Here is a 55209-nt window from a genome sequence, read left to right as displayed (position 1 = left end):
CCCACGCCTGCATCAGCCTCCCCGGGCTGCAGCCAGGCTCGCAAGGAGCTGGAATTCGTCTCCAGCATCCGCAGCCTCTCCGAAGGCGAAAAGCGCATGCGCATGAATGCGCAGATCTCCAACGTGAACGCATCCTGCGGCACGAATATGCCCTTGCTCCAGGAGCCACCCAAGATTGTCCTGACCCCTCCAGCCGGCACCCGCACCGTAAAGCTCGACCGGTGCAAGGCAGACAGCTGCTTCGACATCAAAGGCAACCTCTATCGCCGGTATCGCGACACCTTGACCGCCTACAACGGGCTGATCTGCGTGCTGGAAGGCGACACGATTCGCTGCGACTGAGCGGCGCCGTCCAACCCATGATGGGATCCGCCAAGGCGGACCTGTGCTGGACGCAGCATCGGTCTACTTGCGGCCATCCCCGGGCAGGTCTGCACGGCGGCTGCCCAGCCAGAGCACGGCCACCCAGCCCAGCAGCGCCAGGGCCAGCAGCACGGACAGATGCCATAGCGCCGCCTCCAGCGGGGCGCCGGCCTGGTTCAGTCGCAGCGAGGCCTGGATGGCGGCAGTGCTTGGCGACAGCCAGCGCAGCGCCTGCAGCAGTTGCGGCAGGGCCTCGGCCGGCCAGCTGAAGCCGCCGACGAAGGCCAGCGGGATGGAGGTGAACAGCACCACCTGCATGGCGCGCTCACGGTTGGCCAGCCACCAGCCCAGCAGCGCCGCCGCTCCCGCCACGGCCGGGACGAAGACGGCCAGCAGTGCCAGCGCGCCCCAGGGATTGCCGCCGCGTGGATAGTCGTGCCAGACGAAGATCCAGCCGAAGTAGTACAGGCCCGAGAGCCAGCCCAGCGTGCACAGCGCCAGCAGCCGCGCCAGCCAGGTGCGTGCCGGCGCCCGGTCCAATCCCTGCTCGCGCCAGGTTCCCACCAGCAGCGCGCCGCCCATGAGCAGCGTCTGCTGCAGGATGATGATGGCCACGGCGGCGACGACGAAGCTGCCGTAGCCTTCCGTCGGATTGAACAGGGCCTGCATCTGCAGGTTGACGGGCGAGCGGCTGGCCTGGGCCTGCAGTGCGCTCTGTCCGCCGGCCGTCAGCCGCCGCAGCTCCACGCCTGCCGAGACCGTGCCGAAGGCTTCGGCAAAGCCGTACTGCACCTGCTTGGCGGCCAGCGGGTAGGCACCGTTGGCATAGACGGGGACCACGGCCTCTTCGCTGCGCACCACGCGGCGCTTGAGGTCGCGCGGCAGCAGCGCGTAGCCCATGACGCGGCCATCCAGCAGGGCCTGCTGCGCCTGGGCCTCGTCGCCCGTGACCAGAGCGACTTCGATGCGCGGGCTGGCCTGGGCAAAGCGCATCATCTGGCGTGCCAGCCCGCTGCCGTCGTGCTGCACCACGGCCACGGGCACGCGCTGCACCACCTCCTGCCCATAGAACCAGGGATAGAAGAAGCCGTAGAGCACGGGCGCGCCCACCAGCAGCATGAGCACGCCCACGTCGCCGAACACGGCACGCAGGGCGTTGAGGAAGTCATGCGCAAAGCCCCTGGCCATCTCAGCGCCCTCCCCATTTGTCGGGGCGGGAAAGGCCGCGCGCCAGGCCTGCCGTGGCCAGCAGCAGCAACACCAGCGCGGCCAGCAATAGCCCGGCCACCACGGGCAGGCTCTGCACGATGGGCGCGCCCATCTGCAACTGCTCTATCTGCAGCCGCGCATAGTGGGTATAGGGCATGGACAGGGCCCAGGCACGCGCCGAATCCGGCATGGCCAGCAGCGGAAAGCCCACGCCGCTGAACGCAAAGGCCGGCGCCGACAGCAGGCCCGCCCCCGAAAGCGCCGTGCGCAGCGACAGCGTGAGCGCCGCCAGCAGCGCCCCCGCCGCCAGGCTCACGGCGATCAGCAGCAGCAGGGCCAGCGCCACCCAGGCCAGGCTGGCAGCGCCCTGCCCCGGATGCCAGCCCCGTCCGGCCGTGAGCCACAGCATGGCCAGCGTACCGCCCAGGCCCAGGCTGGCCCAGGACAGCGCCAGCTTGCCTGCCAAGGCGCCCGCAATGGCGCTCCAGCCGGGCTTTGCCGGGCCCGCAGCCTCGGCCATCCACTGGCCCAGCGTGCGGTCGCGCAGCTCGCGCCCCACGGACCAGGCGCCGGCCGTCATGCCCAGGATGTGCAGCAGCGCGGGAATCAGCGCCGCCGCCAGGAACTGTTCGTAATTGGTGGAGATGTTGAACAGCGACACCAGGTTGGTGCGTATGGGCTCCATGCGCACGCGCAGCGCCTGGGCCGGGTCGCCGCGCTTGGCACGGGCCTGCATTTCCACGCCGGCCGACAGCGTTCCCACCACCTGGCGCAGGTCGCGCTGGATCAGGCTGGAATGCGTGGCCAGCTGGGCGTTGTGCATGAGCACCACGTCGGCCCCCTGGCCCCGCTTGATGTCGCGCGCAAAGCCGGGCGGGATCTGCACCACGGCGTAGGCATTCATGGACTGCAGCGCCCATTGCGCCTCCGAGGCATTGAGCGCCTGCGACTGCACGGCCAGGCCCGGCGTGGCGTCCAGCATGCGCACCAGTTGGCGCGACAGGGCGCTGTGGTCCTGGTCCCAGACGGCGACGGGCAGGCGCTGGACCAGGCCTGCCGAGAAGATCCAGACCATGAGCAGCAGCGCCAGCAGCGGCACCCAGCTGACCATGGCCAGGTCCCAGGGCCGTCCGCGCAGCAGACGCCATTCGCGCCGCAGGCTGGCGGCAAAGGCCGTGGGCGGGTTCGCGCTCACTGCCGCCGGCCGCTCAACGGCCGCCTTCCACGACCACGCTCATGCCGGGCCGCGCGCCTGCAATGGGCTGCTGCGGCCGCGCGCGGACCTCGAAGGTGCGCGCATCGAAGCCTTGGCCGGCGCGCGTGGCGCGCCAGGTGGCGAAGTCGGGCAGCACACCCAGGTAGTAGACCTCGAAGCCGGCCTCGCGGTTGTCCAGGCCCGGCAGGCGGCCGGTGAAACGGCTGCCCTGGGCAAAGCGTGCAAGCTGGTCCTCGCGCACATTGAGCACCACCCACTGGTCGGCCAGGTCCACCACGGTGACCACGGCCACGCCCTGCGGGGACAGCTCGCCCTGGCGGGCCAGCACCTGGACCACCTCGCCGCCCACGGGGCTGCGCAGCTCGGTCTCGGCACGCGCGGCCTCCACCTCGGCGACCACGCCCTGCACCTGGCGTGCCTGGGCCTGGGCAGCGCTGCGATCCTCCTGGCGCGCGCCCGAAGCCGCCATTTCATACTGCGCGCGCGCGGCCAGCGCCTGGTCGCGCGAGGCGCGCCAGTTGGCATCGGCTTCATCGCGTTTCTGGGCCGCAACCAGTCCCTGGTCGAAGAGGCTTTGCACGCGGCGCAGCGAGGTCTGGGCCAGGTCGGCGGCCGTCTGGGCGCGCTGCCAGTTCAGGCGCGCCATCTGCACTTCCTGCGGGCGGGCGCCGGCCTGCGCCTTGTCGGCCTGGGCCTGGGCGGCATCGCGCGCGGCCTCGGCCTGGGCCAGCTTGGCGCGCACCTCGGGGCTGTCCATCTCCACCAGCAGATCGCCGGGCTGGATCTTCTGGCCTTCGGTGACCCGCACCTTGGCGATGCGCGCCGTGACCTTGGGCGCGATGTCGGTCTCGCGTGCCTCCATCTGGCCCTGGAAATACAGGGGGGCGGGCTGCGCCGCACGCCAAAAGCCCCAGGCCACAAGCAGCAGCACGGCCAGCACGATGGCCAGGGCCAGCCAGGGGCGCCTGCGCCCCGGCGGCACGGGCGCGGGGCCGGGTGTTTCGGGGGCGCTGCGGGGATGGTCGGGCGTGGCTGTGCTCATGGTGCGTCGGGTGGGATCTGTATGTCGGCCTGGGCCATGAATCGGTCGAATTCCTCGCTCTGGCCCGTGCTCTCCAGCAGTGCGGCCAGGGCCTGCACATACTGGTTGGCCAGTTCGGCACGCTGGGTCTGGACCTTGGCGAGATTGAGGCTGGCATCGATCAGGTCCAGCGTGGTGCTGGTGCCTTCCCGCAGGCCGGCCTCGCGCAGCCGCAGCAGCTCGCGCGCAAGATCCTCCTGGGCCTGCTGGGCCTGGTACTGGCGGCGTGCCTGCTCCACGCCCAGCCAGTTCTTCTCGACCAGCAGCGCGATGTCGCTGAGCGCCTGGGCTTGGGTCAGCTCGGCCTGCTCGATCTTGCGCTGCGAGGAGGCGGCCAGCGCATCGCGGTCGATGCTGTCCCACAGCGTCCAGCGCACGGCCACGCCTGCCACCCAGTTGGGCTTGCCGCTGGTGTTGACCTCGCGCGAACCGAAGGCCAGCAGCTGCGGCCGGCGCAGCGCCTCCTGGGCATCGTGCAGGGACTCGGCCTGGCGCTTCTTGGCCTGGACCTTGTCCAGACCCGGATGGTGCGACTGGGCCGCGGCGACAAAGCCGTCCAGCGGCGGCAAAGGCCGGCTGCTGACGAACAGCGGCGTACTGGGCAGCACCTGCCGCTGCGCCTTGACCGTGCGCGCCAGCGCCGCTGCGGCCAGGTCTGCGTCGTCGCGCGATTTGCGCGCCTGCTGCTCGGCGTCGGCCAGCGCGGCACGGGCCTGCAGGCGCTCCAGCCGGGAGATCACGCCCGCCTTGAGCATGCTTTGCGCGGCCGCGTCATGCACGCGCACGCCCTCAAGCGCACGCTCGCGCAGCCGTGCGGCCCGCTCGGCCAGCTGGGCGCCGAAGTAGCGCTGCACCAGCAGCGAATGCAGGGCGTGGCTGCTGCTGGCCGCATCGGCCAGGGCTTCGTCGGTGGCAGCGTCCAGGCCACTGCGCACCGCATCGGACAGGCCGCCCAGGTACAGCGGCCAGACCAGGGACAGGCTGGCCGAGGCATTCGTGCTCTTGCGCTGCAAGGCATAGGAGGTGGGCAGTTGCGGCAGCGAGGGAATGGCCGGCCCCACCGAGGGCGGCAGCTGGCCGAGGACGCCGTCCAGGGTGCGCCGCGCAGGATCGAGATCGATGTCGGCATTGGCCGAGTAGCGGTAGCCCAGGCCCGTGATGGCCACGGAAGGCCCGCCCAGCCCCTGCGTACCCTGGCGTCTGAGCCGCGCGCTTTCCACGGCCTTGGCCGAGGCGGCCAGTTGGTCGGAGCCTTGCAGCAGCGCCTGGCGGGCCTGCACGAAGCTCATCGCGGCGGCAGCCTGGGAGGCCGGAGCCTCCCCTGCCGCCTGGGCTGCCCCTGCGACCATGCCCAGCGCCGCCAGCCACGGCACAAGGCGCGCGGGCCGCGCAAGCAACGGAAAAAACATGGAAGCGCTCAATGGCATGAATGGGGGCGCCTTGCGTGGTTCACCGATGGTGGCGAAGCTTACACGGGCTTGCAGGCGGGCTACCGTCGGACAAGGTCCTGTGCCTTGTGCCCCCGGCACTGTGCAGCAGGGTCGATTTGCCTGGCGTTCCATCCCATTTCTGCGCGCAGGTGCCGCGCCATGCCGCTACACTTGCGCCTGCCTGCGCGAGCATGTCCTGGCGGACCTGTCCGCAGGCCTTTTTTTTCTGCCCGGCATCGGCCCGATGCCCCGACTGACCACCATGTCCACCGTCTTCAACTTCACCTTCGTCCCCTGGTTCCGGTCCGTGGCTCCCTATATCCACAAGTTCCGACACCAGACCTTTGTGGTGGGACTGACGGGCGAGGCCATCGCATCGGGCAAGCTCAGCTCCATCGTCCAGGACCTGGCCATGATCCAGGCCATGGGCGTGAAGATCGTGCTGGTCCATGGCTTCCGTCCCCAGGTCAACGAGCAGCTTGCCGCCAAGGGCCATGAGGCCCAGTACTCGCGCGGCGTGCGCATCACCGACTCCGTGGCGCTGGACTGCGCCCAGGAAGCCGCTGGCCAGCTGCGCTACGAGATCGAGGCCGCCTTCAGCCAGGGCCTGCCCAACACGCCCATGGCCGGTGCGCGGGTGCGGGTGATCTCGGGCAACTTCCTCACGGCGCGGCCCGTGGGCATCGTGGACGGCGTGGATTTCAAGCATTCGGGCCTGGTGCGCAAGGTCGATGTGAGCGGCATCCGCAGCGCCCTGGACATGGATGCCATGGTGCTGATGTCGCCCTTCGGCTTCTCGCCCACCGGCGAGGCCTTCAACCTGAGCATGGAAGAGGTGGCCACGCGCGTGGCCATCGAGCTGAAGGCCGACAAGCTGATCTTCATGACCGAGGTGCCGGGCATCCGCATGGACCCCACGGGCCCGGCCGACGAGACCAACCCCATCGACACCGAGCTGCCGCTGGCCACGGCCCGCCGCATGCTGGCCGAGCTGCCCACGCCCGAGCAGCCCACGGACACGGGCTTTTACCTGCAGCACTGCGTGCATGCCTGCGAGCACGGCGTGGAGCGCAGCCACATCCTGCCCTTTGCGATCGATGGCGCGCTGCTGCTGGAGATCTATGTGCACGACGGCATCGGCACCATGATCATCGACGAGAAGCTGGAAGAGCTGCGCGAGGCCACGCCCGACGACGTGGCCGGCATCATCCAGCTGATCGAGCCCTTCGAGAAGGACGGCACCCTGGTCAAGCGCAGCCGCACCGAGATCGAGCGCGACATCGCCCACTACACCATCATCGAACACGATGGCGTGATCTTCGGCTGCGCCGCGCTCTACCCCTATCCCAGCGCCAGGACGGCCGAGATGGCGGCCGTCACCGTCTCGCCCAAGAGCCAGGGCACGGGCGATGGCGAGAAGCTGCTCAAGCGCATAGAGCAGCGCGCCAAGGCCCAGGGCCTGGACAGCCTGTTCGTGCTGACCACGCGCACCATGCACTGGTTCATCAAGCGCGGCTTCCAGCCCGTGGACCCCGACTGGCTGCCCGAGGCGCGCAAGGCCAAGTACAACTGGGACCGCAAAAGTCAGGTCCTGGTCAAGAAGTTGTAACCCCCTGAGGCGCTGTGCGCCTTCCCCCTCACGAGGGGGGCATACGGGCGGCCGGCGACACCCTCGGTGCGGGGGCGGCGCGGCCGGCCCAGGCCCTTCCTCGGTGTCTCTCGTCTTCAGGCCGCGCCAATTTTCTGAAATCGCCCAAATCAAGCGACATGGTGGCGCAACTCAGCCTTGCACCGCTGCCTGCCAGCGTGCGGCCGCCTTGCCGGCCGCTGCCAGCGCCGCATCGCGCTGTGGCGCGTCGGCCGGGCATTCGGTGAGGTAGCCGGTCACCAGCAGCGGTGCGCTTTGCGGTGTGGGCCAGGCGATGACGGCATCGTTGGCCGTGCCGCGATCGCCGGTGCCCGTCTTTCCACCCACGCGCCAGCCGGCCGGCATACCCGCGCGCAGGCGCTTGTCGCCCGTGCGGCTGGCCACCAGCCACTGCTGCAGCAGGGCGCGGCCATGGCCGTCCAGCACCGATCCCAGCAGCAGGCGCTGCATGCTTTGCACCATGGCCAGGGGCGTGGTGGTGTCGCGCTCGTCGCCGGGCAGGCCTTCGTTGAGCTCGGGCTCCATGCGGTCCAGGCGCGTGGTCTCGTCGCCGCTGGCGCGCAGCCACTGCGTCAGCGCCTGCGGGCCGCCGCTGGCGTCCAGCAGCAGGTTGGCGGCCGTGTTGTCGCTGAGCACCACGGCGGCCTCGCACAGCTCGGAGATGGTCATGCCGCCGCCATCGCCGGCACGCGGGCCGCTGGCCGGCGAGTAGGGAACCAGCCGGGAGCTGGCGTAGTGCACGCGGCGCGACAGGCGCTCATCGCCCTGCTGCACGCGGTCCAGCACCTGGGCGGCCAGCAGCAGCTTGAAGGTGCTGCACATGACAAAGCGCTCATCGCCGCGGTGGTCCACGCTGGCGCCCGACTCCACCTCCAGCACGGCCACGCCGAGCCGGCCGCCCACACTTTTCTCGATGCGCGCCAGCTCCGTCCTGAAGGCCTGGTCGGCAGCCCCCTGTTTTTTTGATGGCAGGGCGCAGCCTGCCAGCCCGGCCGCCATCCAGGCGGCCGCGCCGCCTGTCATCAGAAAATCGCGTCTTTGCATTGTTTTTCCTTTTCAGTTGCAGATCGACAACCGCAACGATAGCGCCGCGCCCAATCTGCGACCAGCGTGAATAATTGGCAGCATCCCTTAGAAAAACTATTGGCTCCACCATGCAACTGCCCCTCAATGCCCTGCGCATGTTCGATGCGGCCGCGCGCCATCTCAACCTGACGCGGGCGGCCGACGAGCTGTGCGTGACCCAGGCCGCCGTCAGCCAGCACATCCGCAACCTGGAGGAGCGCCTGGGCAAGCCGCTGTTCCGGCGCCTGCCGCGCGGCCTGGCGCTGACCGACGAGGGCCATGCGCTGTGGCCTGCCGTGGCCGAGAGCTTTGCGCGCATAGAGCATTCGCTGCAGCAGGTGGCCGAACCGCGCCCGCGCGAGGTCCTCACCGTGGGCGTGGTCGGCACCTTCGCCATCGGTTGGCTGATTCCCAGGCTGGGCCAGTTCCAGCAGCAGCACCCCTACATCGACCTGCGACTGCTCACGCACAACAACCGCGTGGACCTGGCCGGCGAAGGGCTGGATGCGGCCGTGCGCTTCGGCGACGGCGCCTGGCAGGGCACGCGCGCCGAGCTGCTGCTGCGCGCGCCGCTGACGCCCATGTGCACCCCGGCCCTGGCCCAGCGCCTGCGCCAGCCGGCCGACCTGGCCGGGCAGACGCTGCTGCGCTCGTACCGCCTGCAGGAGTGGGAGAGCTGGTTTGCCACGCTGGACCAGAGCGCGCCGCTGGCGCGCGGGGCCATGTTCGACTCCTCGCTGACGCTGGCCGAGGCGGCCGCCCAGGGCGCAGGCGTGGCCCTGCTGCCGGCGCGCATGTTCCAGCACCTGCTGCAGCAGGGCCGGCTGGTGCGCCCCTTCGAGCAGGAGGTGGACACGGGCGCCTACTGGCTGACCCACCTGCGCTCGCGCGCACCCAGCGCGGCGCTCAAGACCTTCAGGCAATGGCTGCTGGCGCAGCTGCAATAGCCACGGACGCCCGCGGCAAGACCCGCAGGCCGCCCGACTTTGGCCCCGGCGCTATCATCTGCCGCTTTTGGCCCCTAGCCCCGTTCCATGACCCAGACCCTGCCGGTTCTCTACTCGTTTCGCCGCTGCCCCTACGCCATCCGCGCCCGCCTGGCGCTGGCCCATGCCGGCCTGGCCTGCGAGCTGCGCGAAATCAACCTGCGCAACAAGCCGCAGGCGCTGCTCGATGCATCGCCCAAGGGCACGGTGCCCGTGCTGGTGCTGGAGGACGGCCGCGTGATCGAGCAGAGCCTGGATGTCATGCTGCACGCGCTGCGCGCCAATGACCCGGATGGCTGGCTGGCACCGACCAGCGGCTCGCTGCCGGACATGCTGGCGCTGATCGAGCGCAACGACGGCTTTTTCAAGCACGCCCTGGACCGCTGCAAGTACCCCGAGCGCTATACGGCCGAAGAGGTCAACCACGCCCAGGCCGATGCCCTGACCTGGCTGGCCGAGCTGGACGACCAGCTGGAGGCCACCGGCTACCTGTTCGGCCAGAACCCCAGCCTGGCCGACATGGCGCTGCGCCCCTTCGTGCGCCAGTACGCGCGCATCGACGAGTCGCAATGGAACGAGCAGCCCTGGCCGCACCTGCAGGCCTGGCTGCAGCGCTGGATCGACTCGGCCCTGTTCGCCGAAGTGATGGAAACCTACCCGGGCTGGGTGCCCGGCACGCACGGCCCGGTCTTTGCCGCCGGCGGCGTGGGCAGCGACTGACGCCTGCCCGCCCCGTGTGCCCTGCCCCGGGTCGGCAGGGGCTGCGCACGGCAGGCAAAGCTGGCACAGTGGCAGGCTGTTGCCAACCGCATGAGCCTTCGCCGACATGACCCTCGCCACCCTGCTCGTCTTCTCCCTGGTCGCGCTGATCGCGATCATCACCCCCGGTCCCACCGTGCTGCTGGCCCTGGCCAATGGCTCGCGCCACGGCGTGCGCCGCGCCCTGCCGGGCATGCTGGGCGCCGTGCTGTCGGACTTCGTGCTGGTCGGCGCTGTCGCGCTGGGCCTGGGCGCGCTGCTGGCGGCCTCGGAGTTCTGGTTCTCGGTGGTCAAGTGGGCGGGAGCGGCCTACCTGGCCTGGCTGGGCCTGCGCATGCTGCGCAGCCAGGGCGGATCGCTGTCGGCACCCCAGGGTGACGGCAAGGCAGAGGCAGGCGCCGACGGCTACAGCGCCCGCACCGTGCTGTTCAAATCGTTCCTGGTCGCCGTGACCAATCCCAAGGGCTACCTGTTCTGCTCGGCCCTGCTGCCCCAGTTCATCGACCCGGCGGCCGCCCAGGCGCCGCAGTACATCGCCATTGCGCTGGTGTTCGCGCTCATCGATTTCCTGGTGATGCTGGCCTATGCCTTCGCCGGATCACGCGCCGCGCGGCTGCTGCGCGGGCGGGCCGTGATGTGGCTGGACCGCCTGTGCGGCGGCATGCTGCTGGCGCTGGCAGGCTCGCTGGCCTTCTACCGCCGCGCGTCGAACTAGGCGCGCCGCCCAAGAGCCGCGCCTCCCCCGCTGCGTCAGCGCGTCGTCCCCATGACATCGTCCAGCTGCAGCACGGCCGCCGCGTTGGCCGTGGTGGTGGCAAGGGTGTCGATGGCGCCGGTGCGCAGGGCGCCCAGGATGGCCGTGACCTTGCTGGATTCGGCCGCCACGGCGATGACGTTGGGTATGCGCAGCAGGTCCTCGCGGCTCAGGCCGATGACGCGGTCCTGCATGGGGGTTGCGGCCGGCTGGCCGTGGATGTCGATGAAGTCGTAGCCCATCATGTCGCCCACCGTGCCCGCGCGGCGGGCGTCCGAGATCTCCTGCGCGGAAAACCAGCCCATGCGGGCCATGTTGCTGTCCACGCTGACATCGCCCACGCCGATGAGGGCGATGTCGGCGCGGCGCGCCTTGTCCAGGGTGTGCCTGACGGTGTCGTTGTCCAGCAGCGCCTTGCGCAGTTGCGGATCGCCCACCAGGGCCGGCGCATAGAGCGATTCGGACTTGCCGCCAAAACGCGCGGCCAGGCGGCGCGCGATGTGGTCGGCGTTCATCGCCTCCCCGCCACGGTAGGAGCCGCCGATGGCGCTGACGAAGTGGCACTCCCGCCGTGTGGCGGACAGGGCGTGCTCGGAGACCGAGGACACGTTGCGCCCCATGCCCACGGCCACGATGGAGCCGTCGACCAGGATGCGCTCCAGCTCGCTGGCCACCAGGCCTGCCAGCAGTTCGCGCTGCCGGTCGGCATCCTTGTGGTCCACCGCGATCAGTGCGCGCTTGATGTGAAAGCGCTCGGTCAGCTGCCGCTCCAGGTCGGCGGACACCAGCGAATGCGGCCGCACGCGGATCTCGACGATGCCCTCTTCCTGCGCGCGGCGCAGCAGCCGCCCGACGGTGGCGCGCGAGATGCCGAACTCCTTGGACAGTTGGTCCTGCGTGCATCCATCGACGTAGTACAGGGTCGCCAGTCGCGTCAGGTCGCTTTCAGTCAAGGGTGCCTCCAAGGGTGCCGGGAAAGGCGCGCAGTGTAGCGCCGCTCACCGGGCCTCGCCAGCGTGGGGCAGCAGCAGGACCTTGACCGAGTCCATGGAATCGGCCACCCGGATGGCGCTCTCCCACTCCGACAGCGCATAGCGGTGGGTGACGATGCCCTCGGAGGTGACCAGGCCGCGCGCCAGCAGGTCGATGGCGATGGGGTAGCAATGGGCGCTGAGGTGGGCGCCGCGCAGGTCCAGCTCCTTTTCCTCGCCGATGATGGACCAGTCCACCGTGGTCTCGCGCCCGAAGACGCTGAACTCCACGAAGCGGCCGAGCTTGCGCACCAGGTCCAGCCCCTGCGTCACGCCCGAGGGCGCGCCCGTGGTCTCTATGTACACATCGCAGCCATAGCCGTCGGTCAGTGCGTGCACGATGGCGCGGGCATCCTCGCGCGCGGGGTTGATGGTCACGTCGGCGCCGCAGCGGCGTGCCAGCGCCAGGCGCTGGTCCGACAGGTCCATGACCACCAGCCGGCGCGGCGTCTTCAGGCGCGCCACCTGGGCCATGAGCAGGCCCAGCGTGCCCGCGCCGGCGATGACCACCACATCGTCGAGCTGGATGTCGCCGCGGTTGACGGCATGGATGGCGCAGGACAGCGGCTCGGTGATGGCCGCATCCTCGAAGGCCACGCTCTCGGGAATCCGGTGCACCACGGCGCGGGCGGACAGGCGCATGTACTCGGCCATGCCGCCATCGGCCACCTGGCCCTGGAAGCCGTAGACATCGTGCACCTCGCACATCCAGCGAAAGCCGGTCCTGCAATAGCGGCAGGCATGGCAGGGCACGATCTGCTCGGCGATCACCCGGTCACCCAGCTGCACGCCGTGGTGCTCCTGGGCACCCTCGCCCACCTGCACCACATGGCCCCAGAACTCGTGGCCCGCGATCACCGGCGGGCGCACATAGGCGGGGCGGCCTTTTTCCGGATCTCCCCAGAAGCGCGGCGCGCCGGCCCAGCATTTGCAGTCGCCCGCGCAAATGCCGCAGGAAGCCACGCGGATGACCAGCTCGCGCGGCCCGGCCTGCGGACGCGCGACGCGTTCGAGCCGGTAATCCCTGGGGCCGTGGCAGACCACGGCCAGCATGTTCGTATCGGCGGCATCAGGCAGGGTGTTTTGCATGGAACTCTCCCGGGTTGCAGATGGTGGACAGGACGTGGGCGCAGCGCTTCATGCCCTGCGGCGCGAACTGTCGAGCAGCACGGCGCCGACGATGATCACGCCCTTGATCAGCTGCTGGTAGTACGAGGACACGCCCAGCAGGTTCAGCCCGTTGTTGATCACGCCGATGAGCAGGGCGCCGACGACCGTGCCGCCCAGGCTGCCCGTGCCGCCCGACAGGCTGGCGCCGCCGATCACCACGGCCGCGATGGCGTCCAGCTCGTAGGACACGCCGGCCTGCGGCAGCGCCGCCGTGGTGCGCGACGCCAGCAAAATGCCGGCCAGCCCCGCGAGCAGGCCGCTGACCACATAGACCAGCAGCACGATGGCGCGGGTGTTGATGCCGCTGGTCTTGGCGCTGCGCAGGTTGCCGCCCACGGCGTAGATGTAGCGGCCATACACGGTGTAGCGCAGCACGAAGGCGAACACCGCGACGGCAACGGCAAAGATCACGATGGGCATGGGCACGGGGCCCAGCTGGCCGGCGCCGATGGCAAGAAAGCCGTCGGGCAGCTCGGACACCGGCATGCCGTCGTTGTAGATGTAGGTCAGGCCGCGCGCCGCACTGAGCATGCCCAGCGTGGCCACGAAGGGCGGCACCGCGAACCAGGCCACCAGCAGGCCGTTGACGCCGCCCAGCAGCATGCCCACGCCCAGCCCGGCGCCCACGCTCACCGCCAGCCCCTGGCCATCGGCCGCCAGCCAGGCGCCGACCATGCCGGCCAGCGCCAGGATGGCGCCCACCGACAGGTCGATGCCCGCCGTCAGCACCACGCACGTCATGCCGATGGCCAGGATCCCGTTGATGGAGGTCTGGCGCAGGATGTCGGCCCAGTTGCCCCAGGTCATGAAATGGGGGTTGGCCAGCGCCAGCGCGGCGCACAGTGCAACCAGCGCGAGGACCACGCCGTAGCGCTCGCGCAGTCTGCGCAGGTCCAGCGCGCGCCGCCCCAAGAGCGGCGGCGAAGATGCGGCTTGAAGATTCGTCATGGAGGACTCCCGCGTTGATGGAAGAAAGGCGTGGGGCCGGCAGGCCGCTCACTGGATGGAGTAGCCCCCGTCGATGACGATGTTCTCGCCCGTCAGCATGCCGGCCTGCGTACCGGCCAGGAACACGGCCAGCCGCGCCACCTCCTCGGGCTGCGCAAAGCGGCCCGTGGGAATGAGTGCGCGCATGGCCTCCCCCACCTGCCCGGCCCAGGCCTTGCGGCCCAGCGGCGTGTCCACCACGGTCGGCGAGATGGCGTTGACGGTGATGCCGTCCGTCGCCCACTCCAGCGCCAGCACGCGCGTCAGCCCCACCAGGCCCGCCTTGCTGGCGCAATAGGCGGCATGGCGCCGGAGCGCGACCACGCTGGCCTGCGAGGCCAGGTTGATGATGCGGCCGTGGCGCTGGCGGCGCATGGCCGGTGCCACCGCCTGGGCCATCAGCAGCGGCGCCGTGAGGTTGACGGCCAGCGTGCGCTCCCAGGCCGCCTCGCTGACTTCGCCGGCCGGCTCCAGCAGCGCCACGCCGGCGCTGTTGACCAGAATGTCGATGCGGCCCGTGGCCTCCAGCACCGTGGCCACGGCCTGCTCCACGCCCTCGGGCCTGGTCACATCCACCGCCAGCGCCAGGTGGTGCCGGGGCTCCGCCAGGCTGGCAGCGGCCACGTCCAGTGCCTGCCGCTCCAGGTCCACCAGGACGACACGCGCACCGCCTTGGGCGAGCTGCCGGGCAATCGCCAGGCCGATGCCGCCCGCGCCGCCGGTGACCAGGGCCGTGCGGCCGTCGAAGTCCCGCTCCAGGCCGGCGGCGCTCATTTGCGCACCTTCTGCAAGAAGGCGTCGGCATTGGCGGGCACGATGGCGGTCCAGGGCACCTCGTAGGATTTGGCCGTGCCATCGCCCCAGGGCATGGCCTGGGCATACTCGCTCCATACCACCGAGCGCGGCCGGTAGGACGGGCCGACAAGGTGGCGCAGCAGCACATCCAGCGCGCCCTGCGCCTGGGCCTGGGCGTCCTGGAAATGGGTGGTCATCTCGCCGCGCTTGACGGCCGTGATGGCGGCGGCCACGCCGTCCACGCCCACCACCGGGATGGTCTTGATATCGATGCCCTTGGTCTTGATGGCCTGCACCGCGCCCAGGGCCTCGTCGTCGTTCTGGGCGATCACGCCCTGGATCTGGCCCGGGAATGCGGTCAGCCAGTTCTCCATCAGTCCCATGGACTCGGCACGCGACCAGTTGGCGGTCTTGCGCGCCAGCACCTTCACGTCCTTGTGGCGGGCCAGCACCTCGTCATTGCCGCGCGCCCGCTCGATCTGTGCCGACTGGCCTATGGGCCCCTCGATGACGACGATATTGCCCTTGCCGCCGATGGCCTTCATCAATGCCTCGGCCTGCATGCGGCCGGCCACCACATCGTCATTGCCCACGTAGGAGGTCAGCACATCGCCCTGCACGCGCGTGTTGGAGCCCACCACGGGAATGCCGGCCTTCACCGCCTTGTGCACGGGCGCCGCGCCCGCCTTGAGGTCGATGGGCACGAAGAGGATGCCGTCGTACTTCTGCGTGATCATGGTGTCGAACTGGTTGCTCTGCGTCAGCGCGTCGTAGTTGCCGTCGAACACGGTGATCTGCACCGTGCCGTCCTTCACGGCCGGATGCGCCTTCAGCTCCTTGGTCCACATCTGCATGAACTCGCCCTTGAGCCCATAGACGGCCGCGCCTATGCGGTAGGGCTTGGCCGGTGCGGGCACTGGCGCTGGTGCCGACAGCGGGGCCGGAGCCTGGGCCCGGACCTGCGCTGCGGCCAAGAACAGCCCACCGGCAAGCGCGGCTGCAAGCACGGTGGTGAAGCGGAAAAACGGCATGGTCATGTCTCCTGTGTGTTGTGAAAGGCAAGGGGAAAAACGCTGCGCGGGCATCGCCCGGGCTCAGGACGCGAGGTGCATCAGCGCCTCCTGCGTGATGCCGTGGCCGGCCACCACGCGGTCAAGCCGGCCTTTGCGGAAGATGGCGATGCGGTCGCTCAGCTCCAGCAGTTCCGGCGCCTCGGACGACACCACCACCACGGCATGGCCTTGCGCGGCCAGCGAGGCCAGGAAGGCGTACACCTCGCGCTTGGCGCCTTCGTCGATGCCGCGCGTGGGCTCGTCGCACAGCAGGCAGACGGGATTGGTGGCCATGCAGCGGGCCAGCACCACCTTCTGCTGGTTGCCGCCGCTCAGGCCCGACACCGGCATGGCCGGGCTGGCCAGCTTCACGCGCAGGCGCTGCAGCAGGCCGCCCACCAGCACGCGCTCTGCCGCGCCATCCACCACCCCGGCGCGCTGCAGGCCCGGCAGTGCGGGCAAGCTGGTGTTGAAGCGCACCGAGGAACTGATCACCAGCCCCGTGGCCTTGCGGTCCTCGGTCACCAGGGCCAGGCCCGCCTTGATCGACGCCGCCGGATTGCCGCGCGGCAGGGGCCGTCCGCCCAGGCTCGCCCGCCCCTGGTCGGCGCGCGTGAGGCCGTACAGGCAGTTGAGGAATTCGCTGCGGCCCGATCCCATCAGTCCGTAGATGCCCAGCACCTCGCCGGGGGCGACGTCCAGGCTGATGTCCTCGAACTCGCCCCGGCGCGTGAGCCCCTGCACCGACAGCAGCGGCTCGCCCGGCGCCGCAGCCCTGCGCTCGCTGGCGGCAGCGCGGACCTCCCGGCCCACGATGAGCTTCACCAGCTGCCGCCGGTCGATATCGGCCAGCGCGCCGGTCTGCACGAAGCCGCCATCGCGGAACACCGTGTAGCTGTCGGCAATGGTGAAGATCTCCGTCAGGCGGTGCGACACGTAGAGGATGCCGGCGCCCTGCGCGGTCACGCGGCGTATCGCGTCGAAGAGGATGGCGGTCTCGCTTTCGCCAATGGCCGAGGTGGGCTCGTCCATGATGATCAGCTCGCTTTGCCGGCTCAGGGCCTTGGCAATCTCCACCAGCTGGGTCTGCGCCAGGCTCAGGCGGCCCATCTGCGCACGCGGATCGATATCGAAGCCCAGCTGCCTGAGCAGCGCATCCGCCTGCTCCAGCAGCGCGGCATGGCGGACCACCACGCCGGCGCGCCGGGGCTCGCGGCCCAGGAAGATGTTCTCGGCCACGCTCATGCCCGGGATGGGCGACAGCTCCTGCGTGATGATGGACAGGCGGTGCGCCAGCGCCTCGTGCGGCGTGGCGAAATCCACCGGCCGGCCCTTGAGCAATATTTCGCCGGCATCGCGCCGCAACAGGCCCATCACGATGTTCAGGAAGGTGGACTTGCCTGCGCCATTGCCGCCGCACAGCGCGTGCACGCTGCCGGCCTGCAGCTCAAGGCAGCCGTTGCGCAGCGCAGGGACGCCGCCAAAGCTCTTGGCCACGCCGCGCGCCTGCAGCAGTGCGGTGCCGGTGCTGGTGCCGGTGTCCATGGTCACGCGCCCTGCCCGCGCCCGGCCGCGGCGGCCTGCGAGCGTTCGAAGCCGGTGATGGCATCCACCTTCAGGGCCGAGCTGCCGCCATCGAAGCGCGATGCGAGGAAGCGGTCCACGATGGCCTTGGCCAGCTCCACCCCAATCACGCGCGAGCCCAGCGTGATGATCTGCGCGTCGTTGCTGCGGCTGGCGCGCTCGGCCGAATAGGTGTCATGCGCCTGCGCGGCGCGGATGCCTGCCACCTTGTTGGCCGCAATGGCCATGCCTATGCCCGTGCCGCACAGGAGAACGCCGCGCTCATGGCGGCCCTGGACGATGGCCTGCGCCACCGCGATGCCGATGTCGGGGTAGAGCACCGGCTCGCCGTCATGCGTGCCGAAGTCGGCCACTTCGTGGCCCTGGGCCAGCAGATGCTGCTTCACGGCGTTCTTGAGGTCGCAGGCGGCTTCGTCGCAGCCGATGGCCAGCTTCATGGCATCCCCTTCATTACAAAAGACCAACACATGATCATTTGATCAATGTTTTATGAGAGTCTTCTCAATCGAAGAGCAGTTGTCAAACAACGATAGCTATGTGAGTCGGCAAGATGAATACGTAACCTGTTGAATTTTCTACAAAATTCATCAAATCCTATCGTTTTCCCTTGGCTATTGAATAGCCAAAAGGCATTGACATGCCAATTTCAACAAATCAAAAATGACCACTCAATGATCATATGAACAGTCTTCGGCACACCCGCCGGGACTGCACCTGGAGGAGACAACGGCATGACGACCAACCGCGTGATCAACGACCCCGACCGGGTGGTGGAGGACATGCTCCAGGGATGGATCGCCGCCCATGGCGACACCCTGCGCATCGACGAAGGCAACCCCCGCGTCGTGCGCCTGCATGGCGCGCCACGCAGGGGCAAGGTGGGCATCGTGACGGGCGGCGGGTCGGGACACGAACCGGCCTTTCTGGGCTATGTGGGCGCAGGCCTGTGCGACGCCGCCGCCGTGGGCGAGGTCTTCTCGTCCCCCACGGCCAGAAGCTTCTACGACGCCATGCGCGCGGCCGATGGCGGCGCCGGCGTGGCCTGCCTGTATGGCAACTACGCAGGCGACAACATGAATGTGGCCATGGCCGTGCAGATGGCGACAGCCGAAGGCATGGCGGTCAGGACCGTGGTGGCCAACGACGACGTGCCTTCTGCCGCGCGGGGCGACGAGGCCAGCCGCCGCGGCGTGGCCGGCGAGATCCTGATGTGGAAGGTGGCGGGCGCCCGGGCGGCCATGGGCGCCAGCCTCGACGAAGTCATCGCCATCGCCCGGCACGCCATGGCCCGCACGCGCAGCATCGGCATCGGCCTGTCGGCATGCACCATTCCCGCCGTGGGCAAGGCCAATTTCCATATCGAGCGCGGCAGCATGGAGGTGGGCATAGGCCACCATGGCGAGCCCGGCATGTCCGTGCACCGCACGGCCACGGCGGCCGATATGGCCGAGCGCATGCTGGACACCCTGCTGCCCGACCTGCCCTTCTGCCCGGGCGACCGCGTGGCCGTGCTGCTGTCCGGCCTGGGCGCCACGCCGCTGATGGAGCAGTACATCCTCTATGGCGAGGTCGCCCGGCGCCTGCAAGAACGCGGCATGCAGGTGGCCTTCCGGCTGGTGGGCAATCTCTTCACCTCGCTGGAGATGATGGGCATCACGCTCACGCTGATGCAGCTGGACGACGAGCTGCTGGCCTGCCTCAACGCGCCCTGCCAGTCAGTCGCCCTCACCGTGGCCGGCGGGCTGCCGCCCCAGCCGCAGGAGGCCATTCCAACGCCGCCCTCTGTTCCGGCAAGGACGCCGGCACAGGCCCAGGAACAGGCACAAACCGCCCGTCCCCAAGCCGCAAGGCGCACCAGCGAAGGGCCGGCCATCGCGCTTGATGACGCGGGCAGCATCGTGCGCGAGCTGATCACGGCCATCGTCGGCCACCGGGAGTTCCTGAGCGAGATCGACGGCCTGATCGGCGATGGCGATCACGGCATCAACATGGCCAAGGGCTTTTCCGGCTGCGGCGCACGGCTCGATGCCATGGACGCCGGCCAGGCGGCGCAGCTGCCTGCGGCGCTGCAGCAGCTGTCCCAGGCCTTGATGGACGATATCGGCGGCTCCATGGGCCCGCTGTACGGCAGCTTCTTCCAAGGCTTCGCCGATGTTCTTGGGCCGGAGCAGGAGATGGATGCCGCCCTGTTCGGCCAGGCGCTGGCGCGGGCCGTCGCCGATGTGCAGGAGATGGGCAAGGCCCGGGTGGGCGACAAGACCCTCATCGATACGCTGGCCCCGGCCCTGCAGGCCTACCGGCAATCGCTGCAGGCCGGCGCCGGTTTCCGCGAGGCGCTGCAGGCCATGGAGGCCGCGGCCGAGGCAGGCAAGGAATCCACGCGCCACCTGCAGGCCCGCATCGGGCGCTCGGCCCGGCTGGGGCCGCGCTCCATCGGCGTGCTGGACGCGGGCGCCACGTCCTGCTGGCTGATTCTGAGCACCCTGGCGCAGTCGCTGCAGCGGCGACTGGCGCAAGCCTCAGCCTAGGCCTCAGCGCCTGCGGGCAGCGCCGCGCACCAGCAGCACCAAGACGGCCACGCTCATGATGGCGAAGCAGATGAAGGACCAGTTGGCGATGGAGCCGCCCAGGAAGCTCCAGTCCACGGCAACGCAGTCACCCGAGCCACGGAAGATCATGGGCACGGCACGGCTGATGGAGTAGTTCTCGATCATTCCGTAGAAGTCGCGCCCGCAGGTGGCGAACTCGGGCGGATACCACTGCAGCCAGCTCTGGCGCGCGGCGACGAAGGCGCCAAAGCCTGCGGCGACCAGCGCCGCGATGCCCCAACCCATCAGCCAGCCGCGCCCGCCGCGTACGCTGCCCAGGCCCGCGAAGATGGCCACGCCGATCAGCGCGTAGCGCTGCACGATGCACATCGGGCAGGGCTCCAGCCCGACCACATGCTGCAGATACATGCCGAAGGCCAGCATGGCCACGCAGGCCAGGCTGATGAGCGCCAGGATGCGGCGCGGAGCGTTGTCAAACCATTGAAGCATTCTTGTCTTTCGTCACCCGGTTGAATGAAATCAGGGCTGCGGCGCCGGCCCGGCGCTGCAGCCCTGTTCAGCGGGTGCAGGAAACCGTTGCCGCGCCGTCAGATGCCAGCCGCCTCGTCCAGGAACACCTTGGCGCGGCGCGGTGTCACCACCAGGGTTTCCCCCTCGCGCAGCGCCATGTCTCTGAACTGCTGCGCAGGAATCTGCGCCTCGATCAGGCCACCCTCTTCGGCATTGTCCGTGCTTTCGGTGCTCTCCGATGGAATAAGTTCCAGGCGCGCAATGGGCCCCACGACGATGGCACGGGCCAGCTGCACGACGATGCCCGTGGGCCGTCCCTGGACGTCCAGGTTCTGGCCGGGCGAGTAGCGCTCCACCTCCAGATCGTGCGGGCGCACATAGGCGAAGGCCTTGCTGTCGCTGGCGCCCTTGGCGTCGTGGCTGTCCAGCTGGGTGCCGTCGTCCAGGTAGACACGGCCATCGCTGGCGCGGCCCTTGAACAGGTTGACATCACCCAGGAAGCCGTAGACGAAGGGCGTGGCCGGGTTGTCCCAGACCTGCTGGGGCGTGCCCTCCTGCTCGATGCGGCCCTGGTTGATGACGACCACGCGGTCGGCCACTTCCAGTGCCTCTTCCTGGTCGTGGGTCACGAAGATGGAGGTCACATGCAGCTCGTCATGCAGGTGGCGCAACCAGCGGCGCAACTCCTTGCGCACCTTGGCATCCAGCGCGCCGAAGGGCTCGTCGAGCAGCAGCACCTTGGGCTCCACCGCCAGGGCGCGGGCCAGCGCGATGCGCTGGCGCTGGCCACCCGACAGCTGGGACGGAAAGCGGTCCGCGATCCAGTCCAGCTGCACCAGCTTGAGCAGGCTCATCACCTTGTCGCGGATCTGGGCTTCGCTGGGGCGCTGGCTGCGGGGCTTCACGCGCAGGCCGAAGGCCACGTTCTCGAACACCGTCATGTGGCGGAACAGCGCGTAGTGCTGGAACACGAATCCCACGTTGCGCTCGCGCACATGGACGTCGGTCGTGTCCTCGCCGCTGAAGTGGATGCTGCCCACGTCGGGCGTCTCCAGCCCCGCGATGATGCGCAGCAGCGTGGTCTTGCCGCAGCCCGAGGGGCCGAGCAGCGCGATGAGTTCGCCGGACTGGATGTCCAGGCTCACATCGCGCAGGGCCTGGAAATCGCCGAACTGCTTGCTGACGTTGCGTATTTCAATGCTCATGGTCTTGCTCTTGCTCTTTTCTGGTCGGGGCGGGCCTCAGGACACCTGCGGCACACGGGATGCCTGGGAAGCCGGCGTGGGGCGCTCGGGAGGCAGCTCGGCTGCGGCCTTGGCCTGGTGCTCGGCACGCCACTCGGCCACCGACTTGATGACCAGGGTCACCAGGGCCAGCAGAGCCAGCAGCGATGCGGCAGCGAAGGCGGCAACGGACTGGTACTCGTTGTAGAGGATCTCCACATGCAGCGGAATGGTGTTGGTCTGGCCACGGATGTGGCCCGAGACCACGGACACCGCGCCGAACTCGCCCATGGCGCGCGCATTGCACAAAATCACGCCGTACAGCAGGCCCCACTTGATGTTGGGCACGGTGACCTTCCAGAAGGTCTGCCAGCCCGTGGCGCCCAGCACGATGGCGGCCTGCTCCTCGTCGCTGCCCTGCGCCTGCATCAGCGGGATCAGCTCGCGCGCGATGAAGGGGAAGGTCACGAAGATGGTGGCCAGCACGATGCCGGGCACGGCGAAGATGATCTTGATGTCATGCTCGGCCAGCCAGGGGCCGAACCAGCCGTGGGCACCGAACACCAGCACGTACATCAGGCCCGCCACCACGGGCGAGATCGAGAACGGCAGGTCGATCAGCGTGATCAGAAAGGCCTTGCCACGGAACTGGAACTTGGCAATGCACCAGGCCGCCGCCACGCCGAACACCAGGTTCACCGGCACGGCGATCAGCGCCGTGATCAGGGTCAGCTTGATGGCCGACCAGGCATCGGGCTCCTGCAGGCCGGCGACATAGGCATCCCAGCCCTTGCGCAGCGCCTCGGTGAACACGGCCGCCAGTGGCAGCACCAGGAACAGGCCGATGAAGGTCAGCGCAATGCCCGTGAGAATCCAGCGCACAGCGCGCGGCTCGGTGGTGGAGAGCTTTTCACGCCGGCCCTTCGGGGGCGCCGTGAGCCTGTACAGCACCAGCACGGCGACCAGCACCGCGCCAATGATCTTGAGAAGCAATGCTTCCTGTGGAGACAACGCCATCTCAAGCCCCTCCCGAATGCTTGCGCTGCCATGCCTGCAGCGCGTTGATGACCAGCAGCATCACGAAGGAGAACAGCAGCATCACCACGGCCACGGCCGTGGCGCCTGCGTAGTCGTATTGCTCCAGCTTGCCGATGATGATCAGCGGTGTGATCTCGGAAATCATGGGCATGTTGCCCGCGATGAAGATGACCGATCCGTACTCGCCGATGGCGCGTGCAAACGCCATGGCAAAGCCCGTGAGCAGCGCGGGCGTGATGGCCGGCAGGATCACCTTGTAGAAGATCTGCCAGCGCGAGGCGCCCAGGCTGGTGGCGGCCTCTTCCAGCTCCTTCTCGGAGTCTTCCAGCACCGGCTGCACCGTGCGCACGACAAAGGGCAGGCCGATGAAGATCAGCGCAATCACCACGCCGTTCGGATTGAAGGCCAGCTGGATGCCGTAGGGCTCCAGGTACTGGCCCACCCAGCCATTGCCGGCCAGCAAGGCAGTCAGCGAAATGCCGGCCACGGCCGTGGGCAGGGCAAAGGGCAGATCGACGAGCGCATCGACGATCTTCTTGCCCGGGAACTTGTAGCGCACCAGCACCCAGGCGATCAGCAGGCCGAACACCAGGTTCACGCAGGCCGCCGCGAACGAGGCGCCAAACGTCAGCCGGTACGAGGCCAGCACGCGCGGCGAGGCCACGGCCTCCCAGAACTGGGGCCAGGTGAGCGAGAAGGTCTTGAACAGCAGTGCCGACAGCGGGATCAGCACGATCAGGCTCAGATAAAACAGCGTATAGCCCAAGGTCAGCCCGAAGCCGGGCAAAACGCGCTTGGCGCCGCGCCCTTTGCGCGCCGCACCGGACGGTGCGGGCACAGGAGCGTCGGCGCCAGGCCTTGGGCTGGTCGGAACGGCAGACACCATGTTGGATTCCAAATCAGCCAATGTGGGGAGGGGGCCTCAGGCGGACTGCGCCGCCTTCATGCCTGCTTGCGTGCTTACTTGCCGGGGACGTAGATCTTGTCGAACTGTCCGCCGTCGTTGAAGTGCACCTTCTGGGCTTCGGACAGCGAGCCGAAATACTTGGCCACGGTGAACTGCTTGATGGGCTTGAACACGTCGGCGTGCTTCTTGAGCACGGCCTCGGAGCGGGGGCGCAGCGCGTGCTGTGCGGCGATTTCCTGGGCCTCGTCGGAGTACAGCCAGGCCAGGTAGTCGTGCGCCAGCTGGCCCGTGCCCTTCTTGGCCACGGTGCGCTCGACCACGGCCACGGGGTTCTCGGCCACGATGGACACCGAGGGATGGACGGCATCGACCTTGCCCTTGCCGAATTCGCGATCCACGGAGACCACTTCGGATTCGAAGGTGATCAGCACGTCGCCGATGTTGCGCTGCAGGAAGATGCTGGTCGCGTCGCGACCGCCCTTGCCCAGCACGGGCACGTTCTTGTAGAGCTGCTGCACGAACTCGGCCGCCTGCGCATCGGTGCCGCCCTTCTCGCGCACCGAACCCCAGGCCGCCAGGTAGGCGTAGCGGCCATTGCCGCCGGTCTTGGGATTGACCACCACGACCTTCACGTCGGGACGGATCAGGTCGCTCCAGTCCTTGATGTTCTTGGGATTGCCGTTGCGCACCAGGAACAGCATGGTCGATGTGGTGGGCGAGGCGTCATTGGGGAATTTCTTGGCCCAGTCCTTGGCGACCACGCCGCTGTCGGCCAGGAACTGCACGTCGGTGGTGGTGTTGAAGGTCACCACGTCGGCGGCCAGGCCGTCGTTGACGGCACGCGCCTGGGCGCTGGAGCCACCGTGCGACTGGTCCACCTTGATGTCCACGCCCTTGGTCTTCTTGTAGTGGGCGACGAAGGCGGCGTTGTAGTCCTTGTAGAACTCGCGTGCCACGTCGTAGGAGACGTTGAGCAGCTGGTTCTGCGCCGATACGGTTCCTGCGGCGGCCAGCGCCAGGGTGGCCAACAAAGTCTTGAGCTTCAAAGAATGCATGGTTCGCTGCCTTTTATTAGTGGACATCTCTGCGGTGGATTCACAGACAGTCACATTGTGCGAACGCTGACTTAAAACTCAAAAGAATATATTTTTGTTTGTTAATGGCCTGTCACCATATAAAGAACCTGCCCTGCCCGCAGTCACCCGCCGGCCCATCACAGGCCGGCAGCCCATGGCGCGCCAGCGCCAGTGCCCGCAGAGACGGAGGCATGCGCAGCCGCCACACGTGGCGGACGCGGCGAGCGCGGCGAACGCACGGCAGGCCGGGGCTGGGCCGGCTGCCAGCTGTCGCCCTGCATAAGCGACTGCAGCAGCGCCAGGCCCAGGGGCCAGTCGCCAAAGCCTGATTCGACATTGATGTGCCCCGCGTTCTGCAGCCGCACGAACTCGCTTCCCCAGGCCCGCGCATAGGCGCCGGCCCGGCGGATCGGACAGTAGGGATCGTTGCTGCTGGCCACCAGCACGCTGCGGTACGGCAGCGGCGCATAGGGCACGGGCGCAAAGTCGGCCAGCTGGGCACGGCGCTCGGGATCGGCCGGCGCCACCAGCAGCGCACCGCGCACGCGCGCACTGGCCTCGGGACCCAGGTGCGCTGCCGTGATGCAGCCCAGGCTGTGGGCGGCCAGCACCACCGGCTCGGGCCGGGACAGCACCAGTTGCTCCAGCGCGGCCACCCAGGGATCGCGGTGGGGCACCAGCCAGTCGTCCTGCTCCACGCGCTCGGCATGCGGCAGCTGCTGCGCCCACAGGCTTTGCCAGTGGTCAGGACCGGAGTTGCGCCAGCCGGGCACGATGATGATGCGGTGGGGATTCATGGGTTCTCCTGGACTGTCCATTGCTGGACATGGGCCCCGATTGTGGAGAACGCCGCCGACGATCCCAACGAACGATTTGTTGTTTTCTTATGGCGTGGCGGGGTGCAGCCTCAGCGCGCCACCGGCTCGCGCGTGGCGTGGCTGTTTCGCCCCGGCACGGTCTCTCCCAGGAAGTCCAGGAAATGCCGCACGGCCGGCGCCAGGCCGCGCCGCGAGGGGAAGACCGCATGCACGATGCCCTGCGGCGGCTCCCAGCCCGGCAGCAGATGGACCAGCCGGCCTTCGGCCAGTTCCTCATGGCACATGTAGTCGGGCAGCCAGCACATGCCGCTGCCGGCCAGCGCCGCGAATTTCAGCGTCAGCAGGTCATCCACCACATAGCGCGGCTGCAGCTGCAGGCGTTGCTCGCGGCCTTCGGGGCCGACCAGCAGCAGGCTGGACTGGCCATCCACCGCCGACATGGACATGCTGTCCAGGTGCTGCAGGTCGGCCAGGGCGCGCGGCGTGCCCTGGCGCTCCAGCAGCTCCGGGCTGGCCACGAGGATCTGGCGCGCCACATCCAGCCGCTTGACGACCATGGAGCCGCTGTCCTCCAGACTGGGGCGCACGCGCAGCGCCACGTCGATGCCCTCCTCCACCAGGTTCACGGGCCGGTTGGTCACCTGCATCTCCACATGCACCAGCGGGCAGCGCTGCAGGAACTGGGGCATGAGCTCGCCCAGCACGGTCTGGGCCAGGGTGACGGGGCAGCTCACGCGGATGGTGCCGCGCGGCTCGGTCTGCACCTCGGCCACGGTGTCGGCGGCGGCCAGGGCCGCATCGCGCATGGCCTGGCAATGGCGCAGATAGGCCTCGCCCACCTGGGTCAGCGAGAGCTTGCGCGTGGTGCGCTGCAGCAGGCGCACTCCGAGCCGGGCCTCCAGTTCGGCCACGCGCCGCGACAGCCTGGACTTGGGTATGCCCAGCGCCCGCCCGGCAGAGGCGAAGCCGCCGCGCTCCACGACCTCGGCGAAGTACAGCATGTCGTTGAGATCCATCATGTCGCTCGTCCCTCCCTGTGCTCATTGGCTGCAAATTCAGGACAATCTATCGCAATTTCTGCGGCTTATCAAAGACTCTGTCCAAATTCACAATTGATCCCATCGTCGGCCCTACAAGCTTTCCCGAATGGCCGATCCCAACCGCGATCCCAACCGACATCCCAGGAGCTTTTTCATGCAAGTGCTGCACATCGACTCTTCCATCACCGGCGCCGCTTCGGTGTCCCGCCAGCTGACCGCCCAGACCGTGGCCGCCCTGGTGGCCGCCAATCCCGGCGCCAAGGTCGAGTACCTGGATCTGGCCGTGAACGCCCCCGACCACCTGAACGCAGTGTCCATGGGCTTTCGCACCGGCCAGGCCGCCACGACGGAAGCCGAGCGCGCACAGAACGCCATCTCCGAAGCCCTGGTGAGCCAGTTCCTGGCGGCCGATGTGGTCGTGGTCGGCGCCCCCTTCTACAACTTCACCATCTCCAGCCAGCTCAAGGCCTGGATCGACCGCATCGCCCAGGGCGGCCGCACCTTCCGCTACACCGCAGCCGGCCCCGAAGGCCTGGCCAAGGGCAAGAAGGTCATCGTGGCCTCCACGCGCGGCGGTGTGTACTCCACCAGCGAAATGGGCCAGGCCCTGGAGCACCAGGAAAGCTACCTGAAGACGGTGTTCGGCTTCCTGGGCATCACCGATGTGAGCATCGTGCGCGCAGAAGGCGTGGCCATGGGCGATGAGTCCAAGGCCAAGGCCCTGGAATCGGCCCGCAACGACATCGTGCGTGCAGCGGCTGCCGCCAATCAGGAAGCGGCCATCGCCGCCTGAGCTCGGTCTTGCGCATAAAAAAGCGCAGGCACCCTGACCGGGGCGCCTGCGCTTTTTGCTGGCCGCCGAGCCTGGCAGCCGTCGCAATCAGCGCACCAGCGGACTGGTGCGAACGACGGCGTACGCGCCGGCGATCAACAAACGGTCCTGGCGGTCGAAAGCAATGGCTTTGACGTGCAGCAGCTTGCCAGGCAGCGGCCCCAGCTCGTATGCCAGGGGTGCGCTGTCCACACGTCCTGCCACGATGCTGAGCTGCCCGCTATCCGAAAGCTTTTGGACCAGGGTGCTGCGGTTGCTGGTCACAACGTAGATGCCATTCCTGCTGTCCAGGGCCATGGAAGTCACGTTGTCATCCAGCCTAGCCAGCGTTTGGCCTGTCGTGTAGTTGAGGATTTCTCCACCACGGGCCACCAGCAGTTGCCCATTGCTGGCGACGGCGAGCGCGTTGAAACCTTCGCCTGGCAACGTGGTGACCTCACCATCGGCCGTGACCTGACGCAGCCTGTTCCCATCCAGCACGAACAGCCGGCCATCGGGCGTACGTCGCATGGCATGGGGGCCGGAAAAAATCGCTGCAGCGCCAACGCCATCCTTAGGGCCACTTGAATTGGGCCCACCACCGGCCAGCGCCCGCACTGCGCCCGATGCCTGCTGCACCCAGACGCCCATGCCATTGCGGGGCATGCCTCCACTGAAGACAGCGCACTCTGCACAGGTCAGGCCATCCGCAACAAAGACCTCGCCACTGCCACCTGCTGCAATAGCGCGCGGATACAGATAGTTGCGGGGCTCGCCCCAGTCGCGGTCACCCCCTGTGGAGAAGGTGGACACCACACCTTCCCCCGCAATCCGGCGAATGCGAGAGCGCTCGGGTGTGGGGCAAGGCGGCTGCGGTGACACAGGCGGATAAACATCTTCCGACACATAAATGTCGCCAAGCGGCGAAAGGGCGAGATCGGTGATTCTCGAAAACCGCGCCTGCGCGCCCACGCCGTTGACCTGACCACAGTGGTCCTGAGCCAGTGCGTCGGGCTTGCTTGCAAGCGAACCCGCCAGCAGCGACATCTGCACAGGCGCCGGCTGCGGCTCGACAACTGAGCCATTGCCATCGCCTCCCCCACCGCCGCACGCCGCCAATACGGTCACCAATGCCACGCTCAGCGCGGCGCCCCTGCACAGATTTTTCCAGCCCTTTTTTTGCATCTTGTCTCGCCCTTATGGATGAATGCCGTCATGAACGTCACGCCAGCAGTCTAGTGGGCGTTACCAAACAAAACAGGTATCCGCTTTTTCCGCTTCTTTGAAAAATCCAATGCCTGCCTGGCCTTGCACGACACACGAAGCTGTTAGGCTGACCCATCACCGCCATATTCGCGGCTTTGTCCGACACGAACCGTCTGTATTTCAGAAAGTCGGCGGACCTGCCGATATCCAGGCAGCCTCATTGCATTCACTGCCTTCCATCCATGCCAGCCACAAGTCCCCGCCCCCATGTCCGGCCCCGCGGCCCTGTCCATGCCCGCCCTCCGTCCGATGAAAACCTGGTGATCACGGTGATCGCCGTGTCCCTGCTGGCCATCACCGTGGTGGGCATTGGCGTCTACCAGTTCCTGCAGTACCAGCGCGAGCAGGATCAGGAGCAGCTCAATTCCCGCGTGTACCGCAGCTATGTGCGCAACACCGACGAGGCACCTGCGCCCGAGGAGCCCGAGCAGCCCGCCGCAGCGCCCACCCCCGCCAAGCCCAGCCAGCAGCAGCTGAACCAGGAAATGACGCGCAAGCTGCTGGCCCATCCCGGCGTGACGCCCGGTGCCGGCTTTTCGGCGCCCGGTGTCAAGTCGACCGGCGTGGTGATCATCGACGCCATCGACCAGGCCCAGGCGCGCGAGAAGGCATCGTCCGCCGCACGCCCTGCTGCGGCGATTGCCAACCCGTCTCCCGCTTCCTGACGCTGCCTGAGCTCTGCGCTCGCAGGCCCCCCAACGCAAAAGCCCGGCATTGCCGGGCTTTTTTGTGTCTTGAGCGGCCTTGCCGCACCGCTCACTGGTGCTTGCGCACCCAGGCCGCGAACTTCTGCACGAAGCCGTTCACGAAGTCGCGGCTGCCGGCGCCAATGGAGCCGTCTTCGGCAAACAGGCCGTCCTTGGCCTGGATGAAGATTTCGGGCTGGGCCAGCGTGGGCATGTCCAGGTAGGCCAGCACATTGCGCAGGTGCTGCTGCGCCAGCGCCGTGCCGATGGCACCCACGGAGACGCCGGCCACGGCAGCGGGCTTGCCGGCCCAGACGCTCTTGCCGTAGGGGCGCGAGCCCTGGTCCAGCGCGTTCTTGAGCACGCCGGGAATCGAGCGGTTGTACTCGGGCGTCAGGAACAGCACGGCCTGGGCCGACTGGATCTGGGCGCGGAACTGCTTGACCACGTCCACCTCATTGCCGTCATGGTCCTGGTTGTACAGCGGCAGGGCATCGATGGCGACCTGCTCGAAGACCAGGCCTTCGGGTGCCAGGCGCGCAATGGCGTCGGCGAATTTGCGGTTGAAGGAATCCTTGCGCAGGCTGCCCACGATGACAGCGACCTTGATCTGGCTCATGCATTGCTCCTGGAGGAAGTGGCGAAAAACGGGCGGGAGGCGTACCTCCCGCAGGCAGCCATTATGTGGCTGCCTGCACGGCGCTTACTGTAGGAAAGTGGGCTTGGCATAGCCCTGGAACTTGCTGTCCACCACGGCCTTGAACTCCGCCGAACGGTAGACCTCGGCCAGGTCCTTGGCCCATGCCGCGCCCTGGTCCTTCTTCTTGATGGCCACCACGTTCAGGTAGTGGTCGGGGGTCTTTTCCAGCGAGACGGCCTCGGTCAGCTTCAGGCCCGAGGAGATGGCGAAGTTGCCGTTGATGATGGCGTATTCGGTATCGCCCAGCGAGCGCGGCAGCTGCGCGGCTTCCAGCGGGATGAACTTGAGCTTGCGCGGGTTCTCGGCCAGGTCCTTTTCGGACACGCGCAGCGGGTCGATGCCGGGCTTGGCCTTGATCAGGCCGGCCTGCTCCAGCAGCACCAGCGCGCGGGCCAGGTTGCTCGGGTCGTTGGGCAGGGTCACGCGGTCGCCTTCCTTGGCCTCGGCCAGGGTCTTGCGGGTCTTGGAGTACACGCCCAGGGGGGCAATGGGGCCTTGCACCAGTTCCACCAGGTCCAGCTTCTGGTCGGCCGCGAACTTCTGCAGGTAGACACGGTGCTGGAAGAAGTTGGCATCCAGCGAGCCCTGGGCCAGCGCCAGGTTGGGCTGCACGTAGTCGTTGAACTCCACCAGCTTGACCTGGTAGCCCTTCTTTTGCAGCAGCGGCACGATGCCCTGCTTGAGCTGGTCGATGTTGGAGCCTGCCGTGCCGCCGATCACCAGCTGCTTCTTGTCGGCCTGGGCATGGGCGGGCAGCGCCAGCACGCTGGCAGCGGCAAGGGCGGCGGCCGAGGCCAGCAGGTGGCGGCGCACGAAGGAAAGGGATGCGGTCATGTCGGAATCCTTTTTTGGGAGGGAGCGGGAAGAAAGAAGAAAGCGGGTCTGGACAGCGCGCTCAGCCGCGCTTGTCCAGGCGGCGGGCCGCCGTGTTGCCCACGAACTGGATGACCTGGACCATGGCCACGAGGATGGTCACGGTGAGCACCATCACATCGGTCTGGAAGCGGTAGTAGCCATAGCGGATGGCCAGATCGCCAATGCCGCCGCCGCCCACCACGCCGGCAATGGCCGAGTACGACAGAAAGCTCACGGCCAGCACGGTCAGCGCCAGCACCAGGCCCGAGCGCGCCTCGACGATGAGCACGCGCCAGACGATCTGCAGCTCCGAGGCGCCCATGGCGTGCGCGGCCTCTATCACGCCGCGCGGCACGTCGCGCAGGCACTGGTCCACCAGGCGTGCCAGGTAGGGAATGGCCGCCACGGACAGCGGCACGGCCGCAGCCAGCGGGCCGATGGAGGTGCCGGCCAGCCAGCGCGTGAAGGGCACCAGGGCGACCAGCAAGATGATGAAGGGGAAGGACCGCACGGTATTGACCGTCCAGTTCAGCACGGCAAAGGCCGGGCGGTTGTCCAGCGACTGGCCGGGGCCCAGCAGGAACAGCAGCACGCCCAGCGGGCCGCCGATCAGCACGGCGGCCGACAGGCCGATGCCCAGCATCAAAAGGGTCTGGCCCATGGCCAGCCACAGCTCGGGCAGGATTTCGACGATGTTTTCAGACATGGGAATGCGGAAGCTAAAAGAAGAGGAAAACGGGACCGGGCGAAAGCCCGTCAGTGCTCGGAGCCGCCCACGGCGCGCAGCACCACGGGGCGGGTGGCGCCGCGCTCGCGCAGGGCCTTGTCGGCACGCTCCACGCGCAGGGCCTCGAGTTCGCTGCCCAGCAGCGTGGCGCGCTGCGGCGCCTCGTAGGCCCGGCCCTGCGGCAGGGCGGGCAGCGTGAAGCGTTCTGCCACCTGGCCCTGCTCGATGATGGCCACTTCGCTGCACAGCGCATCGACCACGGCCAGCTCGTGCGTGACGATGACGATGGTCACGCCCAGGCGGCTGTTGATGTCCGCCAGCGTGGCCAGGATGGAGCGCGTGGTCTCGCTGTCCAGCGCCGAGGTGGGCTCGTCGCACAGCAGCACCTGCGGGCGCGGCGCCAGGGCACGCGCAATCGCCACGCGCTGCTTCTGACCTCCGGACAACTGGGCCGGATAGCTGCCGGCCTTGTCGGCCAGGCCCACGATGTCCAGGCATTCGCGCACGCGCTGCTCGATCTGGGCGCGCGAGTGGCCGCCATGGATGCGCAGCGGAAAGGCCACGTTCTCGAACACGCTGGCGTTCTGCAGCAGGTTGAACTGCTGAAAAATCATGCCGATGTTCTGGCGCGCCTCGCGCAGCGCGCGGCGGCCCAGGTCGGTCAGGCGCTGGCCGGCCACCACCACCTCGCCGCTGTCGGGACGCTCGAGCAGGTTGATCAGGCGCAGCAGCGTGGACTTGCCCGCACCGCTCTTGCCGATCAGGCCGAAGACCGTGCCCTGGCCGATGTCCAGTGATACCGAACGCACGGCATCGAAGTGCTTGCCATCGGCTGTTACAAATTTCTTTTGCAGGTCGCGCAGGCGGATCAGCGCGTTTTCCGGGGCGAAATCGGCGGTCTGGACGGTCATGGAGTCTCGGTTCGGCAGTGAAAACGGTCCTGGGATCGACAACGGCAGCCTTTGCACCGCCATCTCCAGGCAATGGCGCGCAATTTCCGGGTCCTGTGCTACGCAGTTGGACGCAGTTGCAAGCCGATGGGCATGCGTTGTCTTGCGTCGTCGCCAAGCACAGGCGAATCCCCAGGATCTGCCGTCATTAGTGTTCTAACGAGTGTGTTGCAAAACGTTGTTCAAACAAAAGAATAAAAAATACGGTGCTTATATCGATTGCCGTCTTTCAAGCCTTGATGTACGGCCTGGACGGCATTGCTAGAATCCGCCCCCGACAGGCCTGTACAACGGCAAGATTCCTTGTGGTTGCGTGCACTACAGGTAAGTACCCGCTTTCATTCGCCATGCCTGAATCCTCCCGAACTGCCGACTGCCCCGCCTGCGCCGCCAGCCTGCGCGTGGAAGCCGTGCGCCTGCGGCGCGGCATCACGACCGTCTTTGACGGCCTGGACCTGCAGCTGGACGAGCCGCGCGTGGGACTCATCGGCGACAACGGCGCGGGCAAGACCAGTCTGTTCCGGCTGCTGTGCGGCCTGGATGCGCCGCAGGCCGGGCGCGTGCTACTGGACGGCACCGAACTGCACGAGGCCCGCGCCAGGCGGCCGGGCCAGGTCGGGCTGATGTTCCAGAACCCCGACGACCAGATCATCTTCCCCACCGTGGAGGAAGAGCTGGCCCTGGGATTGCGCCCTTCGGGCATCTCGCGGCGCGAGGCCACGGAGCGCGCCCGCGCCCTGCTGAGCAGCCGCGGCCTGGCCGACTGGGCTCCGCGCGCCGTGGCCGGGCTCAGCCAGGGCCAGCGCCAGCAGGTGTGCTGGCTGGCCCTGCTCATTGCCGCGCCGCGCGTGCTGCTGCTGGACGAGCCCTTCGCCAGCCTGGACCTGCCGGGCCAGGCGCGGCTGGCCAGGGACATCGCGGCCGCCGAGCAGCAGGTGCTGGTCTCCACCCATGTGCTGGACCACGTGCGCAGCTTTGGCCGCGTGCTCTGGCTGGAGCGTGGCCAAGTGCGCGCAGACGGCCCCGGCCACGCGGTCTGCGCGGCCTATGAAGCCGACGTGGCCCGCCGGCTGCAAGCGCAGTCCTGACGCAGGAGCCGGCCGCCATGGGAAGCCTCTACAGCGAATACACCAGCTGGCTCCATGCCTGGAGTGCGGGCCGCAAGCTGCTGCTCATGGCGCTGCTGGGAACGGGCCTGTTCCTCATCGATTCACCGTGGCTGCTGGCCATGGCCGGCGCCGCCTGCGGCCTGCTGTGGCTGTCGCTGGGCCGCGCCACCGAGGGCGCACGGCGGCTCATGCTGTCGGTCACCGTGGCCGCCCTGCTGGTGGCTGCCTTCCATGTGTGGATGCAGCACTACGCCCTGGCCGCCGCCAGCGCGCTGCGCCTGGTCTGCGCCTCCACGCTGGGCATGGCGCTGACCGTGAGCACGCGCCCCAGCGATCTGGTCGATGTGCTGGAGCGGCTGCTGGCGCCGCTGGAGCGCATCGGCATCTCCCCCGAACAGGTGGCCCTGCAGCTGGCATTGATGCTGCGTTTCACCGAGCATTTCTTCGTGCAGTGGAAGCGCATGGACGATGCCCACCGGCTGCGCACGGGCCGCGCCGGCGGCCTGCGCCTGATTGCGCCGCTGACCATCCACATGCTGCAGGCCACGCGCCGCGTGTCCGATGCGCTGTGGGCGCGCCTGGGCCGCTGAGGCCTGCCCTGCCGATTTGCCCTTCCGATTTGCCCTGCTGAACTGCCCTTCCTGACCGACAGCGAGAACTCTCCATGACCGCTCCCTCCACCGTCTCACGCGCCTCGGCGCGCTCCATGGCCCAGGTCTCGCTGTTCGCGGCACTGATGGCCGTCATGGGCCTGATTCCCAAGATCGACCTGCCGCTGGGCGTGCCCATCACCATCCAGTCGCTGGGCGTGATGCTGGCCGGCGTGATGCTCGGCCCCTGGCGCGGCATGCAGTCCATGCTGCTGTTCCTTGCGGCCGTGGCCGTGGGCCTGCCCCTGCTGTCGGGCGGGCGCGGCGGCATTGCCGTCTTCATGGCGCCCTCGGCCGGCTACCTGCTGGGCTACCCGCTGGCGGCCTGCATTGCCGGCCTGGTCATGCGTGCGCTGCCCCAGGGATCGCCCCGGCGCGCGGCGCTCAGCGCCTTTGCGGCCTCGGCGCTGGGCGGGCTGGTGGCCCTGCATGCCTTCGGCGTGCTGGGGCTGATGCTGATGGCCAAGCTCAGCCTGTCGCAGGCCTTCATGGCCACCTTGCTGTTCGTGCCCGGCGATCTGGTCAAGTGCGTGCTGTGCGCCCTGGTGGTGCACACGGTGGCGCGCGGCATGCCGGACTGGCCGTTCGGAGGCCGCCAGCATGGCTGAGCCATCCGCGCCCCACCCGCTGGCCGCGCCGCTGCAGCACCCGTGGACCCTGGTCCATGGCCCGCTGGAGCATTGGGCCCGGCAGCGCCCCGATGCGATGGCGCTGCAAAGCGAGGCCGGCCAATGGAGCTTTGCCGCGCTGCATGCCGCCGTGCTGCAGCGCTCGGCCGCGCTGGTGGCCGGCCAGGCGCCAGAGATGCTGCTGGTGGACACGGGCGGCAGCGCCAGCACCGTGGATGCCATCGTCGAATTCCTCGCCATCCTGCACAGCGGCCGCTGCGCCGCCGTGGCCGACCCTGATTGGCCCGAGGCCGTGCGCCAGCGCATCGAAGGCTGGCTTCCCACCGCGCCCAGCCCGCTGGCCGAAGCCACTGCCACCGGCGCTTTCTATACCGGCTTCACCTCGGGCAGCACCGGACTGCCCAAGGGCTTCATGCGCCACCACCGTTCGTGGACAGAGAGCTTTCGCGTCTGCCTCGAGGACTTCGGCCCCGTGGCCGCGCAGCGCACCATGGCGCCCGGGCGCATCTCGCATTCGCTGTTCCTGTTCGGCGTGATGCAGGGCCTGTGGTGCGGCGAAGGCGCCGTGGTGCAGGAGCGGTTCTCGGCAGCGCGCTGCCTGGCCTCGCTGGCGCGCGGCGAGGCGCCCTGCCTGGTCGCCGTGCCCAGCCAGTTGCTGCTGATGCTGCAGTGGGCCGCACACCGCGCGCTGGCGCCCATCCCCGAGGTGGAGCTGATCATGATCAGCGGCGCGCGCTGGATGCGCGCCCAGACCCCGGCCCTGCGCGCGCTGTTTCCGCGCGTACGCATCATCGAGTTCTACGGCGCCTCGGAGGCCAGCTTCATCGCCTGGATGGAGGCCGACGAACAGGCCCCGCCCCAGGCCGTGGGCCGGCCCTTCAGCAATGTGCAGTTGCAGATCCGCCCCGCCACCCAGCAGACCGGCGACCACACCCTGCAGCCGGGCGAAGACGGCCTGATCTACATGCGCAGCCCCATGCTGTTCATGGACTATGTGGGCGAGGCGCGCGATGGCACGGCCGCGCTGCGCGACGGTGAGTGGCTGTCCGTGCGCGACATGGGCCATATCGATGCCGGCGGCCAGCTGTGCCTGGCCGGGCGCCAGAGCCGCATGCTCGTCACCCAGGGCAAGAACCTGTTCCCCGAAGAAGTCGAAACCCTGCTGGCCGCGCACCCGGGCGTGGCCCAGGTCTCCATCCAAGGCCTGCCCGACGCGCTGCGCGGCATGCAGGTGCACGCCGTCGTGCAATGGCACGGCGCCGCGCCCGCAGGCTCCGCACAGGCGCTGGCGGCCTGGCTGCGCGACCGGCTGGAAAGCTACAAGCTGCCGCGCCAATGGTGGAGCTGCACCGACTGGCCGCAGACCGCCAGCGGCAAGACCGACCACGGCCGTCTGGCGCGTGCACTGGCCGCCACTGCCACTGGCACGGACGCTGGCCAGGCACTGCCCGGCGAACCCGCGCTGCTGCCCCTGCCATGAACCCGCACGACGCCCCCGTCATCCTGGCCTGGGCGCGCAGCCCCGTCGCCCCCGTGGGCGGTGCGCTGCGCGAGCTTGCGGCGCACGAGCTGGGCGCGCCCGTGCTCCAGGCCTTGCTGGCACGGGCCGGCCTGCCTGCCCAGGCCGTGGATGCCGTGGTCTTAGGCAACGCCCTGGGCGCAGGCGGCAACCCGGCCCGCATGCTGGCCCTGGCTGCGGGCCTGCCGGAGCGCTGCGCGGCCCACAGCGTGGACACCCAGTGCTGCTCGGGCCTGGACAGCGTGGCCCTGGCTGCGGGCCTGCTGATGTCGGGCCAGGCCGATATCGTGGTGGCCGGTGGTGCCGAGGCCTGGAGCCGTGCCCCCATCCGCCAGACGCGCCCGCGCCATGCAGGCGAGCTGCCCGTCACCTATGACCGCCCCGCCTTCGCCCCCGATCCCGCACGCGACCCGGACCTGCTGCAATCGGCCGCAGACCATGCCCTGGCCCACGGCATCACCCGCGCCGTTCAGGAGGCCCATGCCATCCACAGCCACGCGCAGGCGCTCGCGCACCGCGACCGGCTGGCCCAAGAGATCGTGCCCCTGGCCGGGCTCGACCACGACGCCTATCCGCGCGCCTTGAACCCGGCCCGCGTTGCCCGCATGCCCGTGGTGGCCGAAGCGGGTGGCGCCGTTGACGCCCATGCACGCCAGCGCCATGCGCTGAGCACGCCCACCATCTCGCCCAAGGCCGATGGTGCCGCCCTGGTGCTGCTGGCCACGCCGCAGGCCTGTGCACGCCTGGGCCTGCAGCCACGCGCCCGCTGGGTGGCCAGTGCCTCGCTGGGCCATGCGCCCGAAACACCGCTGGTCGCCGCCGCACTGGCGGCCCAGCAGGTGCTGGAGCGTGGAGCCGCAGCGCTGCAGCTTCCTCGCCTGACTGCGGCAGAGCTCCAGGCTGTGGAGCTGCACGATGCCTTCGCCGTGCAGGCCCTGGCCTTTGCCGAAACCCTGGGCCTGCCGCTGCAGCAGCTCAACACCGGCGGCGGTGGCCTGGCGCGCGGCCATCCCATTGGCGCATCGGGCGCGGTTGCGCTGGTGCGCATGCTCTCAGACCTGCACCGCACGCCAGCAGCCCACAGGCCGGCCCTGGGCCTGGCCGCCATTGCAGGGGCTGGCGGCATAGGCGCGGCCTGCCTGGTGCAGGCGCTTTGAATCCATGGACTCCGCATTTCCCATGTCCGCCAAACCACCGTTCGACACCCTTCCCTTTGGCGATGCGCATGAGGCCCTGGTGCACGCGCGCCGCTCCGTGCGCGCCTACCGGCCCGATCCCGTGCCGGATGCGCTGCTGCACCAGTTGCTGCAATCGGCCCGCCGGGCGCCCAGCGGCGGCAACCTGCAGCCCGGCCAGTTCATCCAGGTGCGCGGCAGCCTGCGCGACGCACTCACACAGGCGCTGCTGGCCGACTGGCAAGGCGGAGCACCTGAGCGCGAGGACTACGGCTACTTCCCCCGCCCCATGCCCATGGCGCTGCGCAAGCGCCAGGTGGCGTCGGCCCAGGCCCTGTACAGCGCCCTGGGCGTGGCCCGCGAGGACCGCGCAGGGCGCGACGCGCAGTTCGGCCGCAACTACCGCTTCTTCGATGCGCCCGTGGCCCTGGTCGTGAGCATCGACGCCCGCTTCGGCGCAGGCGGCTACATGGACCTGGGCATGACCCTGTACGGCCTGCAAATGGCCGCAGCTGCCCAGGGCCTGGGCAGCTGCGCCATCGGCGCCCTGGCCTCCTACCCCGACACCGTGCGCCGCGTGCTCGACCTGCCGCCCGGCGAGCACATCGTCTGCGGCCTGGCCCTGGGCTGGCCCGACGAGGCCGCCCCCGTCAACCGCACCCAGACCACCCGCGCACCGCTGACCGAATACTTCAGGGTACTGGGAGAATGAAAAAAAGCTGCCAATGGCAGCTTTTGCAATTCAGCCCTCGCTCGCACTGAACACGGCGACCGAAACCGGCGCAACCCAAAGCGAGGGACACCGAGCAAGGGCCGCCCCGCAGCGAGGGTGTCGTCCCCCTCCCGCGAAGCGAGAGAGGGGGAAGCGGCGTCAGCCGCTCAGGGGGTGCTTCCTATCAAAACGCAGGGATCACCGACCCCTTGAACTGCACATCGATGAACTGGCGCACTTCATCGGAGTGGTAGGCCTTGATCAGCTGCGCCACCCAGGGCTTGCCCTTGTCGGCATCGCGCGTGACCAGGATGTTCACATAGGGGTTCTTGGCGGCTTCCTGCGCAATGGCATCGGTCTTGGGGTTCAGGCCTGCCGAGATCGCGAAGTTGGTGTTGATGGCCGAGGCGTCCAGGTCATCCAGCGAGCGTGGCAGCTGGGCTGCGTCCAGCTCCACGAAGCGCAGCTTCTTGGGGTTGGAGACCACGTCCAGCGGCGTGGCCTTCAGGCCCGCGCTTTCCTTGAGCTTGATCAGGCCCTGGGCCTGCAGCAGCAGCAGCACGCGGCCACCGTTGGTGGGATCGTTGGGGATGCCGAACTTGGCGCCCTGGGGCAGGTCGGCCAGCTGCTTGATCTTCTTGGAATAGATGCCGATGGGGAAATTCACCGTGTCGGCCACCCAGCCGATCTTGTAGCCGCGGTCGCGCACCTGGGCGTCGAGGTAGGGGCGGTGCTGGTAGCTGTTGGCGTCCAGGTCACCGGCAGACAGCGCGGCATTGGGCTGCACGTAGTCGCCGAATTCAACGATCTGGATCTTCAGGCCGTTCTTCTCGGCGACCTTCTTGACCTGCTCCATGATCTGGGCGTGCGGGCCGGCCGTGACGCCGACCTTGATGGGCTTGTCCTGCGCCTGCGCGGGCATGGCCAGCAGGGTCATGGCGGCGGTGCTGGCAATCGCGGCGGCCGTGAGCGTGCGGCGGAGGAAATGGCGCTTGGTGGGCATGGATGCGGTTCCTTGTAACCTGTCAAAAACACAGGCGCACACTGTAGCGCCAACACAGCGCGCGGCGACCGTACCGGCACACTGCGGCTAGACAGTTTTTTCAGTAGCTCACAACCGGCGCCGCAGCGCGGGCGTCAGCGGTCCTGGAACTCGGGCGTTGCCATCACCTGGTGGGCCACGACATCCAGTACGGGATGGGGTTGCTCCTGGCGGTCTATCCAGACCTTGGGCGTGAAGCTGCCCCGCAGCGCCACGGCATCGCCTTCGATCAGATTGCGCAGCACCTCGCAGGCCTGGGCGTCGAATGCAACCACGTTGACCGGGATGGAAGTGCCATCGGATGCCTCGGAACGCACGCGGGCCACCATGAAGGGGCGCCGATTGCGGTCGCTGCGGTGTTCGGGCGTACCGGTGAGTCTGCCGGTAATCAGTCCATCCATCATGTGCGAGACCAGGAAGAAATCGTCAGTTACAAAAGACGCCATTGTAGGTGCAGGTCTTACGCATCCAGACCTGGCGGCGCATCTTCACGGTGCATGGAGTTTTCTGCGCTGGCTACCCTCGCCATCCGCGAGGGAGCCGCCTGGCGGAACTGCACCCGCCCTTCGCCGCAAGGCACAATCGCGCGCAAAATTGAACGTACAAAGCAAAAAGCTCCTGACGTTTCCGTCAGGAGCTTTGCGTTGTGGTCGGCGTGGCGGGATTCGAACTCGCGACCCCTTGCACCCCATGCAAGTGCGCTACCAGGCTGCGCTACACGCCGAAGCATTGAATTATAGGGACTAAAAACGGGCCTTCAGGGAAAACGCAGAGATTTTTCAAAAATGTCTGCAAATTCCTGAAATGGCGACGATCAGCCCCCGCATCTTCTCACCCCTGATGCGTGGCGCGCACATGGTCCAGCAAGGCCTCCAACGGATGGCGCAGCTGCCGTGCGGACAGGCGCTTGACCTGGCTGCGGCAGGAGTAGCCGGTGGCCAGCGGCTCGCCCAGCTCCTGCTTGCCTTCGATCTGCCGGGCCCATGACTGGGCATAGATGGTCTTGGAGGTTTCGAGGTTGCGCGCCTCATGCCCGTAGGTGCCCGACATGCCGCAGCAGCCCGTGGCCTCCACGCTCAGGCGCAGGCCCCGTCGCTCGAAGAGCTGTGCCCACTGCTTGCCGCTGTCGGGCGCGTTGGTCTTTTCGGTGCAATGGGGCAGCAGGCGGTACGCAGTGCCTGCACTGCCCTCGTTCGTGCGCGCCTCGGGCAGCGCCTGCTGCAGCCATTCCTGGGGCAGCGCCACCTTGGGCACCTCGCCCATACCCGGCACCTTGAGGTATTCCTGCCGATAGGCCAGCGTCATGGCCGGGTCCAGCCCCACCAGCGCCACACCGGGCTGAGCCAGTTGCGCCAGCTGTGCGGCATTGCGGATGGCCGCCTTGGCAAAGGCGCCCATGAATCCCTGCACATGCAGCGGCTTGCCATTGGGCAGCAGCGGCGCCAGCCAGACCTGGAACCCCAGGCGCGCCGCCAGCTCGATCAGCACCTGCAGCTGGCCGGTCTCGAAGTAGCGGGTGAAGCTGTCCTGCACGATGACCACGCTGCGCGCGCGCTGCTCGGGCGAAAGCGCGGCCAGCGCCTGCGCATCGGCCGCGCGCACTTTCCATTGCCGCAAGGTGGCTGCCAGGTCCAGCCGGCTCAGCAGCGGACCGTCGACCATGCCGATGCGCCGGCTGAGCACATCGCGCATCCATGGCGAGCCCATCACCCCGTTGTAGAGCGCGGGCATGCGCGCCAGCCACGGCATGGTGAATTCCAGCGAGCCGATCAGGTAGTCGCGCACGGGCCGCAGGTAGCGGCGGTGGTAGAGCTCCAGAAAGCGCGAGCGGAACTCGGGCACGTTGACCTTGACGGGACACTGCCAGGCGCAGGACTTGCAGGCCAGGCAGCCGGCCATGGCGTCATAGACCTCGTGCGAGAAATCGGCCTCGCCGCGGCGCGCCGCGCGGCTGTTGCGCCAGCGCGCGGCCAGGCTGGACAGGAAGGGCTGGGGCCGCTGCGCGACCTCCAGCACATTCACGCCGGCCTGCCCCTGCAGGCGCAGCCATTCGCGCATCAGCGAGGCCCGGCCCTTGGGCGAATGCACGCGCTGGCGCGTGGCCTTCCAGGACGGGCACATGGCGTCGTCCGGGTCGAAGTTGTAGCAGGCGCCATTGCCGTTGCAGTGCATGGCCGCGCCATAGCTTTGCCATACGCGCTCGTCGATCTGCCGGTCCAGCTCGCCGCGCGTGGTGACGCCATCCACCTTGAGCAGCAAGGTCTTGCTGGCCGGCGGCGTGGCGATCTTGCCGGGGTTGAGCTGGTTGTTCGGGTCGAAGGCGGCCTTGAGCTGCTGCAGCGAGGGATACAGCTCGCCGAAGAAGGCCGGCACATATTCGGAGCGCAGGCCCTTGCCGTGCTCGCCCCACAGCAGGCCGCCGTGGCGCTGCGTGAGTTCGGCCACCGCGTCGGAGATGGGGCGCACCAGGGCGGCGTCCACGGGGTTCTTCATGTCCAGGATGGGGCGCACATGCAGCACGCCGGCATCGACGTGGCCGAACATGCCGTATTGCAGGCCGTGGCTGTCCAGCAGCGCGCGGAACTCGGCAATGAACTCGGGCAGGTTCTCGGGCGGCACGGCCGTGTCTTCGACAAAGGGCTGGGGCCGCGCCTCGCCCGCCACGTTGCCCAGCAGGCCCACGGCGCGCTTGCGCATGGCATAGACGCGGTGGACCGCTGCATTGCCCGCCGCCAGCGTATGGCCCAGCCGCTCCACGGAGGTATCCGCGCCCAGGTGCGCGATGAAGGCCTGCACGCGGCCGTCGACCTCCTGCGGATCGTCGCCGCTGAATTCCACCAGGTTGATGCCCAGCGTAGGGCGCTGGCCGTCCTGCGGAAAGTACTCGGCCACGCTGCTCCAGACGAAGTCCTTCATGGCCAGCAGCAGCACCTTGGAATCCACCGTCTCGATGGACAGCGGCCGGTGTGCCATCAGCGCGCGCGCATCGCGCAGCGCGTCCATGAAGCCCGCGTAGCGCACGTTGACCAGGACCGAGTAGCGGGGAATGGGCAGCACGTTGAGCTTCGCCTCCACCACGAAGCCCAGCGAGCCTTCGGCGCCGCACAGCACGCTGTTGAGGTTGAAGCGCCCGTCGCCTTCGCGCAGATGGGCCAGGTCATAGCCGGTGAGGCAGCGGTTGAGCTTGGGGAATCTGGCCTCGATCAACTCCGCCTGGTCCTCGCTGATGCGCCGCGCCGTGCGGTGCACCTTGCCGATGCACCCCGAATCGGCGCACATGCGCTCCAGCGCCTGAGCATCCAGCGGCGCGCTGTGCAGGCGCTCGCCGCCCAGCAGCACGAAGTCCAGCGCCAGCACGTGGTCGCGCGTCTTGCCATAGGTGCAGCTGCCCTGCCCGCTGGCATCGGTGTTGATCATGCCGCCGATGGTGGCGCGGTTGGAGGTGGACAGCTCGGGCGCAAAGAACAGTCCGTATGGCTTGAGCGCGGCGTTGAGCTGGTCCTTGACCACGCCGGCCTGCACGCGCACCCAGCGCTGCTCGGCATTGATTTCGAGGATACCGTTCATGTGCCGCGACAAGTCCATGGTCACGCCATGCGTGAGCGACTGCCCGTTCGTGCCCGTGCCGCCGCCGCGCGGTGTCAGCACCACATCGCGGAACTCAGGCCGCGCCAGCACCTGCGCCGCCCTGGCCACATCCTCGGCGTGACGCGGGTAGATGGCCGCCTGCGGCATGCGCTGGTAGATGGAGTTGTCCGTGGCCAGCACGGTGCGGCTGGCATGGTCCGTGTCCACGTCGCCCTCGAAGCCGGCGGCCTTCAACGCTTCAAGAAACTCAAGGTATTGGGCAGGCACGGGGGCGCTGGCGTGGGGCAGTGGGGCAATCGACATGGAAGGCAAGGTGGGGAGATTTGTTGCTGGCGATCAGCCCAGGAAACCCATGCATGCAATACACGATTTCAGGCCGACCATGGCCGCAAGTATCTCTACACTCTTCCTCTGGAACAAACGAAAATTGCGGCCGCGAACACTGCATAAAACTCATGAATTACCGACGCCTGACGCCCTCCATGTCCCTGCTGCTGGTCTTCGAGGCGGCCGCGCGCCACGAAAGCTATGCGCGAGCGGCCGAGGAGCTGTCGCTCAGCCAGAGCGCCATCAGCCGGCAGGTGCAGACACTGGAGGCGCAGCTGGGCATCAGCCTGTTCCGCCGCGAGGGCCGCACGGTGCGCCTGACTGATGTGGGGCGCCGCTACTTCATCGACCTGGGTGCCGCGCTGGGCCGCATACGCAGCGCCACCCTGCAGGCCATGTCACGCCAGTCCGGCGGTGGCACGCTCAACCTGGCCACCCTGCCCACCTTCGGCTCCAAATGGCTGCTGCCGCACCTGCATGGCTTCTACCAGGCGCAGCCCGGGGTGACCATGCACATCCATTCCCGCATAGGCGACATCGACTTCGACAGCGGCGAGATAGACGCCGCCATCACCGTGGGCACGGGAGACTGGCCCGGGCTGACCGCGCATCGCCTGTACCACGAGTTTCTGGTGGCGGTGGCCAGCCCGCAGGCGCTGCAGCAGGCCGGGCAGGCAGCAGCCTCGCCGGACTGGGCGGGCCAGCAGGTGCTGCTCACGGTGGCCAGCAACCGGCAGGCCTGGAGCGAGTGGTTCACGCACTATCGGCTCGATCACCGGCAGATGCGGATAGGGCCGAGCTTCGAGCTGACCTCGCACCTGATACAGGCCGTGCTGGCAGGCATGGGCGTGGGCCTGGTGCCACGGGTACTGGTGGAAGAGGAGATAGCGCGCGGTGAGCTGCACGTGGTGGGAGACGCCATCCCCAGCCAGCGCAGCTACTACCTGGTCTATCCCGAGAGGAACGCGACACTGCCGGCGCTGGCAGCCTTCCGGCAATGGCTGCTTGAGACCTGCGCCCAGGGTTGATTCCCGCGCAACGGCCGCTCCCCTTCAGCGGTTGGTAGCGGTTGGCGATGGCACAAAGAAAAACGGACCACAGCCAGAAGCTGTGGTCCGTTTTCATTTATGGTCGGCGTGGCGGGATTCGAACTCGCGACCCCTTGCACCCCATGCAAGTGCGCTACCAGGCTGCGCTACACGCCGAAGAATTCAATTATATACAGCTTTTTGCTCTCAAATAGAAAGCAGCGCACGAATCTGCAAAAGCTCCTCGCGCACGGCCTCCGGCTCCAGCGGAACGCTGGCCGCGGCATCGCCACCGAGCAGCGGCGCGGCAGCCGGCGCCGACACCGCGACACCGGCCTGCAGCGCGGGAACCACGGCAGACCCCGAGGCCTCACGCAGGCGGTTGCGCGCGCCATTGATGGTGAAGCCCTGCTCGTAGAGCAGCTCGCGGATGCGCCGGATCATCAGCACTTCGTGGTGCTGGTAGTAGCGGCGGTTGCCGCGCCGCTTCATGGGGCGCAGCTGCGTGAACTCCTGCTCCCAGTAGCGCAGCACATGCGGCTTGACGTCGCACAGATCCGCGACCTCACCGATGGTGAAGTAGCGCTTGGCGGGAATCTGGGGCAGAAGTGAAGCCATGGCAAATGTGGATGAGGTCAGGGTGTGCAATGCCGCTGGCGCGCGGACGCCGATCCGGGAAGAAGGCCGAGCCTACTGCACAGCTCGCCTGCAGGCCAGCACCCTGTCGTAAAAACAGCCCATCCACCGCAAGGCAGACAGGCTGACGACAGCTGGGCCACGGCAAGCCGGGCCCCGGGGACGACCCTTCAGGACGCGGAGCCCGTCGTGCCTTCCTGGATCTGCTCCTTGAGCTTGCTGCTCGCATGGAAGGTCACGACGCGGCGCGCCTCGATCGGAATGGCCTCGCCCGTGCGCGGATTGCGCCCCGGACGCGGCGCCTTGGTGCGGATCTGGAAGTTGCCGAAGCCCGACAGCTTCACATCCTCGCCCGACACCAGGCTTTGCGAGACCAGCTCGAAGAACGCATCCACCATTTCCTTGGATTCGCGCTTGTTCAGGCCGATCTCGTCGAACAGCAGATCCGCCAGCTGCGCCTTGGTCAGCGCAGGCGAATCAAGACTTTCCACCGCCAGTTCCATCACAGGATCTCCTTTCACGGCATGCACCCTCCATCATGCGCGCAGGCGCGCACCCAGACGCTGCTGCAGCTGCTCGAGCACGGCCTGCACGGCCTGCTCGATCTGCACATCCGTCAGCGAGCTGTCGTCATGGCCCAGCGTCAGGCGCACGGCTAGGCTCTTTTCGTCCTGCGCCAGCGCGCCCGGTGCCGCTGTCTCGCCGGCCTTGAGCGCCTTGGGACGGAACACATCGAACAGCACGGCAGAGCGCAGCAAGCCGCCGGTCTGGGCAGCTTCCACCGCCTGCATCAGCTGGGCATGCGTGGTCTTTTCGTTCACGACCACGGCAATGTCGCGCTCCACGGCCTGGTGCTTGGCCACGGGCTTGAACACCGGCACCTCGCGCGCCAGCACGGCATCGAGCTCCAGCTCGAACAGCACGGGCGCCTGGGCCAGATCCCATTGCTGGCGCCACTGGGGATGCAGCTCGCCGATGAAGCCGATGGACTGGCCATCGAGCAGCACGCGTGCGCAGCGGCCCGGGTGCATGGCCGGATGCTCGGCCGGCTCGAACACGGGCTTGCGCGGCGCCAGCAGCGCCTCGACATCGCCCTTGACGTCGTAGAAGTCGACCTTGGTCTCGCCACGAGCCCATTGCAGCTGCTCGGCAGCTCCCCAGGCCAGGCCCGCCACGCGCATGGGCTGGTAGAAGCCCTTGACCGTGGTGTCGCTGTCAACAACGCTGTCATCCTTGAGGAAGACACGGCCCAGCTCGAACACGCGCACGCGCTCGGCCTTGCGGTCGGCATTGAACTTGAGCACCTGCATGAGCGAGCCGATGAGGCTGGAGCGCATCACGCTGAGCTGGCTTGCGATGGGGTTGAGCAGCTGGATGGGATTGGCGTTGCCGGCCAGATCCTTCTCCCACGCGGCTTCCACAAAGCTGAAGTTGATGGTTTCCTGGTAGCCCAGATCGGCCAGCGCGCGGCGAACGGCGAACTGGCTGCGGCGGTTCTCGGCGCGCAGCTTGGGCGCAATGGGCGCCAGCGGCTTGCTCGTGGGCAGGTTCTCGTAACCCACCATGCGCGCCACTTCCTCGATCAGGTCTTCCTCGATGTTGATATCGAAGCGGAAGCTGGGCGGCGTGACGGTGAGCACGCCATCGCCCTGCTCCACCGGCAGGCCCAAGCCGGCCAGCGCATCGTGGCACTGCTGCTGCGTGAGCGGCATGCCGATGACCTTGGCCGCACGCGCCACGCGCAGCGTGACGGGCTTGGGCTGGGGCATGTTGGACTTCTGGTCGTCGATGGGGCTGCAGACGGTCTCGGGCGTGCCGCAGATCTGCAGCACCAGTTCCGTGATGCGCTCGATGTGCTCGACGGTCAGCTCGGGATCGACGCCGCGCTCGAAGCGGTGGCCCGCATCGGTGGAGAAGTTGTAGCGGCGCGAACGGCCGGCAATCGACTTGGGCCACCAGAAGGCCGCCTCGATGTAGATGTGGCGCGTGTCGTCGGACACGGCCGTGGCGTCGCCGCCCATGATGCCGGCCAGCGATTCGACTTCGCGCTCATCGGCGATCACGCCCACCTGTCCATCGACGGTGACGGTGTTGCCGTTGAGCAGCTTGAGCTGCTCGCCTTCCTTGCCCCAGCGCACCTGCAGGCCGCCGTGGATCTTGTCCAGGTCAAAGATGTGGGAGGGGCGGCCCAACTCGAACATCACATAGTTGGAGATGTCCACCAGCGGCGCCACGCTGCGCTGGCCGCAGCGCGCCAGGCGATCGACCATCCACTGCGGCGTCTTCGCCTGGGTGTTGACGTTGCGCACCACGCGGCCCGAGAAGCGGCCGCACAGTTCGGGCGCCTCGATCTTCACGGCCAGCCTGTCCTGCACACCCACCGCAGCAGGCGTGAACGACTGGGGCTTGAGCGGCGCACCGGTCAGCGCAGCCACTTCGCGCGCCACGCCATAGACGCTCAGGCAATGCGCCAGGTTGGGCGTGAGCTTGAGCGTGAACAGGGTGTCATCCAGGTTCAGGTATTCGCGGATGTTCTGGCCCAGGGGCGCGTCCAGCGGCAGCTCCATCAGGCCGCCATGGTCCTCGGACAGCTTGAGTTCGCGCGCCGAGCACAGCATGCCGAAGCTCTCCACGCCGCGCAGCTTGCCGATCTTGATGAGGAAGGGCTTGCCGTCTTCACCGGGTGGCAGCTCGGCGCCCACCGTGGCGCAGGGCACGCGGATGCCCACGCGCGCGTTGGGCGCGCCGCAGACGATGGTCAGCAGCTCGGGCCCGCCCACATCGACCTGGCACACGCGCAGGCGATCGGCATTGGGATGCTGCTCGGCAGCCTTGATCTCGCCGACGACGATCTTGGTGAACGGCGGTGCCACGGGCTCCAGCTCCTCCACCTCCAGGCCGGCCATGGTCAGGGTGTCGGCCAGCTCTTGGGTGGTCAGCGGCGGATTGCAGAACTCGCGCAGCCAGGATTCGGGAAATTGCATATCAGACTCTTTGGCGTTGGTTCGGTCCGCGCGCCGCGGCGCTGGCGGACCCCATGAACGTATTGACGACTCTCATTCCACCCCCCGAACAGCCTGACCATGCGACTGGCGTGGTTCAGGCCGGAGACGCCGAGCAAGAGCCGCCTCGCGGCGAGGGCGTCGTCCCCCTCCCAGGGGGATGGCGCGCAACGCCTCAGGGGGCGATCCATTTCTAACGGAATTGCGACAGGAAGCGGATATCGCCGTCAAAAAACAGACGCAGATCGTTGACGCCATAGCGCAGCATGGTCAGGCGGTCAGGGCCCATGCCAAAGGCAAAGCCGATGTACTTCTCGGGGTCCAGCCCCATGTTGCGCACCACGTTGGGGTGCACCTGGCCGGAGCCGGCCACCTCCAGCCAGCGGCCGGCCAGCGGGCCGCTCTGGAACTGGATATCGATCTCGGCGCTGGGCTCGGTGAAGGGGAAGAAGCTGGGACGGAAGCGCAGCACCAGGTCATCGCTCTCGAAGAAGGTCTTGCAGAAGTCGGTGAAGACCACCTTCAGATCCTTGAAGCTGACGTTCTCGCCGATCCACAGGCCTTCGCACTGGTGGAACATGGGCGAGTGCGTGGCATCGCTGTCCACGCGGTAGGTGCGACCCGGCGCGATCACGCGGATCTCGGGCATGCCCTGGCCGGCGTCCAGCCGCTCACGGTATTTCTTGACGTGCTGCACGGCATGGCGCACCTGCATGGGGCTGGTGTGCGTGCGCAGCAGATTGGGGGCCTGCTCCGTGCCGCCTTCCACGTAGAAGGTATCGTGCATGGAACGGGCGGGATGGTCTTCGGGCGTGTTCAGCGCCGTGAAGTTGAACCAGTCGGACTCGATCTCGGGGCCCTCGGCCACATCGAAGCCCATGGAGCCGAAGATGCCCTCGATGCGCTCCAGCGTCAGCGACACGGGGTGCAGGCCGCCCTGGCCACGGCGGCGGCCCGGCAAGGTCACATCCAGCACCTCGGCCTTCAGGTGGGCCTGCAGTTCGGCATCGGCCAGGGCCTTGCGGCGCGCGGTCAGCGCGGCCTCGATGCCTTGCTTGGCCACGTTGATGGCGGCTCCGCGCGACTTCTTCTCTTCGACGGAAAGCTGCGCCATGCCCTTCATGAGCTCGGTCACCTTGCCCGACTTGCCCAGAAACTGCGCCTTGGCGTTTTCCAGATCAGCGGGGGTTTGTGCCTGCGCGAACAGCTGCTGCGCGCTCTCGACCAGAGAATCCAACTCGTTCATATCGACTCTTTATCGACTGTGAAAAGAAACAAGGGCTAGCAGCCTTTTCAAGCCCTAGCCCTTGCTGTTTGCGCTGCAGACCATCACGAGGATGGCCGCAGACCGTTATCTCAAGCAGCCAGCTTGGCCTTGACTTGATCAACGATGCTGCTAAACGCAGCCTTGTCGTGCACCGCGATATCGGCCAGCATCTTGCGGTCGATCTCGATGGCTGCCTTCTTCAGGCCGTTGGCGAACTGGCTGTAGGTCAGGCCCAGTTCACGTGCAGCGGCGTTGATACGGGCGATCCACAGACGGCGGAACACGCGCTTCTTGGCACGGCGGTCACGGTAGGCATATTGCCCAGCCTTCATCACCGCCTGCTTGGCGATGCGGAAGACATTGCCGCGGCGGCCGCGGAAACCCTTGGAAAGGGCCAGAACTTTTTTGTGACGGGCGCGGGCCGTTACACCACGTTTGACGCGAGGCATGTGTTTTCTCCTTGTTCGTCAGTGAATTACAGGCCAGCCATCGGCAGCATTTGTGCGATAGAGCCCATGTTGGTCTCATGCACAGACACTGCACCACGCAGGTGACGCTTGTTCTTGGTGGTCTTCTTGGTCAAGATGTGACGCTTGAAGGCTTGACCGCGCTTGACGGTGCCACCGGGACGAACGCGAAAACGCTTCTTCGCGCTGCTCTTGGTCTTCATTTTGGGCATTTGAATGCTCCTGTTGTTTGTGCTCGTGAGGCGGCTCGCAACACTGCGCGCACTTGCTGGCCCCGAGACACTTCTGTGCCAGCCCGGAGGCCGGCAAGAACAAGGGACATGGAAACCATGTCCCTTGCATCGCACGCCCCGCGCAATCGACTCGCGCACGGCCTGCAAATTCTGTCGCCCCTCAACGAAGGGCGAAACCGCGATTATGCCTTATCAGCCACCGCAGGTGCAGCAGAAACTTCTGCCAGCTTGCCGCCAGCTGTGGGCTTCTTGCGCGCAGGGGCGATCATCATCACCATCTGGCGGCCTTCCAGCTTGGGGAACTGCTCCACCTGGATGGAATCCGCCAGATCGTCACGCAGACGGTTCAGCAGGTCCAGACCGATCTGCTGGTGCGTGATTTCACGGCCGCGGAAACGCAGCGTGATCTTGCACTTGTCACCATCGGCCAGGAATCGGCGGATGTTGCGCAGCTTGATGTTGTAGTCGCCGTCGTCGGTACCTGGGCGGAATTTCACTTCCTTGATTTCGATGACGGTCTGCTTGGCCTTGGCTTCGGCAGCCTTCTTCTGTTCAAGGTACTTGAACTTGCCATAGTCCATCAACCGGCAGACAGGCGGAGTGGCCGTGGCGGCGATTTCCACCAGGTCCACGTCCAACTCGCCCGCCATGCGCAGCGCTTCCTGCAGAGGCACGATGCCCAGCGGCTCGTTCTCCGGGCCGGACAGACGCACTTCAGGCGCCATGATTTCACGGTTGAGACGATGCTTGCGCTCTTCACGGTGGCGCCGATCACGAAATTCAGTAGCTATGGTTCTCACCCTTGGATTTAAGTTGCTACAACAGCGTAGCCGCTTGTGTGCAGTACACGCCAAACGGCTAACGCCTTTGGAGATGCTCCGTCAGGCCTTCGCCGCGATGTCCTTGGCCACGAGTTCAATGAACGCGTCGACCGACATCACTCCGAGGTCCTTGTTGCCCCGTGCGCGCACTGCCACTGCACCAGCGGCCTTTTCCTTGTCGCCTGCAACAAGGATGTAAGGCAGCTTTTGCAACGAATGCTCCCGTATTTTATACGTAATCTTTTCGTTGCGCAGATCTGTCGCCACCCTAAGGCCTTGATTCGGAAATGCTTTTTGCAGCTTTTGCGCGACTTCCCGCACATAGTCCGCCTGCGCGTCAGTGATATTGAGCACGGCCGCCTGAACAGGAGCCAGCCATGTCGGCATGGCACCGGCATGCTGCTCGATGAGGATGCCGATGAAACGCTCAAGGCTGCCGACGATGGCGCGGTGCAGCATCACGGGGCGATGGCGATCGCCGTCTTCACCCACGTATTCCGCATCCAGGCGCTCGGGCATGGAGAAGTCGACCTGGATGGTGCCGCACTGCCACTGGCGACCGATGGCGTCCTTGAGCGTGTACTCGATCTTGGGACCGTAGAACGCGCCATCGCCGGGCGAGATCACGTACTCGCAGCCCGAAGCCTCCAGGCTGTTGATCAGCGCGGCCTCCGCCTTGTCCCAGCTTTCATCGGAGCCGATGCGCGCCTCGGGGCGCGTGGCGACCTTGTAGATGATGTCGCTGAAACCGAAGTCCGCGTAGACCTTTTGCAGCAGCGTGGTGAAGGCCAGCACCTCGGGCTGGATCTGGTCTTCGGTGCAGAAGACGTGGCCGTCATCCTGCGTGAAGCCGCGCACGCGCATGATGCCGTGCAGGCCGCCCGTGGGCTCGTTGCGGTGGCACTGGCCGAACTCGCCGTAGCGCAGCGGCAGGTCGCGGTAGCTCTTGATGCCCTGCTTGAAGATCAGGATGTGGCCGGGGCAGTTCATCGGCTTGAGCGCGTAGTCGCGCTTTTCCGACTCGGTCGTGAACATGTTCTCGCGGTACTTGTCCCAGTGGCCGGTCTTCTCCCACAGGGTCTTGTCCAGGATCTGCGGACCCTTGACCTCCTGGTAGCCGTTGTCCCGGTACACGCGGCGCATGTACTGCTCGACCTCTTGCCACAAAGCCCAACCCTTCGGATGCCAGAACACGGTGCCTGGCGAATGCTCGTCGATGTGGAACAGATCCAGTTCACGGCCCAGCTTGCGGTGGTCGCGCTTTTCGGCCTCCTCCAGCATGTGCAGGTACTGCTGCAGGTCGTCCTTGGTAGCCCAGGCCGTGCCGTACACGCGCTGCAGCATCTCGTTGCGATGGTCACCGCGCCAGTAGGCGCCAGCCACCTTCATCAGCTTGAAGAACTTGAGCTTGCCGGTGCTCGGCACGTGCGGGCCGCGGCACAGATCCTCGAAACCGCCTTCGCGGTACAGGCTCACATCCTCGTTCGAGGGGATGCTGGCGATGATCTCGGCCTTGTAGTTCTCGCCCATGCCCTTGAAGTAGGCCACGGCCTCGTCGCGCGGCAGCACGCGGCGCACCACGGGCTCGTCCTTGGCAGCCAGCTCGGCCATGCGTTTTTCGATGGCGACAAGATCCTCGGGCGTGAAAGGACGCTTGTACGAGAAGTCGTAGTAGAAGCCGTTCTCGATGACGGGGCCGATGGTGACCTGGGCGTCAGGAAACAGATCCTTGACGGCATAGGCCAGCAAGTGGGCCGTCGAATGACGGATCACGTCCAGGCCATCTGCATCCTTGGCCGTCACGATGGACAGGGGCATGTCCTTGTCGATCACAAAGCTGGTGTCCACCACCTTGGCGTCGTCGCCCGTGCCAACCTTGCCAGCCAGTGCAGCCTTGGCAAGGCCCGTGCCTATCGATGCAGCCACTTCGGCCACGGTGACCGGACCGGGATACTCGCGTTGCGAACCATCGGGAAGCGTAATGTGGATCATGGGATTCCTAAAAATATTTCTCAGGGGGTGCGCCATCCCCCAAAAGCAAAAAAGCGCGGAGCCGGGTCCGCGCTTTGTTGGGGTCGAGTGAATCTCGTGCAGGCGCGAACCGCCAGCCGCTAGCGGCCGGTGTACATCTCCGATGTAGTTCGCGGTGTCATAACCATGATGCCTTTCTCGCCCTTGTCAGTTGAAAACTCCTTGCATTTTAACCCCAGCAAAGAAAAAGCGCCCGAAGCACAAGGCCCCGGACGCTTTCTCACCCCTATCTACCTGAAGTTGCACTCACCGAAGCCGCGCTTCAGTGGAATTGCTCCTCTTCCGTGGAGCCGGTCAGCGCCTTCACGCTGGACGAGCCGCCCTGGATCACCGTGGTCACGTCGTCGAAGTAGCCTGCACCCACTTCCTGCTGGTGCGACACGAAGGTGTAGCCTTGCTCGCGGGCTGCGAATTCAGGCTCCTGCACCATGTTCACGTAGTGCTTCATGCCTTCGCCGTTGGCGTAGGCGTGGGCAAACTTGAAGGTGTTGAACCAGTTGATGTGGATGCCGGCCAGCGTGATGAACTGGAACTTGTAGCCCAACGCAGACAGCTCTTCCTGGAAGGAGGCAATCTGGCTGTCGTTGAGGTTCTTCTTCCAGTTGAACGAGGGCGAGCAGTTGTAGCTCAGCAGCTTGCCTGGGCAGGCACCATGCACGGCCTGGGCGAACTCGCGGGCAAAGCCGATGTCAGGCACGCCGGTTTCGCACCACACCAAGTCTGCATAGGGTGCGTAGGCCACGCCGCGGCTGATGGATTGCTCCATGCCGTTCCTGACCCGGTAGAAGCCTTCCTGCGTGCGCTCGCCGGTCAGGAACGGCTTGTCGTTGGCGTCATGGTCGGAGGTGATCAGGTTGGCGGCTTCAGCATCGGTACGGGCCAGCACGATGGTGGGCACGCCCATCACGTCGGCGGCAAAGCGTGCGGAGATGAGCTTCTCGACGGCTTCCTGGGTAGGCACCAGCACCTTGCCACCCATGTGGCCGCACTTCTTCACGGCGGCCAGTTGGTCCTCGAAGTGCACGCCTGCCGCGCCAGCGGCAATCATGTTCTTCATCAGCTCGAACGCGTTGAGCACGCCGCCGAAGCCGGCTTCGGCATCCGCCACGATAGGCAGGAAGTAGTCGATGAATTCCTTGTCGCCGGGGTTGATGCCACGGCTCCACTGGATTTCGTCGGCGCGCTTGAAGGTGTTGTTGATGCGGCGCACCATGGTGGGCACCGAGTCATAGGCGTACAGCGACTGGTCGGGGTACATGGTTTCGCTGGTGTTGCCGTCGGCAGCCACCTGCCAGCCCGACAGGTACACCGCTTCCAGGCCGGCCTTGGCCTGCTGCATGGCCTGGCCCGCAGAGATGGCGCCAAAGGCATTCACGTAGCCTTTCTTGGCACCGCCGTTGATCCTGTCCCAGAGCAGTTCCGCGCCGCGCTGGGCCAGCGTGTATTCAGGCTGCAGGCTGCCGCGAAGACGCACCACGTCAGCGGCGCTGTAGCCACGCTTGACACCCTTCCAACGGGGGTTCTGCGCCCAGTCTTTCTCAAGGGCGGAAATCTGTTGTTCGCGGCTCAGTTGCTGGGTCAGGGATTGGGGCATGTTGCTCTCCTGGGAGGTTGTTGAAACAAGCGGCTTTCTTGCGTCGGCCTTGGGATCAAATTTAAGTCTTATAGAAGACCCGATCAACATCTTGTGTCTTATACAAGACTAAATTTTTCTTCATAAAAATCAACAGCTTATTTTCATATTTTTCAATGTGAAATTGCATTTCTCGTATTGAGAAAAAATGGCGCAACGCAGCAATTCATTTTTTCACAATGCAAAAAGAAGATTCCATGCAGTGAAAATTTGCCACAGCATGGCAAGCATTCGCGACACAGGTATGTCACGGGTGCCTGCCGTGCTCGCAGGTACCATCGCGCGTTCAGGCAGCGCCACCGCCGCCCCAAACTCCACAAGCCGTGAACACCTCCCATCGCAGATCTGCCTATGCCTGCCTGGCGCTGAGCATGTCCCTGGTCGGCAGCTATGTCGCCCTATCCAAGCCCTTGGCCGCCATTTTTCCGGTGCTGTTGCTGGCCTGGCTGCGCTTTGGCATAGGAGCCATCGCCATGCTGCGATGGCTGCGCAAGCCGGCTGACGAGGCTCCCTTGCCGCGCCGCACACAAGGACTGCTGTTCCTGGAGTCGCTGTTCGGCAACTTCCTCTTCACCATCTGCATGGTTACCGGCGTCAGCCTGACCAGCGCCGTCACGGCAGGCGTGACCATGGCCGCCATTCCGGCCGCCGTGGCCTTGATGAGCTGGCTTTTCCTGCGCGAGCGCGTGGCCGCGCGCACCTGGCTGGCCATTGCACTGGCTGTGACCGGCATAGGCTTGTATGCACTGTCGCGCCCCGACGCGGGCACCGCGGCAGCCTCTTCGACCTCGTCGCAGGCATGGCTGGGGCAGATGCTGCTCGTCGGCGCCGTGCTTTGCGAGGCGTTTTACGCCGTGATCGGCAAGCGCCTGACCACATCCCTGGGGCCCAAACGCATCACATCGATCGTCAACCTCTGGGGATTTGCGCTGTCAACTCCCTTCGGGCTGTATCTGGCCTGGCACTTCGACTTCGGCAGCGTGCAATGGAGCATCTGGGGACTGCTGCTGTTCTACGCCCTGGCTGCCTGCGTGTGGACCGTATGGCTGTGGAT

Annotated in this window: 52 protein-coding genes and 2 tRNA genes (2 of these 54 only partly in view); 16 read left to right on the top strand and 38 right to left on the bottom strand. The window is 67.2% G+C overall.

Translation table 11 applies throughout. The features are described from left to right. Positions 1-342 carry the 3' portion of a DUF4124 domain-containing protein gene (locus ACRSCF_RS10835; RefSeq protein ID WP_034367434.1) on the top strand. Its footprint begins 288 nt before the window's first position, so the window shows 342 of its 630 coding nt (coding positions 289-630); its start codon lies off the left edge, out of view; it ends in the stop codon at positions 340-342. A 63-nt stretch (positions 343-405) separates the two neighbouring features. Here the strand turns inward: ACRSCF_RS10835 and ACRSCF_RS10830 are convergent, their stop codons facing one another. Genes ACRSCF_RS10830 through ACRSCF_RS10815 form a run of 4 tightly spaced genes read right to left on the bottom strand, consistent with a single transcriptional unit; the run spans position 406 to position 5278 of the window. Then, positions 406-1551: an ABC transporter permease gene (locus ACRSCF_RS10830; protein WP_244388022.1), complete on the bottom strand. Its 1146-nt coding sequence runs from the start codon at positions 1549-1551 to the stop codon at positions 406-408. A gap of 1 nt (position 1552) precedes the next feature. Then, positions 1553-2767 (bottom strand): ABC transporter permease, encoded by a 1215-nt coding sequence (locus ACRSCF_RS10825; protein WP_017406195.1) that lies wholly within the window; start codon positions 2765-2767, stop codon positions 1553-1555. 13 nt (positions 2768-2780) lie between these two features. Further along, entirely contained in the window at positions 2781-3830 is a 1050-nt protein-coding gene (locus ACRSCF_RS10820; protein ID WP_034367432.1) for an HlyD family secretion protein, read from the bottom strand. Then, positions 3827-5278 (bottom strand): TolC family protein, encoded by a 1452-nt coding sequence (locus tag ACRSCF_RS10815; protein WP_016448247.1) that lies wholly within the window; start codon positions 5276-5278, stop codon positions 3827-3829. The genes ACRSCF_RS10820 and ACRSCF_RS10815 overlap by 4 nt, the downstream gene beginning before the upstream one ends. A 283-nt stretch (positions 5279-5561) precedes the next feature. Here ACRSCF_RS10815 and argA point away from each other — a divergent pair, with 283 nt between their 5' ends. After that, positions 5562-6908, top strand: coding sequence for an amino-acid N-acetyltransferase (gene argA / locus ACRSCF_RS10810; protein WP_012206372.1), 1347 nt, complete (start codon positions 5562-5564; stop codon positions 6906-6908). Positions 6909-7079: 171 nt separating this feature from the next. Here argA and bla read toward each other — a convergent pair whose 3' ends face one another. After that, a complete protein-coding gene (gene bla / locus ACRSCF_RS10805; protein ID WP_034367430.1) occupies positions 7080-7991 on the bottom strand; it encodes a class A beta-lactamase in 912 nt (303 codons plus the stop codon). A gap of 110 nt (positions 7992-8101) precedes the next feature. On the opposite strand from bla, the gene ACRSCF_RS10800 reads away from it, so the two are divergent. The 3 genes from ACRSCF_RS10800 (at position 8102) to ACRSCF_RS10790 (ending at position 10472) form a co-directional block, all read left to right on the top strand. Further along, positions 8102-8959, top strand: coding sequence for a LysR family transcriptional regulator (locus tag ACRSCF_RS10800; RefSeq protein ID WP_012206374.1), 858 nt, complete (start codon positions 8102-8104; stop codon positions 8957-8959). An 87-nt stretch (positions 8960-9046) separates the two neighbouring features. Beyond that, positions 9047-9718, top strand: a complete 672-nt coding sequence (locus ACRSCF_RS10795; protein WP_034367428.1) for a glutathione S-transferase — start codon at positions 9047-9049, stop codon at positions 9716-9718. A gap of 106 nt (positions 9719-9824) precedes the next feature. Then, a complete protein-coding gene (locus ACRSCF_RS10790) occupies positions 9825-10472 on the top strand; it encodes a LysE family translocator (RefSeq protein ID WP_013801705.1) in 648 nt (215 codons plus the stop codon). 35 nt (positions 10473-10507) lie between these two features. Here the strand turns inward: ACRSCF_RS10790 and ACRSCF_RS10785 are convergent, their stop codons facing one another. The 7 genes from ACRSCF_RS10785 to rpiB form a co-directional block, all read right to left on the bottom strand. Beyond that, complete coding sequence (locus ACRSCF_RS10785; RefSeq protein WP_012206377.1) at positions 10508-11464, bottom strand: sugar-binding transcriptional regulator; 957 nt, start codon at positions 11462-11464, stop codon at positions 10508-10510. Between the two features lie 45 nt (positions 11465-11509). Next, positions 11510-12631, bottom strand: coding sequence for an erythritol/L-threitol dehydrogenase (locus ACRSCF_RS10780; protein WP_012206378.1), 1122 nt, complete (start codon positions 12629-12631; stop codon positions 11510-11512). Between the two features lie 48 nt (positions 12632-12679). Next, positions 12680-13660 carry an ABC transporter permease gene (locus tag ACRSCF_RS10775; RefSeq protein ID WP_432675738.1) on the bottom strand — a complete coding sequence of 327 codons (981 nt, stop codon included), beginning with the start codon at positions 13658-13660 and terminating at the stop codon, positions 12680-12682. A 48-nt stretch (positions 13661-13708) separates the two neighbouring features. Continuing rightward, a complete protein-coding gene (locus ACRSCF_RS10770; RefSeq protein WP_034367424.1) occupies positions 13709-14473 on the bottom strand; it encodes a GolD/DthD family dehydrogenase in 765 nt (254 codons plus the stop codon). Beyond that, positions 14470-15525, bottom strand: a complete 1056-nt coding sequence (locus ACRSCF_RS10765) for a substrate-binding domain-containing protein (RefSeq protein WP_212646560.1) — start codon at positions 15523-15525, stop codon at positions 14470-14472. The genes ACRSCF_RS10770 and ACRSCF_RS10765 overlap by 4 nt, the downstream gene beginning before the upstream one ends. 63 nt (positions 15526-15588) lie before the next feature. Further along, positions 15589-17091 (bottom strand): sugar ABC transporter ATP-binding protein, encoded by a 1503-nt coding sequence (locus ACRSCF_RS10760; RefSeq protein ID WP_034367422.1) that lies wholly within the window; start codon positions 17089-17091, stop codon positions 15589-15591. 2 nt (positions 17092-17093) lie between these two features. Continuing rightward, positions 17094-17567, bottom strand: coding sequence for a ribose 5-phosphate isomerase B (rpiB, locus tag ACRSCF_RS10755; RefSeq protein WP_012206383.1), 474 nt, complete (start codon positions 17565-17567; stop codon positions 17094-17096). 294 nt (positions 17568-17861) lie between these two features. Between rpiB and dhaL the strand changes: the two genes are divergently transcribed. Next, positions 17862-19658, top strand: coding sequence for a dihydroxyacetone kinase subunit DhaL (gene dhaL, locus ACRSCF_RS10750; protein ID WP_212646561.1), 1797 nt, complete (start codon positions 17862-17864; stop codon positions 19656-19658). Between the two features lie 3 nt (positions 19659-19661). On the opposite strand, the gene ACRSCF_RS10745 is transcribed toward dhaL, so the two are convergent. From ACRSCF_RS10745 to ACRSCF_RS10715, 7 genes are all read right to left on the bottom strand, one after another. Next, on the bottom strand, positions 19662-20168 hold the full coding sequence (locus tag ACRSCF_RS10745) for a disulfide bond formation protein B (RefSeq protein ID WP_034364539.1): 507 nt from the start codon (positions 20166-20168) through the stop codon (positions 19662-19664). Between the two features lie 98 nt (positions 20169-20266). After that, complete coding sequence (locus tag ACRSCF_RS10740; protein WP_016448258.1) at positions 20267-21394, bottom strand: sulfate/molybdate ABC transporter ATP-binding protein; 1128 nt, start codon at positions 21392-21394, stop codon at positions 20267-20269. Positions 21395-21430: 36 nt separating this feature from the next. After that, the gene (gene cysW / locus ACRSCF_RS10735) at positions 21431-22429 is read right to left on the bottom strand and encodes a sulfate ABC transporter permease subunit CysW (RefSeq protein WP_016453281.1); all 999 of its coding nucleotides are present in this window, start codon (positions 22427-22429) and stop codon (positions 21431-21433) included. A 1-nt stretch (position 22430) separates the two neighbouring features. Beyond that, positions 22431-23336: a sulfate ABC transporter permease subunit CysT gene (gene cysT / locus ACRSCF_RS10730; protein WP_013801696.1), complete on the bottom strand. Its 906-nt coding sequence runs from the start codon at positions 23334-23336 to the stop codon at positions 22431-22433. Positions 23337-23410: 74 nt separating this feature from the next. After that, positions 23411-24412, bottom strand: a complete 1002-nt coding sequence (locus ACRSCF_RS10725) for a sulfate ABC transporter substrate-binding protein (RefSeq protein WP_013801695.1) — start codon at positions 24410-24412, stop codon at positions 23411-23413. Between the two features lie 158 nt (positions 24413-24570). Beyond that, complete coding sequence (locus ACRSCF_RS10720; protein ID WP_013801694.1) at positions 24571-25230, bottom strand: RBBP9/YdeN family alpha/beta hydrolase; 660 nt, start codon at positions 25228-25230, stop codon at positions 24571-24573. Between the two features lie 110 nt (positions 25231-25340). Next, a complete protein-coding gene (locus tag ACRSCF_RS10715) occupies positions 25341-26270 on the bottom strand; it encodes a LysR family transcriptional regulator (protein ID WP_016448262.1) in 930 nt (309 codons plus the stop codon). A gap of 175 nt (positions 26271-26445) precedes the next feature. On the opposite strand from ACRSCF_RS10715, the gene ACRSCF_RS10710 reads away from it, so the two are divergent. Next, entirely contained in the window at positions 26446-27084 is a 639-nt protein-coding gene (locus tag ACRSCF_RS10710; protein ID WP_016448263.1) for an FMN-dependent NADH-azoreductase, read from the top strand. An 87-nt stretch (positions 27085-27171) separates the two neighbouring features. Here the strand turns inward: ACRSCF_RS10710 and ACRSCF_RS10705 are convergent, their stop codons facing one another. Next, on the bottom strand, positions 27172-28287 hold the full coding sequence (locus ACRSCF_RS10705; RefSeq protein ID WP_026062879.1) for a hypothetical protein: 1116 nt from the start codon (positions 28285-28287) through the stop codon (positions 27172-27174). 341 nt (positions 28288-28628) lie between these two features. On the opposite strand from ACRSCF_RS10705, the gene ACRSCF_RS10700 reads away from it, so the two are divergent. Next, positions 28629-29033 (top strand): hypothetical protein, encoded by a 405-nt coding sequence (locus ACRSCF_RS10700; RefSeq protein WP_227472554.1) that lies wholly within the window; start codon positions 28629-28631, stop codon positions 29031-29033. Between the two features lie 91 nt (positions 29034-29124). On the opposite strand, the gene ACRSCF_RS10695 is transcribed toward ACRSCF_RS10700, so the two are convergent. From ACRSCF_RS10695 to ACRSCF_RS10680, 4 genes are all read right to left on the bottom strand, one after another. Continuing rightward, on the bottom strand, positions 29125-29673 hold the full coding sequence (locus tag ACRSCF_RS10695) for an NADPH-dependent FMN reductase (RefSeq protein ID WP_034364541.1): 549 nt from the start codon (positions 29671-29673) through the stop codon (positions 29125-29127). Positions 29674-29757: 84 nt separating this feature from the next. Further along, positions 29758-30588, bottom strand: a complete 831-nt coding sequence (locus tag ACRSCF_RS10690; RefSeq protein ID WP_016453286.1) for a MetQ/NlpA family ABC transporter substrate-binding protein — start codon at positions 30586-30588, stop codon at positions 29758-29760. A gap of 61 nt (positions 30589-30649) precedes the next feature. Further along, the gene (locus ACRSCF_RS10685; RefSeq protein WP_012206396.1) at positions 30650-31315 is read right to left on the bottom strand and encodes a methionine ABC transporter permease; all 666 of its coding nucleotides are present in this window, start codon (positions 31313-31315) and stop codon (positions 30650-30652) included. 50 nt (positions 31316-31365) lie between these two features. After that, positions 31366-32247 carry a methionine ABC transporter ATP-binding protein gene (locus tag ACRSCF_RS10680; RefSeq protein ID WP_016448267.1) on the bottom strand — a complete coding sequence of 294 codons (882 nt, stop codon included), beginning with the start codon at positions 32245-32247 and terminating at the stop codon, positions 31366-31368. A gap of 386 nt (positions 32248-32633) precedes the next feature. On the opposite strand from ACRSCF_RS10680, the gene ACRSCF_RS10675 reads away from it, so the two are divergent. The 6 genes from ACRSCF_RS10675 (at position 32634) to ACRSCF_RS10650 (ending at position 38080) form a co-directional block, all read left to right on the top strand. Continuing rightward, positions 32634-33374: an energy-coupling factor ABC transporter ATP-binding protein gene (locus tag ACRSCF_RS10675; RefSeq protein WP_016448268.1), complete on the top strand. Its 741-nt coding sequence runs from the start codon at positions 32634-32636 to the stop codon at positions 33372-33374. A 17-nt stretch (positions 33375-33391) separates the two neighbouring features. Further along, positions 33392-33985, top strand: a complete 594-nt coding sequence (locus tag ACRSCF_RS10670) for an energy-coupling factor transporter transmembrane component T family protein (protein WP_016453289.1) — start codon at positions 33392-33394, stop codon at positions 33983-33985. Positions 33986-34059: 74 nt separating this feature from the next. Further along, positions 34060-34653, top strand: a complete 594-nt coding sequence (locus ACRSCF_RS10665; RefSeq protein WP_016448270.1) for a biotin transporter BioY — start codon at positions 34060-34062, stop codon at positions 34651-34653. Further along, positions 34646-36154 (top strand): AMP-binding protein, encoded by a 1509-nt coding sequence (locus ACRSCF_RS10660; protein ID WP_244388020.1) that lies wholly within the window; start codon positions 34646-34648, stop codon positions 36152-36154. The genes ACRSCF_RS10665 and ACRSCF_RS10660 overlap by 8 nt, the downstream gene beginning before the upstream one ends. Continuing rightward, a complete protein-coding gene (locus ACRSCF_RS10655; protein ID WP_244388019.1) occupies positions 36151-37350 on the top strand; it encodes a thiolase family protein in 1200 nt (399 codons plus the stop codon). The genes ACRSCF_RS10660 and ACRSCF_RS10655 overlap by 4 nt, the downstream gene beginning before the upstream one ends. Positions 37351-37354: 4 nt before the next feature. Beyond that, positions 37355-38080: a nitroreductase gene (locus tag ACRSCF_RS10650; RefSeq protein WP_244388018.1), complete on the top strand. Its 726-nt coding sequence runs from the start codon at positions 37355-37357 to the stop codon at positions 38078-38080. 184 nt (positions 38081-38264) lie between these two features. On the opposite strand, the gene ACRSCF_RS10645 is transcribed toward ACRSCF_RS10650, so the two are convergent. The 4 genes from ACRSCF_RS10645 to ydiJ form a co-directional block, all read right to left on the bottom strand. Then, on the bottom strand, positions 38265-39083 hold the full coding sequence (locus ACRSCF_RS10645) for a MetQ/NlpA family ABC transporter substrate-binding protein (protein ID WP_034364544.1): 819 nt from the start codon (positions 39081-39083) through the stop codon (positions 38265-38267). A gap of 134 nt (positions 39084-39217) precedes the next feature. Beyond that, positions 39218-39568, bottom strand: coding sequence for a single-stranded DNA-binding protein (locus ACRSCF_RS10640; RefSeq protein ID WP_012206405.1), 351 nt, complete (start codon positions 39566-39568; stop codon positions 39218-39220). Between the two features lie 201 nt (positions 39569-39769). Then, positions 39770-39846: transfer RNA gene (locus tag ACRSCF_RS10635), tRNA-Pro, on the bottom strand. Between the two features lie 107 nt (positions 39847-39953). Continuing rightward, complete coding sequence (gene ydiJ, locus ACRSCF_RS10630; protein WP_244388017.1) at positions 39954-43013, bottom strand: D-2-hydroxyglutarate dehydrogenase YdiJ; 3060 nt, start codon at positions 43011-43013, stop codon at positions 39954-39956. A gap of 53 nt (positions 43014-43066) precedes the next feature. Between ydiJ and ACRSCF_RS10625 the strand changes: the two genes are divergently transcribed. Further along, on the top strand, positions 43067-44065 hold the full coding sequence (locus ACRSCF_RS10625; protein WP_244388016.1) for a LysR substrate-binding domain-containing protein: 999 nt from the start codon (positions 43067-43069) through the stop codon (positions 44063-44065). A 100-nt stretch (positions 44066-44165) separates the two neighbouring features. Here ACRSCF_RS10625 and ACRSCF_RS10620 read toward each other — a convergent pair. The 10 genes from ACRSCF_RS10620 to aceA all read right to left on the bottom strand — a co-directional run bounded on the left by ACRSCF_RS10620 (position 44166) and on the right by aceA (position 54116). Beyond that, positions 44166-44242: transfer RNA gene (locus ACRSCF_RS10620), tRNA-Pro, on the bottom strand. 30 nt (positions 44243-44272) lie between these two features. Then, a complete protein-coding gene (locus ACRSCF_RS10615; RefSeq protein WP_016453295.1) occupies positions 44273-44683 on the bottom strand; it encodes a MerR family transcriptional regulator in 411 nt (136 codons plus the stop codon). A gap of 188 nt (positions 44684-44871) precedes the next feature. Continuing rightward, the gene (locus ACRSCF_RS10610) at positions 44872-45204 is read right to left on the bottom strand and encodes an integration host factor subunit alpha (RefSeq protein ID WP_034364548.1); all 333 of its coding nucleotides are present in this window, start codon (positions 45202-45204) and stop codon (positions 44872-44874) included. Positions 45205-45237: 33 nt separating this feature from the next. Beyond that, positions 45238-47685, bottom strand: coding sequence for a phenylalanine--tRNA ligase subunit beta (pheT, locus tag ACRSCF_RS10605; protein ID WP_244388015.1), 2448 nt, complete (start codon positions 47683-47685; stop codon positions 45238-45240). Between the two features lie 211 nt (positions 47686-47896). After that, positions 47897-48949 (bottom strand): phenylalanine--tRNA ligase subunit alpha, encoded by a 1053-nt coding sequence (gene pheS / locus ACRSCF_RS10600; protein ID WP_012206411.1) that lies wholly within the window; start codon positions 48947-48949, stop codon positions 47897-47899. Positions 48950-49059: 110 nt separating this feature from the next. Then, the gene (gene rplT, locus ACRSCF_RS10595; protein WP_012206412.1) at positions 49060-49419 is read right to left on the bottom strand and encodes a 50S ribosomal protein L20; all 360 of its coding nucleotides are present in this window, start codon (positions 49417-49419) and stop codon (positions 49060-49062) included. 26 nt (positions 49420-49445) lie between these two features. After that, positions 49446-49649 (bottom strand): 50S ribosomal protein L35, encoded by a 204-nt coding sequence (gene rpmI, locus ACRSCF_RS10590; protein ID WP_012206413.1) that lies wholly within the window; start codon positions 49647-49649, stop codon positions 49446-49448. A gap of 203 nt (positions 49650-49852) precedes the next feature. After that, positions 49853-50470: a translation initiation factor IF-3 gene (infC, locus tag ACRSCF_RS10585; protein ID WP_432676090.1), complete on the bottom strand. Its 618-nt coding sequence runs from the start codon at positions 50468-50470 to the stop codon at positions 49853-49855. Positions 50471-50551: 81 nt separating this feature from the next. Further along, positions 50552-52483 carry a threonine--tRNA ligase gene (gene thrS / locus ACRSCF_RS10580; protein ID WP_016448317.1) on the bottom strand — a complete coding sequence of 644 codons (1932 nt, stop codon included), beginning with the start codon at positions 52481-52483 and terminating at the stop codon, positions 50552-50554. Between the two features lie 301 nt (positions 52484-52784). Then, positions 52785-54116, bottom strand: a complete 1332-nt coding sequence (gene aceA, locus ACRSCF_RS10575) for an isocitrate lyase (protein WP_016448318.1) — start codon at positions 54114-54116, stop codon at positions 52785-52787. A gap of 362 nt (positions 54117-54478) precedes the next feature. Here aceA and ACRSCF_RS10570 point away from each other — a divergent pair, with 362 nt between their 5' ends. Then, positions 54479-55209, top strand: the 5' portion of a protein-coding gene (locus tag ACRSCF_RS10570) for a DMT family transporter (RefSeq protein ID WP_034364552.1). The gene runs 220 nt beyond the window's last position; only the first 731 of its 951 coding nucleotides appear in the window; it begins with the start codon at positions 54479-54481; its stop codon lies beyond the right edge, outside the window.

Source organism: Delftia sp. 11MD (assembly GCF_050907895.1).
GTDB lineage: Bacteria > Pseudomonadota > Gammaproteobacteria > Burkholderiales > Burkholderiaceae_C > Comamonas > Comamonas tsuruhatensis.
Note: the sequence above shows the minus strand (reverse complement) of the source record. Positions and strands in the feature narration are given on the sequence as shown.

What these genes read in the sequence shown, in the direction of transcription:
- ACRSCF_RS10830 (WP_244388022.1), bottom strand. Translation starts at nt 1,551, where the DNA reads ATGGCCAGGGGCTTTGCGCATGACTTCCTCAACGCCCTGCGTGCCGTG.
- ACRSCF_RS10820 (WP_034367432.1), bottom strand. Translation starts at nt 3,830, where the DNA reads ATGAGCACAGCCACGCCCGACCATCCCCGCAGCGCCCCCGAAACACCC.
- ACRSCF_RS10815 (WP_016448247.1), bottom strand. Translation starts at nt 5,278, where the DNA reads ATGTTTTTTCCGTTGCTTGCGCGGCCCGCGCGCCTTGTGCCGTGGCTG.
- argA (WP_012206372.1), top strand. Translation starts at nt 5,562, where the DNA reads ATGTCCACCGTCTTCAACTTCACCTTCGTCCCCTGGTTCCGGTCCGTG.
- bla (WP_034367430.1), bottom strand. Translation starts at nt 7,991, where the DNA reads ATGCAAAGACGCGATTTTCTGATGACAGGCGGCGCGGCCGCCTGGATG.
- ACRSCF_RS10800 (WP_012206374.1), top strand. Translation starts at nt 8,102, where the DNA reads ATGCAACTGCCCCTCAATGCCCTGCGCATGTTCGATGCGGCCGCGCGC.
- ACRSCF_RS10795 (WP_034367428.1), top strand. Translation starts at nt 9,047, where the DNA reads ATGACCCAGACCCTGCCGGTTCTCTACTCGTTTCGCCGCTGCCCCTAC.
- ACRSCF_RS10790 (WP_013801705.1), top strand. Translation starts at nt 9,825, where the DNA reads ATGACCCTCGCCACCCTGCTCGTCTTCTCCCTGGTCGCGCTGATCGCG.
- ACRSCF_RS10780 (WP_012206378.1), bottom strand. Translation starts at nt 12,631, where the DNA reads ATGCAAAACACCCTGCCTGATGCCGCCGATACGAACATGCTGGCCGTG.
- ACRSCF_RS10775 (WP_432675738.1), bottom strand. Translation starts at nt 13,660, where the DNA reads ATGACGAATCTTCAAGCCGCATCTTCGCCGCCGCTCTTGGGGCGGCGC.
- ACRSCF_RS10770 (WP_034367424.1), bottom strand. Translation starts at nt 14,473, where the DNA reads ATGAGCGCCGCCGGCCTGGAGCGGGACTTCGACGGCCGCACGGCCCTG.
- ACRSCF_RS10765 (WP_212646560.1), bottom strand. Translation starts at nt 15,525, where the DNA reads ATGCCGTTTTTCCGCTTCACCACCGTGCTTGCAGCCGCGCTTGCCGGT.
- ACRSCF_RS10760 (WP_034367422.1), bottom strand. Translation starts at nt 17,091, where the DNA reads ATGGACACCGGCACCAGCACCGGCACCGCACTGCTGCAGGCGCGCGGC.
- rpiB (WP_012206383.1), bottom strand. Translation starts at nt 17,567, where the DNA reads ATGAAGCTGGCCATCGGCTGCGACGAAGCCGCCTGCGACCTCAAGAAC.
- dhaL (WP_212646561.1), top strand. Translation starts at nt 17,862, where the DNA reads ATGACGACCAACCGCGTGATCAACGACCCCGACCGGGTGGTGGAGGAC.
- ACRSCF_RS10745 (WP_034364539.1), bottom strand. Translation starts at nt 20,168, where the DNA reads ATGCTTCAATGGTTTGACAACGCTCCGCGCCGCATCCTGGCGCTCATC.
- ACRSCF_RS10740 (WP_016448258.1), bottom strand. Translation starts at nt 21,394, where the DNA reads ATGAGCATTGAAATACGCAACGTCAGCAAGCAGTTCGGCGATTTCCAG.
- cysW (WP_016453281.1), bottom strand. Translation starts at nt 22,429, where the DNA reads ATGGCGTTGTCTCCACAGGAAGCATTGCTTCTCAAGATCATTGGCGCG.
- cysT (WP_013801696.1), bottom strand. Translation starts at nt 23,336, where the DNA reads ATGGTGTCTGCCGTTCCGACCAGCCCAAGGCCTGGCGCCGACGCTCCT.
- ACRSCF_RS10725 (WP_013801695.1), bottom strand. Translation starts at nt 24,412, where the DNA reads ATGCATTCTTTGAAGCTCAAGACTTTGTTGGCCACCCTGGCGCTGGCC.
- ACRSCF_RS10720 (WP_013801694.1), bottom strand. Translation starts at nt 25,230, where the DNA reads ATGAATCCCCACCGCATCATCATCGTGCCCGGCTGGCGCAACTCCGGT.
- ACRSCF_RS10715 (WP_016448262.1), bottom strand. Translation starts at nt 26,270, where the DNA reads ATGATGGATCTCAACGACATGCTGTACTTCGCCGAGGTCGTGGAGCGC.
- ACRSCF_RS10710 (WP_016448263.1), top strand. Translation starts at nt 26,446, where the DNA reads ATGCAAGTGCTGCACATCGACTCTTCCATCACCGGCGCCGCTTCGGTG.
- ACRSCF_RS10705 (WP_026062879.1), bottom strand. Translation starts at nt 28,287, where the DNA reads ATGCAAAAAAAGGGCTGGAAAAATCTGTGCAGGGGCGCCGCGCTGAGC.
- ACRSCF_RS10695 (WP_034364541.1), bottom strand. Translation starts at nt 29,673, where the DNA reads ATGAGCCAGATCAAGGTCGCTGTCATCGTGGGCAGCCTGCGCAAGGAT.
- ACRSCF_RS10690 (WP_016453286.1), bottom strand. Translation starts at nt 30,588, where the DNA reads ATGACCGCATCCCTTTCCTTCGTGCGCCGCCACCTGCTGGCCTCGGCC.
- ACRSCF_RS10685 (WP_012206396.1), bottom strand. Translation starts at nt 31,315, where the DNA reads ATGTCTGAAAACATCGTCGAAATCCTGCCCGAGCTGTGGCTGGCCATG.
- ACRSCF_RS10680 (WP_016448267.1), bottom strand. Translation starts at nt 32,247, where the DNA reads ATGACCGTCCAGACCGCCGATTTCGCCCCGGAAAACGCGCTGATCCGC.
- ACRSCF_RS10675 (WP_016448268.1), top strand. Translation starts at nt 32,634, where the DNA reads ATGCCTGAATCCTCCCGAACTGCCGACTGCCCCGCCTGCGCCGCCAGC.
- ACRSCF_RS10670 (WP_016453289.1), top strand. Translation starts at nt 33,392, where the DNA reads ATGGGAAGCCTCTACAGCGAATACACCAGCTGGCTCCATGCCTGGAGT.
- ACRSCF_RS10665 (WP_016448270.1), top strand. Translation starts at nt 34,060, where the DNA reads ATGACCGCTCCCTCCACCGTCTCACGCGCCTCGGCGCGCTCCATGGCC.
- ACRSCF_RS10660 (WP_244388020.1), top strand. Translation starts at nt 34,646, where the DNA reads ATGGCTGAGCCATCCGCGCCCCACCCGCTGGCCGCGCCGCTGCAGCAC.
- ACRSCF_RS10655 (WP_244388019.1), top strand. Translation starts at nt 36,151, where the DNA reads ATGAACCCGCACGACGCCCCCGTCATCCTGGCCTGGGCGCGCAGCCCC.
- ACRSCF_RS10650 (WP_244388018.1), top strand. Translation starts at nt 37,355, where the DNA reads ATGGACTCCGCATTTCCCATGTCCGCCAAACCACCGTTCGACACCCTT.
- ACRSCF_RS10645 (WP_034364544.1), bottom strand. Translation starts at nt 39,083, where the DNA reads ATGCCCACCAAGCGCCATTTCCTCCGCCGCACGCTCACGGCCGCCGCG.
- ACRSCF_RS10640 (WP_012206405.1), bottom strand. Translation starts at nt 39,568, where the DNA reads ATGGCGTCTTTTGTAACTGACGATTTCTTCCTGGTCTCGCACATGATG.
- ydiJ (WP_244388017.1), bottom strand. Translation starts at nt 43,013, where the DNA reads ATGTCGATTGCCCCACTGCCCCACGCCAGCGCCCCCGTGCCTGCCCAA.
- ACRSCF_RS10625 (WP_244388016.1), top strand. Translation starts at nt 43,067, where the DNA reads ATGCAATACACGATTTCAGGCCGACCATGGCCGCAAGTATCTCTACAC.
- ACRSCF_RS10615 (WP_016453295.1), bottom strand. Translation starts at nt 44,683, where the DNA reads ATGGCTTCACTTCTGCCCCAGATTCCCGCCAAGCGCTACTTCACCATC.
- ACRSCF_RS10610 (WP_034364548.1), bottom strand. Translation starts at nt 45,204, where the DNA reads ATGGAACTGGCGGTGGAAAGTCTTGATTCGCCTGCGCTGACCAAGGCG.
- pheT (WP_244388015.1), bottom strand. Translation starts at nt 47,685, where the DNA reads ATGCAATTTCCCGAATCCTGGCTGCGCGAGTTCTGCAATCCGCCGCTG.
- pheS (WP_012206411.1), bottom strand. Translation starts at nt 48,949, where the DNA reads ATGAACGAGTTGGATTCTCTGGTCGAGAGCGCGCAGCAGCTGTTCGCG.
- rplT (WP_012206412.1), bottom strand. Translation starts at nt 49,419, where the DNA reads ATGCCTCGCGTCAAACGTGGTGTAACGGCCCGCGCCCGTCACAAAAAA.
- rpmI (WP_012206413.1), bottom strand. Translation starts at nt 49,649, where the DNA reads ATGCCCAAAATGAAGACCAAGAGCAGCGCGAAGAAGCGTTTTCGCGTT.
- thrS (WP_016448317.1), bottom strand. Translation starts at nt 52,483, where the DNA reads ATGATCCACATTACGCTTCCCGATGGTTCGCAACGCGAGTATCCCGGT.
- aceA (WP_016448318.1), bottom strand. Translation starts at nt 54,116, where the DNA reads ATGCCCCAATCCCTGACCCAGCAACTGAGCCGCGAACAACAGATTTCC.